At 68.2% G+C, this 57,671-nt stretch carries 45 protein-coding genes and 2 tRNA genes; 24 read left to right on the plus strand and 23 right to left on the minus strand.

What is annotated here, in order from left to right; all coding sequences use genetic code 11:
- Nucleotides 1-35: 35 nt before the first annotated feature.
- The 5 genes from MT490_RS15065 (at nucleotide 36) to MT490_RS15085 (ending at nucleotide 9,037) form a co-directional block, all read left to right on the plus strand.
- Nucleotides 36-112 (plus strand) — tRNA-Met (locus MT490_RS15065).
- A 143-nt stretch (nucleotides 113-255) separates the two neighbouring features.
- Complete coding sequence (locus tag MT490_RS15070) at nucleotides 256-864, plus strand: plasmid pRiA4b ORF-3 family protein (protein WP_297389415.1); 609 nt, start codon at nucleotides 256-258, stop codon at nucleotides 862-864.
- Between the two features lie 372 nt (nucleotides 865-1,236).
- Nucleotides 1,237-5,853, plus strand: a complete 4,617-nt coding sequence (locus tag MT490_RS15075) for a cadherin domain-containing protein (protein ID WP_297389418.1) — start codon at nucleotides 1,237-1,239, stop codon at nucleotides 5,851-5,853.
- An 86-nt stretch (nucleotides 5,854-5,939) separates the two neighbouring features.
- Nucleotides 5,940-7,676 (plus strand): type I secretion system permease/ATPase, encoded by a 1,737-nt coding sequence (locus tag MT490_RS15080; RefSeq protein ID WP_297389421.1) that lies wholly within the window; start codon nucleotides 5,940-5,942, stop codon nucleotides 7,674-7,676.
- On the plus strand, nucleotides 7,673-9,037 hold the full coding sequence (locus MT490_RS15085; protein ID WP_297389423.1) for an HlyD family type I secretion periplasmic adaptor subunit: 1,365 nt from the start codon (nucleotides 7,673-7,675) through the stop codon (nucleotides 9,035-9,037). Before MT490_RS15080 ends, MT490_RS15085 begins: the two co-directional genes overlap by 4 nt.
- Before the next feature lie 13 nt (nucleotides 9,038-9,050).
- On the opposite strand, the gene MT490_RS15090 is transcribed toward MT490_RS15085, so the two are convergent.
- The 5 genes from MT490_RS15090 to MT490_RS15110 form a co-directional block, all read right to left on the minus strand.
- Complete coding sequence (locus MT490_RS15090) at nucleotides 9,051-9,641, minus strand: alpha/beta hydrolase (protein ID WP_297389425.1); 591 nt, start codon at nucleotides 9,639-9,641, stop codon at nucleotides 9,051-9,053.
- A gap of 97 nt (nucleotides 9,642-9,738) precedes the next feature.
- Complete coding sequence (locus tag MT490_RS15095; RefSeq protein ID WP_297389427.1) at nucleotides 9,739-10,164, minus strand: OsmC family protein; 426 nt, start codon at nucleotides 10,162-10,164, stop codon at nucleotides 9,739-9,741.
- 57 nt (nucleotides 10,165-10,221) lie between these two features.
- Nucleotides 10,222-10,626 (minus strand): glycine zipper 2TM domain-containing protein, encoded by a 405-nt coding sequence (locus MT490_RS15100; protein ID WP_297389429.1) that lies wholly within the window; start codon nucleotides 10,624-10,626, stop codon nucleotides 10,222-10,224.
- 75 nt (nucleotides 10,627-10,701) lie between these two features.
- Nucleotides 10,702-11,142 carry a MarR family transcriptional regulator gene (locus tag MT490_RS15105; RefSeq protein WP_297389431.1) on the minus strand — a complete coding sequence of 147 codons (441 nt, stop codon included), beginning with the start codon at nucleotides 11,140-11,142 and terminating at the stop codon, nucleotides 10,702-10,704.
- A gap of 305 nt (nucleotides 11,143-11,447) precedes the next feature.
- Nucleotides 11,448-11,909: a lysozyme gene (locus MT490_RS15110; protein ID WP_297389434.1), complete on the minus strand. Its 462-nt coding sequence runs from the start codon at nucleotides 11,907-11,909 to the stop codon at nucleotides 11,448-11,450.
- A 128-nt stretch (nucleotides 11,910-12,037) separates the two neighbouring features.
- Between MT490_RS15110 and MT490_RS15115 the strand changes: the two genes are divergently transcribed.
- From MT490_RS15115 to MT490_RS15140, 6 genes are all read left to right on the plus strand, one after another.
- Nucleotides 12,038-12,772: a TlyA family RNA methyltransferase gene (locus MT490_RS15115; protein WP_297389437.1), complete on the plus strand. Its 735-nt coding sequence runs from the start codon at nucleotides 12,038-12,040 to the stop codon at nucleotides 12,770-12,772.
- Between the two features lie 274 nt (nucleotides 12,773-13,046).
- On the plus strand, nucleotides 13,047-13,604 hold the full coding sequence (locus MT490_RS15120; RefSeq protein ID WP_297389442.1) for a TspO/MBR family protein: 558 nt from the start codon (nucleotides 13,047-13,049) through the stop codon (nucleotides 13,602-13,604).
- A gap of 25 nt (nucleotides 13,605-13,629) precedes the next feature.
- Complete coding sequence (locus MT490_RS15125; protein WP_297389445.1) at nucleotides 13,630-13,926, plus strand: accessory factor UbiK family protein; 297 nt, start codon at nucleotides 13,630-13,632, stop codon at nucleotides 13,924-13,926.
- A gap of 121 nt (nucleotides 13,927-14,047) precedes the next feature.
- Nucleotides 14,048-14,551, plus strand: coding sequence for a YbjN domain-containing protein (locus MT490_RS15130; RefSeq protein WP_297389447.1), 504 nt, complete (start codon nucleotides 14,048-14,050; stop codon nucleotides 14,549-14,551).
- The gene (locus tag MT490_RS15135; protein WP_297389449.1) at nucleotides 14,548-15,333 is read left to right on the plus strand and encodes a pyrroline-5-carboxylate reductase; all 786 of its coding nucleotides are present in this window, start codon (nucleotides 14,548-14,550) and stop codon (nucleotides 15,331-15,333) included. Before MT490_RS15130 ends, MT490_RS15135 begins: the two co-directional genes overlap by 4 nt.
- A 97-nt stretch (nucleotides 15,334-15,430) precedes the next feature.
- Nucleotides 15,431-16,039 carry a hemerythrin domain-containing protein gene (locus tag MT490_RS15140; protein WP_297389451.1) on the plus strand — a complete coding sequence of 203 codons (609 nt, stop codon included), beginning with the start codon at nucleotides 15,431-15,433 and terminating at the stop codon, nucleotides 16,037-16,039.
- A gap of 147 nt (nucleotides 16,040-16,186) precedes the next feature.
- On the opposite strand, the gene MT490_RS15145 is transcribed toward MT490_RS15140, so the two are convergent.
- The gene (locus tag MT490_RS15145; RefSeq protein ID WP_297389454.1) at nucleotides 16,187-16,666 is read right to left on the minus strand and encodes a helix-turn-helix domain-containing protein; all 480 of its coding nucleotides are present in this window, start codon (nucleotides 16,664-16,666) and stop codon (nucleotides 16,187-16,189) included.
- 80 nt (nucleotides 16,667-16,746) lie between these two features.
- On the opposite strand from MT490_RS15145, the gene MT490_RS15150 reads away from it, so the two are divergent.
- Both MT490_RS15150 and MT490_RS15155 read left to right on the plus strand, forming a co-directional pair.
- Nucleotides 16,747-17,844 carry a branched-chain amino acid aminotransferase gene (locus MT490_RS15150; protein WP_297389457.1) on the plus strand — a complete coding sequence of 366 codons (1,098 nt, stop codon included), beginning with the start codon at nucleotides 16,747-16,749 and terminating at the stop codon, nucleotides 17,842-17,844.
- Between the two features lie 23 nt (nucleotides 17,845-17,867).
- A tRNA-Gln gene (locus tag MT490_RS15155) sits at nucleotides 17,868-17,942 on the plus strand.
- Between the two features lie 67 nt (nucleotides 17,943-18,009).
- Here the strand turns inward: MT490_RS15155 and MT490_RS15160 are convergent.
- The 8 genes from MT490_RS15160 to MT490_RS15195 all read right to left on the minus strand — a co-directional run bounded on the left by MT490_RS15160 (nucleotide 18,010) and on the right by MT490_RS15195 (nucleotide 27,392).
- Nucleotides 18,010-19,569 (minus strand): Fic family protein, encoded by a 1,560-nt coding sequence (locus MT490_RS15160; RefSeq protein WP_297389460.1) that lies wholly within the window; start codon nucleotides 19,567-19,569, stop codon nucleotides 18,010-18,012.
- 102 nt (nucleotides 19,570-19,671) lie between these two features.
- Nucleotides 19,672-20,583 carry a DMT family transporter gene (locus MT490_RS15165; RefSeq protein ID WP_297389463.1) on the minus strand — a complete coding sequence of 304 codons (912 nt, stop codon included), beginning with the start codon at nucleotides 20,581-20,583 and terminating at the stop codon, nucleotides 19,672-19,674.
- A gap of 118 nt (nucleotides 20,584-20,701) precedes the next feature.
- Complete coding sequence (locus MT490_RS15170; RefSeq protein WP_297389466.1) at nucleotides 20,702-22,837, minus strand: TonB-dependent siderophore receptor; 2,136 nt, start codon at nucleotides 22,835-22,837, stop codon at nucleotides 20,702-20,704.
- Nucleotides 22,838-22,941: 104 nt separating this feature from the next.
- Nucleotides 22,942-24,381, minus strand: coding sequence for a glycosyltransferase family 2 protein (locus tag MT490_RS15175; RefSeq protein ID WP_297389468.1), 1,440 nt, complete (start codon nucleotides 24,379-24,381; stop codon nucleotides 22,942-22,944).
- A complete protein-coding gene (locus MT490_RS15180) occupies nucleotides 24,378-25,352 on the minus strand; it encodes a HEAT repeat domain-containing protein (RefSeq protein WP_297389471.1) in 975 nt (324 codons plus the stop codon). The genes MT490_RS15175 and MT490_RS15180 overlap by 4 nt, the downstream gene beginning before the upstream one ends.
- 2 nt (nucleotides 25,353-25,354) lie before the next feature.
- The gene (locus MT490_RS15185; RefSeq protein ID WP_297389474.1) at nucleotides 25,355-26,494 is read right to left on the minus strand and encodes a YaiO family outer membrane beta-barrel protein; all 1,140 of its coding nucleotides are present in this window, start codon (nucleotides 26,492-26,494) and stop codon (nucleotides 25,355-25,357) included.
- Complete coding sequence (locus tag MT490_RS15190; RefSeq protein WP_297389477.1) at nucleotides 26,475-26,861, minus strand: response regulator; 387 nt, start codon at nucleotides 26,859-26,861, stop codon at nucleotides 26,475-26,477. The genes MT490_RS15185 and MT490_RS15190 overlap by 20 nt, the downstream gene beginning before the upstream one ends.
- 147 nt (nucleotides 26,862-27,008) lie before the next feature.
- Nucleotides 27,009-27,392 carry a response regulator transcription factor gene (locus tag MT490_RS15195; protein ID WP_297389480.1) on the minus strand — a complete coding sequence of 128 codons (384 nt, stop codon included), beginning with the start codon at nucleotides 27,390-27,392 and terminating at the stop codon, nucleotides 27,009-27,011.
- A gap of 196 nt (nucleotides 27,393-27,588) precedes the next feature.
- Between MT490_RS15195 and MT490_RS15200 the strand changes: the two genes are divergently transcribed.
- The 4 genes from MT490_RS15200 to MT490_RS15215 all read left to right on the plus strand — a co-directional run bounded on the left by MT490_RS15200 (nucleotide 27,589) and on the right by MT490_RS15215 (nucleotide 35,968).
- Entirely contained in the window at nucleotides 27,589-30,102 is a 2,514-nt protein-coding gene (locus MT490_RS15200; protein WP_297389482.1) for an ATP-binding protein, read from the plus strand.
- 87 nt (nucleotides 30,103-30,189) lie between these two features.
- Nucleotides 30,190-31,269, plus strand: a complete 1,080-nt coding sequence (locus MT490_RS15205; protein WP_297389484.1) for a LacI family DNA-binding transcriptional regulator — start codon at nucleotides 30,190-30,192, stop codon at nucleotides 31,267-31,269.
- Nucleotides 31,270-31,509: 240 nt separating this feature from the next.
- Nucleotides 31,510-34,335, plus strand: a complete 2,826-nt coding sequence (locus tag MT490_RS15210; protein ID WP_297389487.1) for a TonB-dependent receptor — start codon at nucleotides 31,510-31,512, stop codon at nucleotides 34,333-34,335.
- Between the two features lie 136 nt (nucleotides 34,336-34,471).
- On the plus strand, nucleotides 34,472-35,968 hold the full coding sequence (locus tag MT490_RS15215) for a tryptophan halogenase family protein (protein ID WP_297389490.1): 1,497 nt from the start codon (nucleotides 34,472-34,474) through the stop codon (nucleotides 35,966-35,968).
- On the opposite strand, the gene MT490_RS15220 is transcribed toward MT490_RS15215, so the two are convergent.
- Entirely contained in the window at nucleotides 35,965-36,948 is a 984-nt protein-coding gene (locus MT490_RS15220) for a cupin-like domain-containing protein (RefSeq protein ID WP_297389493.1), read from the minus strand. The genes MT490_RS15215 and MT490_RS15220 overlap by 4 nt on opposite strands.
- 27 nt (nucleotides 36,949-36,975) lie before the next feature.
- Between MT490_RS15220 and MT490_RS15225 the strand changes: the two genes are divergently transcribed.
- From MT490_RS15225 to MT490_RS15235, 3 genes are read left to right on the plus strand one after another with little or no spacing between them, the layout of a single operon-like run.
- Nucleotides 36,976-37,653 (plus strand): DUF6445 family protein, encoded by a 678-nt coding sequence (locus MT490_RS15225; protein ID WP_297389495.1) that lies wholly within the window; start codon nucleotides 36,976-36,978, stop codon nucleotides 37,651-37,653.
- 11 nt (nucleotides 37,654-37,664) lie between these two features.
- Nucleotides 37,665-39,086, plus strand: a complete 1,422-nt coding sequence (locus MT490_RS15230) for a glycoside hydrolase family 30 beta sandwich domain-containing protein (RefSeq protein WP_297389498.1) — start codon at nucleotides 37,665-37,667, stop codon at nucleotides 39,084-39,086.
- Nucleotides 39,083-40,339, plus strand: coding sequence for an MFS transporter (locus MT490_RS15235; protein ID WP_297389501.1), 1,257 nt, complete (start codon nucleotides 39,083-39,085; stop codon nucleotides 40,337-40,339). The genes MT490_RS15230 and MT490_RS15235 overlap by 4 nt, the downstream gene beginning before the upstream one ends.
- Here the strand turns inward: MT490_RS15235 and MT490_RS15240 are convergent.
- Nucleotides 40,319-40,798: an Lrp/AsnC family transcriptional regulator gene (locus MT490_RS15240; protein ID WP_297389504.1), complete on the minus strand. Its 480-nt coding sequence runs from the start codon at nucleotides 40,796-40,798 to the stop codon at nucleotides 40,319-40,321. The two genes, MT490_RS15235 and MT490_RS15240, sit on opposite strands and share 21 nt — an antisense overlap.
- A 102-nt stretch (nucleotides 40,799-40,900) precedes the next feature.
- On the opposite strand from MT490_RS15240, the gene MT490_RS15245 reads away from it, so the two are divergent.
- Both MT490_RS15245 and MT490_RS15250 read left to right on the plus strand, forming a co-directional pair.
- The gene (locus tag MT490_RS15245) at nucleotides 40,901-41,839 is read left to right on the plus strand and encodes a pyridoxal-phosphate dependent enzyme (protein ID WP_297389507.1); all 939 of its coding nucleotides are present in this window, start codon (nucleotides 40,901-40,903) and stop codon (nucleotides 41,837-41,839) included.
- 14 nt (nucleotides 41,840-41,853) lie between these two features.
- Nucleotides 41,854-42,213: a VOC family protein gene (locus MT490_RS15250; protein ID WP_297389510.1), complete on the plus strand. Its 360-nt coding sequence runs from the start codon at nucleotides 41,854-41,856 to the stop codon at nucleotides 42,211-42,213.
- Here the strand turns inward: MT490_RS15250 and MT490_RS15255 are convergent.
- Both MT490_RS15255 and MT490_RS15260 read right to left on the minus strand, forming a co-directional pair.
- On the minus strand, nucleotides 42,198-42,737 hold the full coding sequence (locus MT490_RS15255; RefSeq protein WP_297389512.1) for an rRNA large subunit pseudouridine synthase E: 540 nt from the start codon (nucleotides 42,735-42,737) through the stop codon (nucleotides 42,198-42,200). The two genes, MT490_RS15250 and MT490_RS15255, sit on opposite strands and share 16 nt — an antisense overlap.
- A gap of 16 nt (nucleotides 42,738-42,753) precedes the next feature.
- Nucleotides 42,754-44,370, minus strand: a complete 1,617-nt coding sequence (locus MT490_RS15260) for an NAD(P)/FAD-dependent oxidoreductase (RefSeq protein ID WP_297389515.1) — start codon at nucleotides 44,368-44,370, stop codon at nucleotides 42,754-42,756.
- A 240-nt stretch (nucleotides 44,371-44,610) separates the two neighbouring features.
- Here MT490_RS15260 and MT490_RS15265 point away from each other — a divergent pair, with 240 nt between their 5' ends.
- Both MT490_RS15265 and MT490_RS15270 read left to right on the plus strand, forming a co-directional pair.
- Nucleotides 44,611-47,706, plus strand: a complete 3,096-nt coding sequence (locus MT490_RS15265) for a TonB-dependent receptor (protein WP_297389518.1) — start codon at nucleotides 44,611-44,613, stop codon at nucleotides 47,704-47,706.
- A 315-nt stretch (nucleotides 47,707-48,021) separates the two neighbouring features.
- Entirely contained in the window at nucleotides 48,022-48,720 is a 699-nt protein-coding gene (locus MT490_RS15270; RefSeq protein ID WP_297389521.1) for a DUF6683 family protein, read from the plus strand.
- Between the two features lie 20 nt (nucleotides 48,721-48,740).
- Here the strand turns inward: MT490_RS15270 and galB are convergent, their stop codons facing one another.
- The 5 genes from galB to MT490_RS15295 form a co-directional block, all read right to left on the minus strand.
- Nucleotides 48,741-51,446: a beta-galactosidase GalB gene (galB, locus tag MT490_RS15275; protein ID WP_297389524.1), complete on the minus strand. Its 2,706-nt coding sequence runs from the start codon at nucleotides 51,444-51,446 to the stop codon at nucleotides 48,741-48,743.
- A 221-nt stretch (nucleotides 51,447-51,667) separates the two neighbouring features.
- Nucleotides 51,668-53,746 (minus strand): glycoside hydrolase family 2 TIM barrel-domain containing protein, encoded by a 2,079-nt coding sequence (locus MT490_RS15280; RefSeq protein ID WP_297389525.1) that lies wholly within the window; start codon nucleotides 53,744-53,746, stop codon nucleotides 51,668-51,670.
- Nucleotides 53,747-53,808: 62 nt separating this feature from the next.
- Nucleotides 53,809-56,379 carry a bifunctional lysylphosphatidylglycerol flippase/synthetase MprF gene (gene mprF, locus MT490_RS15285; RefSeq protein ID WP_297389528.1) on the minus strand — a complete coding sequence of 857 codons (2,571 nt, stop codon included), beginning with the start codon at nucleotides 56,377-56,379 and terminating at the stop codon, nucleotides 53,809-53,811.
- On the minus strand, nucleotides 56,376-57,104 hold the full coding sequence (locus MT490_RS15290; RefSeq protein ID WP_363321754.1) for an AcvB/VirJ family lysyl-phosphatidylglycerol hydrolase: 729 nt from the start codon (nucleotides 57,102-57,104) through the stop codon (nucleotides 56,376-56,378). Before MT490_RS15290 ends, mprF begins: the two co-directional genes overlap by 4 nt.
- Before the next feature lie 100 nt (nucleotides 57,105-57,204).
- Entirely contained in the window at nucleotides 57,205-57,666 is a 462-nt protein-coding gene (locus MT490_RS15295; RefSeq protein ID WP_297389530.1) for a hypothetical protein, read from the minus strand.
- Between the last annotated feature and the right edge of the window lie 5 nt (nucleotides 57,667-57,671).

Raw genomic sequence — 57,671 nt, forward strand, 5'->3', positions numbered from 1 at the left:
ATGCCGCCGCCGGCGCTTGAGGCAAAACCAAGTGTCGCGGGATGGAGCAGCCCGGTAGCTCGTCAGGCTCATAACCTGAAGGTCGCAGGTTCAAATCCTGCTCCCGCAACCAACAACACACACACAGCCCGCAGGCCACCCACGGCCTGCGGGTTTTTTCTTTGATCGCAACGCAGGAACGGTCTGTTCGTCAACTCGAAGGCCGGTGATGAGCGGGCGCCGCTGGCCCGCTTCGCGTTGAGATGAACGCCTACCGTGGAACTGGACAGCGCGCAGCTCCCCCGTCAGCATGGCGGCATGATCGATCAGGTCGCACGAATTCGCATCAGCCTCATCGATACCGCGCCCGAGATCTGGCGTAGGGTCGACGTGCCCCTGGAGGCCAGCCTCAAGATGCTCCACGACATCATCCAGGGCGCGATGGGCTGGATGGACTATCATCTCTGGGAGTTCGAGGCGGGCGGCAAGCGCTATGGCCTGCCGGACCCGGAATGGCCCGACGATAGCCTGTCGGCGGCCAGTACAATCAAGCTCAAGGTCCTGATCGATCGGGGCGTTCGTCAACTCCTCTATACCTACGACATGGGCGACAATTGGGAACATTCCATCACCGTCGAAGCTGTCGAGGACGGGCAGCCGGGCGTGAAATATCCGCGCTATGTCGACGGTGCCCGCCGCGCGCCGCCCGAGGATGTCGGCGGCATGCCGGGGTTCGAAAACTTCGTCGACGCCATCGCTGACTCCGGGCACCCCGGGCACCAGGAAGCGACAAGCTGGCACTTCGATTGCTATGGCAACAGTTTCGACCCAGCCGGCTTCGACGAACTCGCAGCGAAGCTCCGTATCGGCGACATCGCCAAGTGATGCGCCGCCGGCAAGGCCGCCTTCGCCGCGCGAAGATCAGCCTGACAAGGCGCTCCACATACCACCACACACAGCCCCCGCTCACCACGGGGGCTTTTTGCCGTCCGGCCTCCGCGAAGATGCTCGTCGTATCAAGGTCGGCCTTCGTCGCGAGACGATCGAGCCACCCTGGCGTCCCGTTCGGCCGCAAGATGCGGATTATCCACACGGATTATCCACGGAACTGTCCGATCCCGGTACAGGTGGCTTGAGCCGCGCAACGTTGCTGTCATGATCGCGCCCTAGCGGGGCACAGCGTCGGGATTCGTTCCCGGCACCTGTTTTCCCGTCTTCGCCCGATGGCCGCGCCCGCGGCTCAATGAAGGACCAGCCATGCCAGCTCCCGCGTTCATCAACGAAATTCATTACGACAATGCGGGTGGCGATACCGGCGAATTCGTCGAGATCGCGGGCGCCGCGGGCACCGATCTGACGGGCTGGAAGATCGTCCTCTACAATGGCGCGGCGACGTCGCGCGCGCCCTACAGCACCATCACCCTCACCGAGACGCTCGCCAACCAGCAGAACGGCTTCGGCACGATCCGCGTGGCCTATCCGGTCGACGGTATCCAGAACGGCGCGCCCGACGGGATCGCGCTGGTCGATGCGGGCGGCAACGTCGTGCAGTTCCTCAGCTGGGAAGGCAGCTTCGTCGCCGCCAGCGGTCCCGCCGCGGGCATGACCAGCGTCGATGTCGGCGTATCCGAAACCGGGACGGCCAGCGGCACTTCGATCGGCCTCGTCGGCAGCGGCACCGCCGCGGCGGACTTCAGCTGGGCACTGATCGCCGACGACACGCCGGGCGGCGTCAATGCCGGGCAGAGCTTCGGCGGCGTCGTGCCGCCCCAGCCGGGCACGCTCAACCTGGCCGACGCGACCACCGCTGAGGGCGACAGCGGCACGCACGATATCGTCTTCACCGTCACGCGCGCCGACGGCAGCGCGGGCGCGGTCTCGGCGAGCTGGACGGTGACCTTCGGCAGCGCCGACGCGGCCGACTTCGGCGCCGCCTTCACTGCGACCGGAACGGTGAGCTTCGCCGATGGCGCCACCACCGCCGAGATCCGCCTGCCGGTGCAGGGCGACACCGCGTTCGAATCGAACGATACCTTCACTGTCACGCTCAGCGCCCCGCAGGGCGGCGTCGCGCTGGGCGACGCGACCGCGACCGGCACGATCACCAACGACGATGCCGCACCGCCCGCGCCGCCGGCCAATGTCTTCATCAACGAGATCCACTACGACAATGCGAGCACCGATGCCGGCGAGGCGATCGAGATCGCCGGCACTGCGGGGACCGACCTCAGCGGCTACAAGCTCGTCTTCTACAACGGCTCGAACGTCCCCGGCGCCGCCCCGGTCTACGACACGCTCAACCTCTCGGGCGTGATCGACGACGAATCGAACGGCTTCGGCGCGCTCGGCTTCCTGCGCGCCAACATCCAGAACGGCGCCGCCGACGGCGTGGCGCTGATCGCGCCCGACGGCAGCGTGGTCCAGTTGCTCTCCTACGAGGGCAGCTTCACCGCCGCGGCGGGCACCCCCGCGGGCGGCGTGACCAGCACCGATATCGGCGTGAGCGAGGAGCCCGCGCCTGCCGCCGGCCTGTCGCTCCAGCTCAAGGGCAGCGGCTCGAGCGCCGCCGACTTCGCCTGGGCCGATGCCTCGGACGACAGCTTCGGCTCGCTCAACGACGGCCAGTCCTTCCTCTCGGCGACCGGAACCGGCCATCTCCGCATCGGCGACGCCAAGGTCGTCGAAGGCGATAGCGGCACCACCAACCTCGTCTTCACCGTCAACCGCGCCGGCGGCACCGCGCTCGCCGCGACCGTCGACTACAATGTCAACCTCGACGGCACCGCGACGCTCGCCGATCTCGTTCCCGGCGCGGTGCTCTCGGGCACGCTCAACTTCGCCCCCGGCGAATTCGCCAAGCAGATCGTCGTTGCCGTCAACGGCGATCTCGTCGGCGAGCCCAACGAGACGCTGTCGGTCAGCCTCGGCGCGACCACCGGCAATGTCGTGGTCGACGATGCCGCCGCGACCGGCACGATCACCAACGACGATCCGATCGAGCTGACGATCAGCCAGATCCAGGGCGCGGGCCATGCCTCGGCCTATGCCAACCAGGTCGTGATCACCACCGGCGTAGTCACCGCGGTCGACACCAACGGTTTCTATCTCCAGTCGGCCGTGGGCGACGGCGACGCCGCGACTTCCGATGCGGTCTTCGTCTTCACCACCACCGCCCCGGGCGTCGCGGTGGGCGACGGCGTGTCGGTGCGCGGCACCGTCGCCGAGTTCCAGGGCAGCACCGCGAGCCTCAGCCTCACCGAGATCGTCGCGCCGACGGTCACCGTCGAGAGCCACGGCAACGCGCTGCCGACCGCGGTCGTGATCGGCGCGGGCGGGGTGCTTCCGCCCGCCGAGGCGATCGATAATGACGGCCTCACCAGCTACGATCCCGCCACCGACGGCATCGACTTCTGGGAATCGCTAGAGGGCATGCGCGTCACGATCGACACGCCGCAGGCGGTGTCGAACACCAACGAGTTCGGCGAGACCGACGTGGTCGCCTCGCACGGCAACGGCGCGACCGGGGTCAATGATCGCGGCGGCATCACCATCTCGCCGGGCAGCCAGGGCGTTGCCGACTACAATCCCGAGAAGATCCAGATCGACGACGACAGCGGCGTCTTCGCAGGGTTCGCGCCGGGCTACACGATCGGCGACCAGCTGAGCAGCGTCACCGGCGTGGTGAACTATTCGTTCGAGAATTACGAAGTGATCGTCACGGAGGCGGTCACGCTCACCAACGACACCACGCTGGTCCGCGAAGAGACCGCACTCCACGGCGACGCCAACAACCTCTCGATCGCGACCTACAATCTCGAGAATCTCGACGCGTCGGACAACAAGTTCGATATCCTCGCGAGCGACATCGTCTACAATCTCGGCGCGCCGGACATCATCGCCGCGCAGGAGATCCAGGACGCCGACGGCACCGGTTCGGGTTCGGACCTTTCGGGCACCGTCACCGCGCAGGGGCTGATCGACGCGATCTACGCCGAATCGGGCCTGCGCTACGCCTATGTCGAGATCGCACCCACTACCGCGGGATCGACCGGTGGCGAGGGCGGCGGCAACATCCGCAACGGCTATTTCTACAACATCGACCGCGTCTCCTATGTAGAGGGCAGCGCCGAGCTGATCGAGGGCACCGCCTATAACGGCACCCGCAAGCCGCTCGTCGCGCAGTTCGCATTCGCCGGGCAGACGATCACCACGATCAACGTCCACCTCACCTCGCGTCTCGGAAGCGAGCCGCTCTGGGGCGACAACCAGCCTGCGAGCGACGCCGGCGACGCCGCGCGCACCGCGCAGGCGGCGGGGGTGAAGGCCTATGTCGAGGCGCATCTCGCCGACGATCCGGCGATGAACATCGCGGTGCTTGGCGACTGGAACGGCTTCTATTTCGAGCAGGCGCAGACCCAGCTCACCGATCCGGCCCAGGGCGGCGTGTTCACCAACCTCGCCACTTTGCTCCCCGAGGAAGAGCGCTACAGCTACATGTTCGGCGGCAATGCCCAGCTGATCGACAACATCCTCGTCACCGGCGGGCTGGTCGGCAATGCGCAGTACGACGCGGTGCATCTCAACGCCGAATTCAGCGGCGAGCGTGGCACCGATCACGATTCGCAGGTCGCCGTGCTGCGCCTCGGCGCCGCGCCGCAGGACGTCGCGCTCAGCAATGCGAGCGTCGCCGAGAACCTGCCCGCGGGCACCGTGGTCGGTACCGTCTCGGCGACCGATACGGCCAACGACACGCTCACCTACGCGCTGGTCGACGATGCCGGCGGGCTGTTCGTCATCGACGCGGCGACCGGCGTGATCACCACCACCGCGCCGCTCGACCATGAGGCGGTCGCATCCTATGCGGTGATCGCCAAGGTGACCGACAGCGGCGGGCTCAGCACCCAGCAGGGCTTCACCATCGTGGTCTCCGACGTCAACGAGGCGCCGACGGCAACCGGCGACGCGGTGGCGGTCAACGAGGACGCGACGACCGCCAATCTCTGGGCGACCCTGCTCGGCAACGATTCCGATCCCGATGCCGGCCAGACCCTCGCGATCAGCGCTGTCGATACCGGCGCGACCCTGGGCAGCGTGATCTTCGACGCCGCCACCCAGACGCTCCAATATGTCGCCGATGCCGACGCGTTCGACGCGCTCGCCCCCGGCGCCACCCAGGTCGATCACTTCAGCTACACCGTCACCGACGTGGGCGGCCTCACCAGCACCGCGACCGTCGCGGTGACCGTCACCGGCGTGGCCGACGGAGTCACCCGCAACGGCACGATCTTCTCGGACACGATCAACGGCACGGCGGGCGAGGACCGGCTGTCGGGCGGCATCGGCCACGATACGCTCAACGGCCTGGGCGGGCATGACTGGCTCAACGGCGGGATCGGTAACGACAAGCTCGACGGCGGCGACGGCAACGACGTGCTGTTCGGCGATCTCGGCAACGATACGCTGCGCGGCGGCAACGGCCGCGACATCCTGTTCGGCGGCCTGGGCGACGACACGCTCTGGGGCGGGGCCGGTGCCGACAACTTCCATTTCGGCCGGCTCGAGGGCAGCAATACGATCGCCGACTTCAACACCGCCGAGGATCAGATCATCCTCGACGACGGCGTCTCGGTGACCCGCACCCGGGTGCAGGACGTCAATCGCGACGGCGTCAAGGATCTGACGCTCACGCTGAGCTGGGGCAGCAGCGTCACCCTGCTCGGTGTCAGCGACGCCACGCTGGTCAAGTACGGCGCACCCGATTATTACTCGGATCACCAGCCCGGCCTCGGCGGCCTTCTCGACGACATCGGCGATGTCTTCGACGATTGGTTCGGCGGCAGTCAGAAGCTGGTGGATTTCGGCCACGGGTTCTGACGATTTGCATCACAGACTGAAGACAATCCAGATCGCGCTGCGCGTCCCCCCGGGCCGCGCAGCGCTGTTTTTCGGGAGCTGGACACTTGCGCGCTGAGCGGCCCCTGGGCGCCCTGCGCGCCGCGCTCGCCCTGTGCCGCCAGCACTTCGTGGCGGCCGCCGCGTTCAGCGCGCTGGTCAACCTGCTCTACATCGTGCCGACGCTGTACATGCTGCAGGTCTATGACCGCGTCGTGCCGACGCGGGGGCTGCAGACGCTCCTCTTCCTCACCATGGTCCTGCTCTTCGCGCTGGCGACGCTGTCGCTGCTCGATCGCGTCCGCACCCGGCTGCTGGTGCGCGCGGGCGTCCAGCTCGATGCCGCGCTCGCGCCGCTGATCCTCGACGCCACGCTCGGCCGGCCGGACCTGCCGGTGGCGCGGCAGGCGCTCCGCGAGTTCGACGTGATGCGCGGCACGCTCACCGGCCCGGGCATCCTCGCTTTGTTCGATGCGCCCTGGGTGCCGATCTACATCCTCGTCTGCTTCCTCGTGCATCCCTGGATCGGCGCCGTCGCCATCCTCGGCTGCGCGATCCTGCCGCTGATCGCCTGGGCGAACGAGCGCGCGACGCGCAGCCAGCTGGATCGCGCCCAGATGATCGCGAGCGCTTCCTATGCCAACCAGGACGCCCTGCTCGGGTCGAGCGACAGCATCCGCGCGCTCGGGATGCGTCGCGCGGTGGTCGCCCGCCAGCTGCGCCAGCGCGAGGCGATGCTCGCCGCGCAGACCGAGGCGAGCTTCGCTGCGGGCAGCTATCTGACCGCGACCAAGTTCACGCGCCTCGCGCTCCAGTCGCTCGCGTTAGGGCTCGGCGCGCTGCTCGCGGTCGACAATCTGATTTCCGGCGGCGCGATCTTCGCCGCTTCGTTCCTGATCGCGCGCGCGCTGGCGCCGATCGAGCAATTGATCGGCACGTGGAAGACGATCGTCCAGGCGCAGCAGAGCTATCGCAATCTCGACGCGCTGCTCGAGGGCACCGTCGCCCAGCCCGCGCCGACGCGCCTGCCGGCGCCGCAGGGCGGCATCGCGCTGGAGGGCGTGACCGTCCTCAACGAGGCGCGTGACGGCGCGATCCTAAACGCCGTCTCGCTGCAGATCGCGCCGGGCGAGGTCATTGCGATCGTCGGCCCCAGCGGTGCGGGCAAGTCGACCCTGGTCCGTACGATCGCCGGCGCGCTCGCGCCCGACCGCGGCACGATCCGGCTCGACGGCGCCGACACGCGCGACTGGGACCCGGAGGAGCTGGCGCGGCATATCGGCTATCTGCCGCAGGATTCAGCGCTGTTCGCGGGCTCGGTCGCGGAGAATATCGCGCGCTTCGCCGGCGAACTGGGCGAGGATCGCGCGACGATCGACGCCGCGGTGGTCGCTGCGGCGGGCAAGGTCGGCGCCGATGCGCTGATCCGGCGGCTGCCGGGCGGCTATGACCATCAGCTCAAGCTCGGCGGGCGCGGCGTCTCGGCGGGCCAGGCGCAACGGATCGCGCTCGCCCGCGCGGTCTATGGCGATCCGCGCATCCTGGTCCTCGACGAGCCCAATGCCCATCTCGACTCCGAAGGCGATGCCGCGCTCGTCGCGGCGCTCGCTGCGCTCAAGGCCGAAGGGCACACGGTGCTGATCGTCTCGCACAAGCTCGGCATCCTGCCGGTGATCGACAAGATGCTGGTGCTGCGCGACGGCCGCGTCGAGCTTTACGGCCCGCGCGACGAGGTTTTGCCCAAGATCGCGCCGCCCAATCTGCGCCGCGTCGCGCCGCCTTCGGCGCAGGTGGGCGGCGCATGAGCGCGCCCATCCTCCTGTCGCCGGGCACGCCGGCGCTCCCGGCGTCCGCGCCTCCCGGTGCTGACCCGCGCGGCGACATCCGCATCGGCGCGGTGATCGCGGCCCTGTTCTTCGTCGTTTTCCTCGGCTGGGCGATGTTCGCGCGGCTCGACGCCGCCGCTTACGCGACCGGCACCTTGGTGGTCTCGGGCCAGCGCCAGGCGGTCCAGCACCGCGACGGCGGCGTGGTGGGGAAGATCTATGTGCATGAGGGCCAGCGGGTCGAGCGCGGGCAGCTGCTGATGCAGCTCGCCGCCGCCGAGGTCCAGGCGCAGGAACGTGCGCTCGCCTCGCAGGCGATCCGGCTGCTCGCCCAGCGCGCGCGGCTCGAGGCCGAGCAACTCGGCCGCAGCCAGATCACGCCGCCCAAGGAATTCGCCTCGCTTTCGCCCGAGGACCGCGACGAGGCGGCGCTGGCGATGCGGCTGCAGCAGACCGAGCTTCAGGCGCGTACCTCGGTGCTGGCGGCGCAGCGCGGCGCGCTCGGCCAGCGCGTCGCCCAATCGGGCGAGCAGGGGCGCGGTTATGGCGAGCAGGAAGTGTCTGCCGGCGAGCAGCTCCGGCTGATCGAGGAGCAGATCGCCGCACTCAGGCCCGTCGCCGACAAGGGCTTCGTCTCGGCGACCCGCATGCGCGAGCTCGAACGCGCGCGCGCCGAGCTGCAGGGCCGCCGCGGCCAGTACAGCGCCAGCGTCGCGCAGACCCGCGGCGCCGCGCGCGAGAACGAGATCCAGGTGCTTGAGGCCGAGCGCAGCTTCCGCGAGCGCACCGCCGCCGATCTCCGCGACGTCGAGACCCGGCTGGGCGAGATCCTGCCGCGCTGGACCGCCGCGCGCGACCAGCTCGAGCGCACTGCGATCCGCGCCCCCGCGACCGGCGCGGTGGTCGGCATGTCGGTGTTCACCCCTGGCGGCGTCGTCGCGCCCGGGCAGAAGCTGATGGATGTCGTTCCCGAGCGGACGCCGTTGCTCATCCAGGCGCGCATCGCCCCCGAGGATGCCGACGATCTCACCGTCGGTCAGCACACCTTGGTCAAGTTCGCCGGGCTGCACGAGCGCAACCTGCCCAATCTCGAGGGCCGCCTGACGCGTCTCTCGGCGGACAGCTTCGTCGACGAGAAGAGTGGGCTGAGCTATTTCACCGGCGAGATCACCGTGCCGCGCGATCAGATCCAGCTGATCCAGGGCGTCCGCGGCAGCGACTTCGCGCTCCGCGCCGGCATGCCCGTCCAGATCCTGATCCCGCTGCGCAAACGCACCGCGCTCGATTATGCGCTCGAGCCGTTGCTCGGTAGCTTCTGGTCCTCGTTCCGCGAGCATTGAGCCCGCGGGGCGACTAAACGGCGCGGACCCGTCCGATCAGCGCCCGCCCGGTCCGCACCTCGCGTGCGACCACGCCTGCGGTGAAGCGCTCGATGATGCCCCGGGTCCGCCGCATGGGCCCCGAGGCGTCGCTCCGCGATGCGGCGACCATACCGCTGCCCCAGCCCTCGGCGAGCGCACGCACGCGCGTCGCCAGCACCGAGCGCTTGTCCTCGCCCCCCAGCACGATCGAGGGGAAGGGGAGGCGGGTGCGGGGGGAGGCGAAGGTGTCGAGCAAGGTGTCGACATTCTCGCCCTCTTCCTCGATCGGATCGAAGAAAAGTGCCCCCGATACGCGCGAGACATAGGAAGCGGGCGACAGCCGCGCCCACCAGGCGGTCGCGAAGCAGCTCGCGCCCTGCGCCACGAGCAAAACCGCTCCCTCGGCATGCGTCACCGCCGCATCGAGCCGCGCGCCGAGCAGGTTGCGCTCGGCGCGCGTCCCCGCGCGATAGGGGATGTGCGTGTGCGCCGGCGTCGCGAACAGATGCCGCCACGGCGCCGAGGCAGCCGCCGAGATTTCGACGAGCGAGAGATTCGCGGGCAGGGTCAGCGCAGTCGCCATGACGCACTCCATCAGCTACCGGGCGATCCTAATCCGCTCCGGCGAGTCTCGCCAGCCGATTCCCCAGTCAATAAATGGGTATTGCCGCAATAACCCCTCAGGCTAGCGTATGGGTGAGCGTGACTTCGGCATTGAGCAGCTTCGACACCGGGCAATTGGCCTTGGCGCCGGCGGCGAGCTCGTCGAACTGCTCGGGCGAGATTCCCGGCACCTCGGCCTTGAGCGTCAGGTCCGACCGGGTGATCGCGAACCCCTCCTCCTGCTGCTCGAGCTTGACCGCCGCAATCGTCTCGAGGCTGCCCGCGCTGAACCCCGCCCGGGCGAGCGCGAAGCTCAGCGCCATGGTGAAGCAGCCGGCATGCGCCGCTGCGATCAGCTCTTCGGGATTGGTTCCCTTCTCGTCGCCGAAGCGCGTGTTGAAGCTGTACGGTGTCGCGTCGAGCACGCCCGAAGGCGTGTCGAGCCGGCCCTTTCCGTCCTTGCCGAAGCCTTCGTAGCGGGCGGTAGCGGTACGAGTCGTCATATGTCCCCCTCGGTTCATGGGCACGCGGCGGCTAGCCTGCCGCCGCGTGCCGGCAAGTCAACGGCAGCGGACGTCGTCCTTGTCGATCGCGGCACCCGCCGCGGCGCCGGCGGCCGCGCCGAGCGCGGTGCCTAGCAGCTCCGATCCGCCCGGCGCGATGATGTTGCCGAGGATCCCGCCGGCCACGCCGCCGACGATCAGCCCGGTCGTCCCGTCCGAGCGGCGGCAATAATAGCGTCCGTCCTGCCCGCGATAGACGCGCTCCTGCCGTGACAGGCGGCGTTCGCGATAGCTGCGGTCGTCACGGTAATAGCGATCGGCATAATAGCCGCCGTACGCGGGGTCGGGGCGGTTCCAGTCATAGCTGCGATAGCCCGAATAGCTCGACTCGGGGCCATAGCCGGTGTCCATGCAGCCGGTCGCAGTGGTCGCGGCCAGCAATCCCAAGAGGATGGCGCGCATTTCTGTTCTCCCGTGAACATCTGATGTCAGGGGAATGCACGGGCGGCGTGAAGGTTGCGCCGTTTGGGTGCTGCCTCAGGCCTCGGCCTGCAGTCGCGCGACGATCTCGCGCACCCGCTCCAGCGTGCCGGGCGTTCCCTTCACCCAGAAGCGCCTTTTGTCCCGCGGATCCGGGGTCCGCGCGAGCAGCCCCAGCGTCTCCAGCCGCTCGAAATGGCGCAGCGCCGTCGTCGTCGGTACGCCCGAGGCGTGGCACAGCCCCGATACCGATACCGACCGGACTTCGTCGTCCGCCACCATCAGGTCGAGCAGCATGTCCCAGGCGGGATCGCGGAATAACGGCGTCCCGAGCGTGTCGTTGCGGCGCAGCCGGATCGCGCGCATCCCCGCCGCGAACTGCGTCACCGATTTGTAGGAGGGGCGGTTCATGCCCGCTGCCGCCGCGTCCTCGAGAAAGGCGATCACCGAGTCGCGGTCCAGTCCGCGCCGGGAAGCGACCGCATCCACCAACTGCATCAGCCGCAACAATTGCTCTCTGGATAGTGTCGCCTGCGCTCCCATCGACGATCCCTTCCCCATCTGCGACAATTGTGACGGAATTGGTCGAGAGTGACAAGTGGATGACAAGCTTAACTCGTAGTAAATTGTCGACAATGAGGAATGTTTCTGATTTATTTCTATAATTGTTCTGTCTTCGAAACAAATCTACCAATAACATCGACATGGCCATCATTGGGTGATCATGAACGTTGGGAATCGGTCGGCACAAGATGGGATCGGCAATTGTGCCTCTGTCATGTGGCCCTTGCGTTTGGTGCAACTTAACTTCCGTATAGCGCGGCCTCGGCGGTGCGTCGCCGTAGCAGCCCGGGCAGGACCTTGCCCGCCGCCCTGTCCCATAACGTGAATTGCTGCTGCGCGCCTGTGAAGTTGCCTGCCTTGTGGAGCTTGAGCAGGGTGCTGTTGGCGAGATTGGCGACGCCGACATTGTACGCGAAGCTCACCATCGCATCGAACTGGTGCTGGGTCGTCGGCGCCGTACCGATCGCGTCCGCCACCCGGGTGGCGAAATTGGTGATGTCCCGCTCGAAACGATCGTCGCATTGCTGCTGAGTCCAGACCAGGCCAGACTTGATGTCGGGGCCTGTCGTTCCCCAGCCGATCGTCCAGGGATCGCCACCCGTTCCCGGATCGGGATAGGCCGCGAAAGTCCCGTCGGCCTGTTTCTTCGCGCAGCCTTCGAATTGCTGCACGAGCGCGATGCATGCTGAACTTGGCGTCACGGCGAACCTCCCCCGAAGTTGATGCCGAATGGTAGGCAGGGATTTGTGCATCACTCGTTACTTCTTTGCTACTGCCTTTATATTCGGAGCGGTTGCGGCGAGGCCATCTGCGCGCCTAAAGCGCGCGCATGGCCAAGCAGCGCGCTGATCAGATGCTCGTCGACCGGGGGCTGGCCGAGAGCCGCACCCGCGCGCAGGCGCTGATCATGGCGGGGCTCGTCTTCTCGGGCGATCGCAAGGTCGACAAGCCGGGCCAGCAGCTTGCGGAGGATGCGGCGCTCGACGTGCGCGGGCGCGATCATCCCTGGGTGTCGCGCGGCGGGATCAAGCTCGCGCATGCGCTCGATCATTTCGGCTGGGGCGTGACGGGCGCGGTGGCGATCGACGTCGGCTCGTCGACCGGGGGCTTCACCGACGTTCTGCTCACCCGCGGCGCGGCGCGCGTCTATGCCGTCGACAGCGGCACCAACCAGCTCGCCTGGAAGCTCCGCCAGGACCCGCGGGTGATCGTCCACGAACAGACCAGCGCACGCATCCTCACCGACGCGCACATCCCCGAGCAGGTCGACCTCATCGTCTGCGACGCCAGCTTCATCGGCCTGGCCAAGGTGCTCGAGGTGCCGTTCCGCTTCGCCAAGCCGCAGGCGCGGCTGGCAGCGCTGATCAAGCCGCAGTTCGAGGCGGGGCGCGAGGAAGTCGGCAAGGGCGGGGTGGTGCGCGATGCCCAGGTCCACGAACGCGTCTGCCGCGAAGTCGCCGAATGGGTCGCCGCGCAGGGCTGGCGCGTGCTCGGCATCACGCAGAGCCCGATCACCGGGCCCGAGGGCAATGTCGAGTTCCTGATCGGGGCGGAGCGTGGTTGATCGAGCATCTTTGCGACTGCGCATTCTTTGGATTAGGTGGGACTTCCATATTCAAGACCCGTCATCCCCGCGAAAGCGGGGACCCATCTCCTGCGCGGGCGGCAGAATGCACGGGTGCGCTCGTGGATAGTGTCGGAGATGGGTCCCCGCTTTCGCGGGGATGACGAAGAGGGGGCTGGTCCGTTAGCCGGAACAATGGCTTGAACGGGCCCTCAACCTGGAGATCATTGGGGGACGGCGGGTGTTTCCACGCGCCGGAAAAGGGAGAGCCGGGTTGAGAGAGATCGCGTCCAAGGGTCAGTTGCGCCTCGCATATTTCCGCTGGGCGATGGTGACGGTCCCGCTCATGCTGCTGCTCGGTTTCGCTTCGGGAAAGCTAGCTCCCAGCGGCGACGAGAATCCCTGGTTCGTCCAACTCGCGAAGCCCGAGATCATGCCGTCCGGCTTGGCGTTCGCGGTCGCCTGGACGATCCTCTATGCGCTGATGGGACTCGCGCTGGCGATGGTGATCAACGCGCGCGGCTCGCGCGGGCGCGGGATCGCGCTGCTGGCCTTCGTCGTCCAGCTCGCGGTCAACCTCGCCTGGACGCCGATCTTCTTCGGGCTGCACAAGATCGATACCGCTTTGCTGATGATCGGCGCGCTCCTCGTGCTGGTGCTGATCACCATCGCGCTGTTCTGGCGGGTGCGCGCGGTCGCCGGGTTGTTGCTCGTTCCGTATCTGGCGTGGCTGGGCTTCGCCTTCGCGCTGCTGTACCAGATCGATGCGCTCAATCCGAACGCCGAAAGCCTTGTACCTTCGCGGACGGTTGACCAGATAGAGATACGTTGAAGTTCGTTTTTGGGAAGAGTTCGAGATGCAGACCGACAACCGCCTGTTCGACGATTTCGTCAAGTTCGTGAACGGCGCGGCGGGCACCGTCGCCGGGATGGCGCGCGAGACCGAGAGCGCCGCGCGCGAGCGTGCGCGCGAATGGATCGGCGGGCTCGATTTCGTCGCGCGCGACGAGTTCGAAGCGGTCAAGGCGATGGCCGTGGCGGCGCGCGACGAGAATGATGCGCTCAAGGCGCGGATCGACGCGCTCGAGGCGCAGCTCGGGCAGACCGCCACCAAGCCCGCCAGGGCGCCCAAGGCCCCGAAGGCCGGCGCTTGAGCCAACCGGTTAACGACCGCTTGTCCACAGCTTTTCGACAGGGTTGCGAACCGCGCGCTTGTGCCTCCGGAACACGATTGGCAGGATTCCGTTCAGCCAATCCCGGCGTGTGGAGGTAAGGATGTTGGACGAGGCCGAATTCGACCGCGACGACGCCGCGCCGATCGACATGCTCGAGAATTACTTCGCGGCGCATAACTGGACGTTCGAGCGCGAGGACGACGAGATCGTCGCCAAGTTCAAGGGCAGCTGGACCGAATATGAGCTGCGCGCGATCTGGCGCGAGGACGATGGCGTCCTCCAGTTTCTCGCTTTCCCCGACATCCGCGTCTCGGACGAGCGCCGCGCGGCGGTCTACGAGACGATCGGGCTGGTCAACGAGCAGCTCTGGATCGGCCATTTCGAGCTCTGGTCGGCGAGCGGGATCCTGCTCTTCCGTCACGCCGCGATGATCGACGGCGCGGGCGAGCCGACGCTGACGCTCAACCAGGCCGAATTGCTGGTCGAGAGCGCGATCGACGAGTGCGAGCGCTTCTATCCCGTCTTCCAGTTCGTGCTCTGGGGAGGCAAGACTCCGCAGGACGCACTCGCCTCCGCGCTGATCGAGACGCAGGGCGAGGCGTGAGCAAGCCTGGGCCGCTGCGGCTCTGGCTGGTCGGCTGCGGCAACATGGGCGGGGCGATGCTCCGCCAATGGATCGCGAGCGGCGTGGTCGCGCCCGAAAATGTCTTCGTCGTCAACCGCCGGAATCGCGAACTGCCCGAAGGCGTGCGGCAGGGCAGGACCTTCCCCGCCGAGCCCGCGCCCGATTTCATCCAGCTCGGCATGAAGCCGCAGCAGCTGGACGAGATTCCGGCGCCTCCGCCCGGCGATTATGGACTGATCTCCATCCTCGCCGGCGTCGACGTCGCGACGCTCGCCGCGCGCTTTCCCGGCCACGCGATCGTCCGTGCCATGCCCAATCTGCCGGTCGCGCTCGGCAAGGGTGTGGTGGCGCTCCACGGCACGCGCGCGCCCGGCGTCGACGCGCTGATGGCGCCGCTCGGCCTCGTCGAGTGGATCGCCGAGGAGAGCCTGTTCGACGCTGTCACCGCTTTGTCCGGCTGCGGCCCCGGCTTCGTCTATCGCTTCATCGACGCGCTGGCGGAGGCGGGCGCCGCGCTCGGCCTGCCCGCGGACCAGGCCCAGCGGCTCGCGATCGCGACGGTGGAGGGCTCGGGCCTGCTCGCCGCGCAGGCCGATGCGTCGCCTTCGGTCCTCGCCGATCGCGTCGCCAGCCCCGGCGGCTCGACCCGCCAGGGGCTCAACGTCCTCGACCGCGACGACGCCCTCAAGGCGTTGCTGCGCGAGACGCTCGCCGCCTCCGCCCGCCGCAATGCCGAGATGGCCGCCGAGGCGCGGCGCTGAATTCGCCGTCCCGGCTTGCGCCGGGATGACGGCGCGTTCGGAACGCCCGCCGCGCCGGTTTGTTTTGCTTCCGACTCAGGCACTGATGGAGGCGGTAATGGCGACGACCACGGCCACGCGTGACAGCAAGGGACGGTTCACGGGCTCGGCTCCCGCGAAGGGCGGCACCAATCTGGGCATGGTCGCCGGCGCCGTGGCCGGCGGCGCGGCGCTCGGCATCCTCGCGATGTTCGGGCGCAAGGCCGCGCTCCAGGCGCCGAGCGCGCTCGCGGGCAATTGGGACGAGGCGCTGGTCGTCGAGCACCAGGCGGCGCTCAAGACGTTCGACACGATCGAGGCGACCGACGAGCACAACACCGTCAAACGCGGAATGCTGCTCTCGCACCTGAAGCACGCGCTGCTCAAGCATGCGGTCGAGGAGGAGAATGTGATCTACCCCGCGCTGCGCGAGATCGGCCAGCGCGAGGCCGCCGATGCCCTCACCAAGGAGCACGGCTATGTGAAGCAGTATCTCTACGAGCTGGAGAACACGCCCGTCGCCTCGCCCGACTGGATCGCCAAGATCCGCGAATTCCGCGCCGACATCGAGAAGCACATGCAGGAGGAGGAGATGCACCTCTTCCCGATGCTCCGCTCGCAGCTCTCCGAGGAGAAGAACAAGGCGCTGACGCTGGCGATGAACAAGGAAGGCTTCAAGGTCGCGTGAGTTAGGTGGGGAAGGGGCGACTGATTGCCACCGCTCGCCAGTTTCCCACCGTTCGTGCTGAGCTTGTCGAAGCACCGTTCTTCTTGGTCTGGACGCGAAGTAACGACGGCCCTTCGACAAGCTCAGGGCGAACGGAAAGAGGAGTCCCTACCGCCCCGAGACGCTGTTCCGCTCGCTCTCGGGCATCAGCCCCTCGAGCACCGCCCAAAACCCGCCGACCGCGCCCTGGCCCGCGCTCGAATAGGCCGCGGACATCTTCTCGCGCAGTGCGTCGAACAGCTCGGATTCGAGCGCGGCGCCCGCCGGGGTGAGCCGCAGCAACCGTTGCCGCCGGTCACGGTCGCCGGTCCGCGTCTCGACCATGCCGCGGTCGGAAAGCTCGCCGAGCACGCGCCCGAGCGACTGCTTGGTGATGCCGAGGATCGCGAGCAATTCGCTCACCGTCAGGTCGGGCTGGCGCGCGATGAAGTAGAGCGCGCGGTGGTGCGCGCGGCCAAGGCCCTGCTTGGCGAGCCCCGCGTCGATCGAGCGGGTGAGGTTCGCATAGCCGAAATAGAGCAATTCGATGCCGCGGCGGATCTCGGGCTCGCGGAGGAAGAGCGGCGATGCAGGAATTGGGGCAGCCATGTTGACCATTCTAGCCCTGCGGCCTAGTCGTCCGCAAGCCGATCTGGCCGGAGTCGGTCGGCGGTCACGGGAAGGGTGCAATGGAAGACGCGACGATCCTGGATTTCGAGTTCGAGGCGCACACCAATCCGGTGGCCGTGGCCGACCGTGCCGCGCTCCTCGCCAATCCCGGCTTCGGCAAGATCTTCACCGATCACATGGCGGTGATCCGCTACAGCGCCGACAAGGGCTGGCACGACGCCCGCATCGAGCCGCGCCGTCCGATCCAGCTCGATCCCGCCTGCGCGGTGCTCCATTATGCGCAGGAGATCTTCGAGGGCCTCAAGGCCTATCGCATGCCCGATGGCGGCGCGACCTTGTTCCGCGCCGACGCCAATGCCCGGCGCTTCGCCGAATCGGCCGAGCGCATGGCGATGCCGCCGCTGCCCGAGGAACTGTTCCTCTCCTCGATCCGCGAACTGGTGCGCACCGACCGCGACTGGATCCCGGAAGGCGAGGGCGCCTCGCTCTATCTGCGCCCCTTCATGTTCGCGAGCGAGACCTTCCTCGGCGTGCGGCCGGCGCAGGAATATCTCTACATGGTGATCGCCTCGCCGGCGGGCGCCTATTTCAAGGGCGGCGCGCCCTCGGTGACGCTCTGGGTCTCGGAGCATTACACCCGCGCTGCGCCAGGCGGCACCGGCGCCGCCAAGTGCGGCGGCAACTATGCCGCCAGTCTCGTCGCCCAGGCCGAGGCGATCGGCCATGAATGCGACCAGGTCGTCTTCCTCGACGCGGCCGAGAACCGCTATGTCGAGGAGCTGGGCGGCATGAACGTGTTCTTCGTCTTCGAGGACGGCTCGATCCAGACCCCGCCGCTCACCGGCACGATCCTTCCCGGCATCACGCGCGAATCGCTGCTGACGCTCGCCCGCGATTCGGGGATCGCGGTGCGCGAGGAGCGCTACAGCCTTGACGAATGGAAGGCGGATGCCGCCAGCGGCCGCCTGCGCGAAGCCTTTGCCTGCGGCACTGCCGCTGTGGTCACGCCGATCGGGCGTGTCCGCGGCCGCGGCTTCGATTTCGCGATCGGCAACGGCGGCCCGGGCATGCTTACCGAGCAGCTCCGCCAGCAGCTCGTGGCGATCCAGCGCGGAACCGCGCCCGATCCGCACGGCTGGGTTGAACGGCTTTTCTAAAGCCCTATAAGCCCGCTTCCCGTTGGGGCGTCGCCAAGTGGTAAGGCAACGGTTTTTGGTACCGTCATTCGGAGGTTCGAATCCTCCCGCCCCAGCCAGTTCCCGAAGCATTGGATTTCCCCAAGCCTGTGGGGACGAGGCTTCCTGGTCGGCCGAGGCCGCCGCTTACGACATCGAGCCTTCGCCTTCGCCATTCCCGAAAGCGTCGGCGTAGATCGTTTCCACCTCCTCGACTTCGGCGGGCGTGAGCGCCTCGAATTCCCGCGTTCGGGCGCGCTGTGAAAGACGCCCCTGATTCTGCTCGAGGAACTTGAGCAGCAGCTCGACCTGGGCGGTGGGCATGTCGACGATCTGTTGCACCGCCTCGTTGAAGCGGTCGAAGGCCTCGAGGAAGCGGGCCTCGCGTGGCAGGTCCTCCTCGATGGTCCGTTGGACGCATGCGTACAGGAATTCGACGTGCGCGGTGGCGTCGAAGAACCGGTAGAAGTCGGCGGTGTCGTTCAGCACGCGCACATTGCCCTCCGGCGTCGGCTCCCATTCGATGAACGGAAGCAGCGGCCCCGAATAGGAAGTGAGCGTGTTCCTGTAGGCGTCGATCCGGCGCAGGATCACCGCGCTGATCGGGAACACCATGCCCGGCGGGTTGAAGCCCGCCGATGCCAGGACGTGGTGGAACAGCCAGCGGTGCAGGCGGCCGTTCCCGTCGACATAGGGGTGAATGTAGACGAAGCCGAAGGCGAGCACGGCCGCGGCGGCGACCGGGTCCATGCCGCCGGCGACGGCGCGATCCGAATAGGCGACCAGGCCCTCGACGAGATCGCGCAGGTCGCCTTCGCGCGCGCTGACATGATCGGGCACGGGCAGGCCCGTCTCGCGATCGTGGACGCCGACGAACCCGCCTTCTTCGCGGAGCCCCAGCCGGACGAAGCGCTGGTCGCCGATGACGATGCGCTGGAGCCGATCGAACTCGCCGAGGCTCAGCGGGCGCGATCCGCCTTCCGCGATCGCCTGCCCCCAGCGTGCGGCGCGCGTCCCTGAAGGCTTCTCCCCCTCGATCGCGAAGGACGACTTGGAGTCGGCGAGCAGCAGGAAGGCGGCCGCGCGGGCGACGAGATCCGCGCGGATCCGCCCCACCACTGCGCGCGCGCGCGCGTCGAATGCCTGTGCCTCATAAGCGAGGATCGCGTCGGTCCTGCGCACCATCGGGCAGAATTGGGGCGTCCCGGGCAGGTTGTTGGCCACGCGGTGGCGCGGAGAGGGATCGGCTTCGGCGAGCGCGAGTTGCAGGTCCGTATCGACGACCGGCACCAGCCGGACCTTGCCGGCGTCCGGCACGTCGAGCCGGCTGCCGGTCATCCACTCGTAGAGAAACCAGATCCGGCGGGCGAAGCCGCCAGTCGGCGCATCGCGCACGAGCTGCGCGAATGCGTCCGGCGCTTCGGTCCGGAAGAGCTGCGCGAGCACCGCGAGGTCGATTCCCTCGTATCTGAGGGCGAAGGTGAGGTGGCCCGTCAGGCTCGCTTCGGGCGCGTGCCGCGGCGTCATCATCTGCCATTCGGCGGTGGCCTGGGGGTGGTGTCGCTCGGCGATCGCGGCGAGGCGCGCGGGAAGCGGGAGCCGGAGGCCGTAGCGTTCGATCAGTGCCGCATAGCCGACGGGCGTTCCCGGTTCGGGAAGCGGCCGTCCGCGAAAATCGGTCACCGGTTGCGAAGGCCATTCACTCATCGTCATTTCCGCGAAAAACATTCACTTGGTCTAGACCGCTTTGCGAAAAGCGTTCACGCGCCGCGAATATCTATCACATGAAAGCGGATTTGCGAATATCGTTCACCAATCCCCAGGATCGCGATCCGATCGCTTCGGCCCGCGGCTCGCCATCGCCACGCCCAGGGCCGTCAGCCCCATGCCGGCAATGGCCGCAGGGCCCAGGGTTTCGCCGAAGAGCGGCCATGCGATCAGCGCGGTGCAGGGCGGAACGAGGAAGAACAGGCTTGCGACCTGCGCCGCGGCACCGCGGCGGATCAGCAGGTAGAGCAGCGAGACCGCGCCCAGCGAGAGGACGACCACGAGCCAGAACAGGGCGAAGACGAATTCGCCGTTCCAATCGATGTGCGTGTCCTCGAACAGCAGCGCCAAGGGAGCGGTCGCCGCACCGGCGGCGGCGAACTGGACGACGCTGCCGGTGCGCAGGTCCATGCGCGCGCAATAGCGCTTCTGGTAGAGCGTGCCTGCGGTGATGCCCAGCAGCGCCGCGACGCAGGCGAGGCTGCCAAGGGTGTCGCCGGGGCCCTGGCCGAGCTTGCGGGCCAGGATGAGCGCCACCCCCGACAGCCCCAAAGCGAGCCCGGCCCATTGCCGCGGCGTCACGCGCTCGCCGAGCAGCACGCCCGCGAGCGCGGCCGTCAGCAGCGGCTGCAGGCCGACGATGAGCGCCGAAACGCCGGCCTCGACGCCCAGCGAGATGCCGATGAACACGCCGCCCAGGTAGATCCCGTGCACCAGCAGCCCGGCGACCGCATAATGGCCGATCTCCGCCGGGCGGCGCGGCCAGGGCGCCCGCGTGGCGATCGCGACCAGCACGAGCAGCCCGGCCGCGAGACCATAACGCAGCGCGAGGAAGGTCAGCGGGCCTGCGTGCGGGAGCCCGAGCCTCGCGCCGATGAAGCCCGTGCTCCAAAGCACCACGAACAGGGCCGGGATCCTGACGTCCCGAAACAGCGCCGGGGCCGCGGGGGCCATCGCACCGGGTCGAACCCTTTTCGCCACCTGTGCCTCCCGCCTCCGGATGCCGACTTTCCGACGCTCCTTTGGCGGCCACGGGGAGTCCTGACCAGCCCCCCTGGCGGCGGCATGTGGATCAATAGGCGAAGCTGAGCGTGACGTTCGCGCTGCGCGGCGCGGCGTAATAGGCCTGGTCCCACATCAGGCTGGCGAGATATTTCTCGTTGCCGACATTGCGGACGTTGACCGTCGCGCGCACGCGATCGAGCAGCCGGATCCCGGCCATCAGATCGACCACCGCATAGCTCTTCTGCGTCACCACCACGTCGCCGGTGACCAGGCCATAACCCTGCACGTTGGAATCGGTGAGGCTGATCTGGTTCTGCCAGCGCACCTGCGCGCCGAGGCGGAGGTCGTTGAGCTGGGGCACCGTATAAGTGGTGGCGAGCTTGAGCGACTTGGTGGGCAGGAAGGTGCGCGTCTTGTCGCCCGCTTCGTCCTCGATCTCGATGCCCGTATAGCCGCCGCTCAGGGTCCAATTGTCGGTGACGCGGCCGGCGAGCTCGATCTCGAAGCCCTTCGAGGTGGTGTCCTCGCCTTCATAATAGCTGTCGCCATTGGGCAGCACGCCGACGAATGCGGCGAGGCCCTTCTGCTTGGCGCGGAACAATGCGGCGGTGGCGTAGAGCCGGCCGCCGAACCAGTTGCTCTTGATGCCGCCCTCGATGCTGGTGCCCTTGGCCGGATCGAGCTTGGCGCGGTTGACGTCGATCTCGCTCTGCGGATTGAAGATGCCGGTATAGCTCGCATAGAGCGAGAGGTGCGGCGTCACGTCGTAGACCGCGCCGATATAGGGGCTGACCCCGCTCTCCTTGCGCGACTGATCGGTGCCGTAGGAGGTGCCGGTCGACTTGATCCACATCGCGCTGGCGCCGACCACGGCCTTGAGATTGTCAGAGAAATTGACGTGCGCGGCGCCATAAGCGCGGGTCAGCCGGTCGGTATAGTCGGCGGCGAGATATTCGCCGGGATAGGCCGGCTCGGCAACCTGGAGCCGCCCCCAGTCCCGCACCGCCGGGAAATCGATCGCGCCGAGATAGAAATCCTCCCATTCGAGCGCGTCCGAGCGCGCGGTCGAGACGCCGAAGGCGAGCTGGTGCTCGCGGCCGAACAGCTTGACCGGGCCCGAGGCGTAGAAATCGCCGAGATACTGGTCATAGGTCGAGGGATAGATGCCCGACATGCCGCCCACGCCGAGACCCGTCGTCCTGTCCGGGTTGCCATAAGCATAGAGCAGCTTGGCGAGCTCCTCGAAGCGCTTGTAGGTGAGCACGCCCTTGGCCGACCAGCCGCCGCCGATCTGGTAGTCGAGCTCGGCGAAGACGCTCTGGTCGGTGACGTTCCAATAGGTCCAGTCGGCCGAGGTCGAAGCGGAGACCGGATAGTCGATCCGCGTGCCGTCGGTGTAGAGCAAAGGCAGTGCGCCCCAGAGCACGCCGTCGGCCTTGTTCTCCTGCCGCGAATAGCCGACCGTGGCGGTGAGATCAGGCGTCACCTTCCAGCTGACCAACGCGCCGAACACGTTGCGGTCGACATGGTTGTAGTCGAGCCAGGAATCGCGATCCTCATGCGCGAAGATCACTCGCGCGGAGACCGTGTCGCTGATCGGCCCCGAGACATCCGCCTCGAACCGCTTCTGGTCCCACGATCCGAACTGCGCGGAGGCGCTGGCCTTGAACGTGTCGGTGGGGCGCTTGCGGACATAGTTGATCGTCGCCGAGGGGTTGCCGACGCCGCTCATGATCGCATTGGCGCCGCGGATCGCCTCGACGCTGTCGAACAGGGCGGTGTCGAGATCGCCGAACTGGATGCCCCAGATCAGCGGCAGGCCGATCCCGTCGACCTGGAAGTTGGTGATGTCGAAGCCGCGCGAGTTGAAATAGGTGCGGTCGGTCTCGACGCGCTCGACATTGATGCCGACGACCTGGTTGAGCAGGTCGTTGACGTTGGTGAGCGCGAAATCGTCGATGCGCTGGCGGTCGACGATCGTCACCGATTGCGGCGTCTCGCGCGGCGAGAGCGTCAGGCCGGTCGCCGAGCTCGACTGGGTCGCCACCGATCCGGTGACCACGATCTCGGCCTTGTCCGCCTTGTCCTGCGACTGCGTATCCTCGTCGGCGACCGGATCGGGGCCGGTGGCTGCGAAGGCGGGGCCGGCGGGCAGGAGGAACAGCGCGCTCGAGAGCAGCGCGCGGCGGAAGGACGAATGCATTCTCTACCCCTTGGGATGTGCGACGCCGGCTCCCTAGGGAAAGCATTATTGCGAGTCAAACGCATTAGCATCTTATGGGGGTAAGGGTGCTGGCTTCCGCACGATCACCCCTTCGAGAAGCCCGCGCGGGTCGCGGATGCCCAGCTGCTGTCCTTGCGGAAATAGCGCCACATGCCGCGCAGCCGGAAGACGAGGTTGGCCTGGCGGTAGCCGAAATTCTCGAGCAGGGCGGCAAGAGCGATGAGGAACAGGTCGCGCGCGCTGGGCGTGCGGCGGAGCTGCATCTCCTCGAGCGCGAGCGTGCCCAGGCTGATCGCCGCGCCGAACAGCACGGTGAGCGAGAAGAAGGCGATCACGACTTCGCCGCTGGTGAAGCCGAGCAGGTAGAGGAGCGGGACGAGCAGATAGCCGAAGATCTCGCACGGCGGGCCCAGCACGTCCTCGATCACCAGCAAAGGCAGCCCGACCATCCCGACCCGGCCATAGCGCGGATTGAGCACCATCCGGCGATGCTTCGCCAGCGTTTCCAGCGCGCCTTGCTCCCAGCGCGAGCGCTGGTTGCGCAGACCCTCCCAGTCGTACGGCGCCTCGGTCCAGCAGACCACTTCGGGGACGAACGCCACGCGATAGGGCCGGCGCTGCTCGCGCATGTAGCGATGGATGCGCGTGATGATCTCGAGGTCCTCGCCGACGGTGTCGTGGCGATAGCCGCCGATCTCCACCAGCACCGATCGGCGGAAGATCCCGAACGCCCCCGAGATCAGCAGCAGCATGTCGAGCTCGGCATTGGCGACCCGCGCGGTCAGGAAGGCGCGGAGATATTCGAGGATCTGGAAGCGCGGCAGCCAGCCGGCGGGAAGCCGCACCTGCTGGACATGGCCGCCCTGCACCGTGGATCCGTTGGCGATGCGGATAGTGCCGCCGATCGCGACGAGGCTGCCGTCGTCGGTCATGAAGGGCTCGGTGCCGCGCAGCAGCCCGTCGGGCTCGATGATCGAGTCGGCATCGATCACGCAGACGAGCGGGGCGGTGGCGAAGCCGATCCCCGCATTGACGGCATCGGCCTTGCGGCCATTCTCCTTGTCGACGAGCAGCAGATTGGGGTGCTTGGCGGAGGCGTAGACGCCCAGGATCCGCGTCTTCTGGAGCACCGCCAGCTGCTCGCGCTCGATCGGGTGCATCGCGAATTCGTCGATCAGCCGCGCCAGCGTGCCGTCGCGCGAGCCGTCGTTCACCACCACGACTTCGTGATCGGGATATTGGAGCGCGAGCAGCGCCCGCACGCTGTCCGCGATCGAGAGTTCCTCGTTGTAGCAGGGCGCGATCACCGATACCGGCGGCGCGAGATCGGCATAGCGGCTCCACAGCTCATAGGATCGCGAGGCGGGGCGGATCCGGATCTGGAACACACGCGCGGCGAGCACGAGCTGGATGACCGAGACGAGGTTGCGGATGCTCACCACGAGGAAGCAGAGCAGGCTCATCCCGACCAGCAGCGCCGCGCCGATGCGACCCGCCCACTCCGCGACCAGCGGCCAGCTCATGCCGTGCCGCCCAGCGCCGCCACCGCCTCGTGTGCGCGCAGCCGCACCCAGCGCGACGGATCGCGCCGCATCCGCTCGATCGTGGGCAGCGCCGATCGCAGCCCCATCGTCGCACAGGCGCGCGCGGCTTGCGCGCGCACGCCCTGCTCCGGATCCGCAAGGAGCGGTTCGATCCATTTGCCGGCGGCCGGATGGTTGAGCCGCGTCCCGGCGGCCAAAGCCGCGAGCCGCACTTCGGTCTCCGGCGAGCGCGAAGCCTCCTCCAGCGCGCCGAGCGTCGAATAATCGTCGGTCCATCCGAGCGCGTCGACGATCAATGCGCGCAACGCAGGCGTGAAGCGGCGCTGCGCGAGCTTGAGCAGCTCGTCGGCCCGATGCGGTGCGAGCGCGCGGAACAGCGCATGGTGCAGCGGCGTGATCGGAACATCCTCGAGCGAGAGCGCGTCGAGCAGGACGGTGGCGGGCGGCAGCGCCTCGAGCCGCGCCAGCATCGCCGCCGCCTCCAGCCGTACCGGCAATGCGCGATCGTTGCGCAGCATATCCTGGAGTGCGGCGATCGCCTGGGCGCCGCCCACGCCGCCCAGCGCGCGCACTGCGTCGACGCGGCGTGCGGTGCGGCGGCGCCGCGTCTTGGCGAGCACCCGGTCGACGAGGTCGTGGCGGTCGACAAAGGCAGTGAGCCGCGCCCGGTCCTCGCCCCGGACCAGCCGGCTCAGATGGGAGACGGCGGCGAGGCGCTGCTCGGGCGACGCGTCCCGATAGGCTTCGCCCGTTGGTTCGGTACCCGGCAGCGCCGCCATGATCTCGCGCGTGAGTGAGCGGCTATTGGCCTCGGCGGCGGCCCGGCTGCGTTCCTTGCGGTCCCGCCGCATCACCAGGATGAGGAGCAGCAGCGCCATCGCCAGCGTTCCCCAAAGCGATCCGAGGATCGCCAGCCGGGCAATTTGATCGGCGATGTTGGGAAGAGTCACGATCAGAGGCGGAGCTGCAGCCCGAGGGAGATTCCCTTGCGGGTATAGCTGTCGACGCGCCGTTCATATTCCCCCGCGGCGCGGATCGTCACCACGTCGCTCACCGGGACGGCCGCGCCCAGAAAGACCGAGCGGACGCGGCGGGTGATGCCGGCTTCGGTGTCGGGATAGCTCGCCGCTCCTCCGAACAACAGGGTTCCGCCACGCGTCTCGGTGTCGATCCGGGCGGACCAGCCGCTGCGATGGTCGCCCTGTTCGTCCCACAGGTTGATCATCCGCAGCGTGGCGCTGCTCCTCAGCGCGGGCACGGCGACGCGCACGCCGGGCTCGACGGCGGTGACCTGGGTCGTCCCGTAATCGGCATGGCGGGCATCGGCGAGCAACATCACGCGCCCGACATCGGCTTCCAGCCCCCCGCGAATGCTCCACTTCTCGCGGAAGTCGGCCTTGGGCGTGACCGTCGCCGCGACATAACCGCGCCAGCCCGGCGAGAATTGCTGGTCGATGCGCGCGAGCAGGTGCGTGTCGACGGCGGTGCCGCGGTCCTCGCGCTCGCCTTCGAACGACAAATTGGTGCCGCTGGCGACCTGGGCGAAGGCGCCGAGCGTGGTGGACCACCAGGTGCGATCCGGGCCGTTGTCCAGTGATACGCGGGCGACGCCCTGGTTCGCGAAGACGCCGCGTCGCGGACGGGCCGGCTGGCCGCCCTCGGCGCGCGCGATCTGGCTGCGGATCGCCGCTAGCTCGGCATTGGCGGGGTCGCGCGCCTCGATCTCGGCGAGCTCGCCCCGCGCCGCCTCGCGGTCGCCCGACCAGAGATAGGCCCGGGCGAGTGCCGCGCGGATGTCGAGATCCTCGGGCGCCAGCGCGCGGGTCTGGCGCAGCGTGGCGATCGCCTCGGGGTAGCGCTGCGCATAGGCATAGGCGCTGCCGAGCAGCCGGAGGATCTCGGGATCGTTCGGAAGCGCCGCGCGCGCGCCTTCGAGCCGCGCTATCGCCGCCGCATGGTCGCCGCGGGCCACGGCCGCGCGCGCATCGGCGATGGCCGCTTCGCGATCGGCGGGGGCAAGCTGCGCAAACGCCGCGACAGGCGCGGCGCAGAGCAGGAACGCTATGGAAGCCTCAGCCGTGCGTCGTGACACGCGCGGCCTCTGTCCTCAGGATCGCGTTGACGCGTGCGACGAGCTCGTCGGGAATGAAGGGCTTGGTGAGATAGTCGCGCGCGCCCGAGGACAATGCGTCGAGCACATCGTCCTGGCCCTTGCGCGCAGTGAGCATCACGACCGGCAGCCGCGAGCCCCGCTGCCCGAGTGCGCTCAGTACTTCCGGGCCGGAGAGGACGGGCATCATCGCGTCGAGCACCATCAGGTCATACGCATCCGATTGCGCGGCCTCGAGCGCCGAGCGGCCGTCGCCGATGATCGTGACGCGATGGCCCGCGCCCTCGAGCTTGAAGCGAAGCAATTCGCCCAGAAGATCATCGTCGTCCGCGACAAGGATGTGCGCCACGCGATACTCCCTTACGCTACCGCTACAAAATCGTCCAATAATGAGACATTTGGGCCGAAACGCCAACGCAGGACTTCCCCGTATAGGCCATTGACGGAGCATTCGCGACGAGCGGTTCCTCCATTGCGTCCACAGGTGCCCATGTCCTCACCGCGCCGCCGGGGCGGTGCGCGCGAGGAGTTCGTCCACGCGGAAGACGAGCTCGTCGGGATCGAAGGGCTTCTTCATATAGTCGTTCGCGCCGGCGAAGCGCGCCAGTTCCTCGTCGCGGTCGCCGCGCCGCCCGGTGAGCATCATCACCGGCAGGTCGGCGAAGTCGGGGGACTTGCGCAACTCCTGTACCAGCAGCACGCCGGAGAGCTCGGGCATGTTGCAGTCGAGGATCACCAGGTCGGGCCGCCGCGCCTTGATCACCCGCAACGCGTCCGCGCCGTTGCTCACCAGTCCGGCGCCATGCCCCGCCGCGATCAGCGCGTCGCGCGCCATCTCCCCCACGAGTTCGTCGTCGTCCGCAATGATGATCCGCGCCATTCCGACTCCCCACGCGATCAAGGATGTCGCGCCTATGTCATAACGCTTGAGAACCGTTCATGGTCGCATCGGATGAACCGAACCGCCGCCAATCGTCGCATGCAACCGAAAGCGGGAAATTTCGCTCTATAGTGAGAAACCGCGGAGTTTCAGGGACTCGATGATGACGAACGCCAGTCAGCCCCGATCGCGAACGATGATCGCGGCAGTATTTTTTCTGCTGATTTGTTCGGCAGGGTCGGGTCTCTGGCTCGCATGGCAGAAGCAGGACGCGGAGCGGTGGGTCCGCCACACGTTCGAGGTCTCGGAGAGCCTTTCCCAGGTCCGCATCCTCAATCTCCGCGCCGAGGTCTATCGCCGTACCTATCTCCTCACGGGCAATCCCGAGGACCGCGCGGCGGTCGCCACCCTGCGGCGCGGGGTCGCGAAGGCGCTGGACGACCTGCGGCGCATGAACGCCGGCAATCCGGACCAGGGGGTCCGTATCGCCAGGCTGGCCGCATTGATGCAAGAGGGGCTCTTCGCGTCCGAACGCTCGATGTGGCTACGCGGCAACGGGCGCACGTCGGAAGCGGTCGCGATGCTCCGCAACGCCTCGGCGCGCCAGACCACGGCCCGGCTGTTGCGCGCGATCGCCGAGATCAACGCGGAGGAGCAACGCCTCCTCGCCGCCCGGCTGGAACATGCCAACGCGTTCGAAGGTCCCGTCCAGGTCGCCTTTGGCGGCAGCGCGTTTCTCGTCCTGCTGCTCGCCCTGCTCGTGATCCGGGACCGGCGCGCGCGGATGCTGTCGCTGCGCGCGGCCAACAGCCAGCTCGAACAGGACATCGCCCGGCGCGAGGTCGCCGAGGCGCAGCTCGCCTTGCTTGCCGAGAACGCCACGGATGCGGTGTTCCGCATCGATCTCGCCGGGATCATCACCTATGCCTCGCCCTCGACCGAGCAGGTGATCGGGGTCCGGCCCGACATCGTCGTCGGCAACCACATGGCGCGGCTGGTCCATGAGGCCGACAGGCAGACGGTGTTCGACTTCTACGACCAGCTCGTCACCGGCCAGATCGAGCGCGGCATCGTCACTAACCGGATCGAGAAGCGCGGCCAGCCCGGCGTCGAAGTGTGGATCGAGGCGAGTTGCGGCCTCGTCCGTGACAACGCGACCGGCGAGCCCGTCGAAGTCATCGCCTCGCTGCGCGACGTCACCGAGCGCAAGCATCTCGAGCTCGAGCTCGGAAAGGCCCGCGCGCGCGCCGAGGCCGCCGCGAGCGCCAAGTCGAGCTTCCTCGCGAACATGAGCCACGAGATCCGCACGCCGATGAACGGCGTGCTCGGCTTCGCCGATCTGCTGCTCCACAGCGATCTCACCGAGGAGCAGCGACGCCAGGCGCAGCTGATCGTCGATTCGGGCAAGGCGATGATGCGCCTCCTCAACGACATTCTCGACATCTCGAAGATCGAGGCCGGGCAGATGCAGATCGCGCCCGAGCGCGTCGACCTCCGACACGCATTGCGCAACTGCATCAAGCTGATCGAGCCCGCCGCCGCGCAGAAGGGGCTGCAGGTCCGCTTCGACGTCGAGCCCGAATTGCCCCAGTTCGTCCTGATCGACGGCCTGCGGCTGCGCCAGGTCGTGCTCAACCTGCTCGGCAACGCGGTCAAGTTCACCGAGCGGGGCGGCATCTCGATCGATGCGCGGCGCGGCTGGCACAATGGCCGGGCGAACATCGAGATCATGGTGGCCGACACGGGCATCGGCATCGCCACGGACCGCCAGGCCGCGATCTTCGAGCAGTTCGTCCAGGCCGAGGAGTCCACCGCGCGCCGCTTCGGCGGCACCGGGCTGGGGCTGGCGATCAGCAGCCAGCTCGCCCAGCTGATGGGCGGGACGCTCGTTCTGGAGAGCGAGGAGGGCAAGGGCACGCGCTTTACCCTGCGCGTCCCGCTCGAGCTCTCCGACGGGGACGCGAAGCGCGCTGCGGCGGTCGACAGGAAGGAAGACGAGCCCGAGCGCCGGCTGCGGATCCTCCTCGCCGAGGATCACGACGTCAATCAGGAGCTGATGAACGCGATGCTCACGCGGCTCGGTCATCAATCGGTGACCGTGGCCGACGGCGCCCAGGCGCTCCACGCCGCGATCGCGGCCTCCCGCTCGGATCGGCCCTTCGATCTCGTCCTGATGGACATGCAGATGCCGGTGATGGACGGGCTCGAAGCGACACGCGCGATCCGGAGCGCGGGCCTGGCGGCGGAGGCGCTGCCGATCCTCGCACTCACCGCCAATGCCTATGCCGACGATATCGCGGCATGCCTCGCCGCGGGGATGCAGGCGCACGTCTCCAAGCCGGTCCAGCTCGCCGATCTCGGCACGGCGATCCGCCGCTGGACCCGCGCCGGTGCCGCGGCGCCCGAAGCCCCCGCGCCGCCGGCCCCTACGCTTGCGATCTCGCCCGGTCTGCACGCGCGCTACGCGGCCCGCAAGGCCGAGCTCCTCGCCTGCGCCGAGGGGATCGTCGCGACGGGCAGCTTCGACGATGCCGCGATCGAAGAGCTTCGCGGCCTGCTCCACAAACTCGCCGGCACCGCCGGGATGTTCGAGGAGGCGCAGCTGGGAGACAGGGCCGCGGAGCTCGAGGACGCGCTCGAACGTGGTCCGGCGGAGGAGCGCGCGGCGCGCGTGGGCGAAGTGATCGAGGCGCTCACCCAGGCCGCGTAAGGGCGGCACCCCCCAAAGCGGCAATAAACTATTGCCGTTGCACCGAACGCTGTGCCACCCCACGCCGCCGATGAGCGAGATTTTGATTTGAGCACGGCGGACGGGACCAAGGGGCTCGACCATGGCCGGACGCCTCGCCCCACGATCGACGACGTCGCGGCGCTGGCCGGGGTAGGGCGGGCGTCGGTCTCGCGCGCGCTGAACGACCAGGCCAATGTCAGCGCCAAGATGCGCGAGCGGGTGATGCGCGCGGTGGAGGCGCTCGACTATCGTGTGAACCCGCAGGCCCGCAGCCTCGCCAGCCGCACCAGCAACGCGCTGACGCTGATCAATTGCACTGCGCTCGATGCCGAGCCCAATTCCTATTATTTCGCCGCGCTGGAGCTTGGTGCGCTGCGTGCCGCGGCGATCGCCGGATTCGAGCTGTCGACGCTCAACATCGACGTCAGCGACCCGCGTCGCAGCGAGAAGGTGATCGAGCTCTTCGAGGCCGGGCGGAGCGCCGGCGTGATCCTCGCCCCGCCGCTGTCGGACGATGCCGCGCTCGCGGCGGCATTGGTCGAGCGCAACTGCCCTGTCGTGTGCGTCTCGCCCAGCGACGAGGTCAGCGCGCTCCTGCCCGGCGCCGGGTTCGACGAGCGGACGGCGGGCGAGGAGGTGGCGAGGCTCGTCCTGGCGCACGGGCATCGCAGGTTCGGATATCTGCTCGGCATCGAGGGCCATTTCTCCGCCGAGAAGCGCTTCGCGGGCTTCCTCCATGCGCTCGGCCAGGCGGGGCTGGGTGTCGATTCGGTGACGGCGCTGCGTGGCGATTTCAGCTTCCGCTCCGGCGTGGAGCTGGGACAAGCGCTGCTGGAGGGCGGCGAGCGTCCCACCGCGATCGTCTGCGCCAATGACGACATGGCGGTCGGCGCGCTGTTCGCAGCGCATCGCAAGCACCTCGTCGTGCCCGACGACATCTCGATCGTCGGCTTCGACGATGCGCCGATATCGGGTCATATCTGGCCTCCGCTCACCACGGTGCACCAGCCGATCCGCCGCATCGCCGCCTCCGCCGTCCAGCAGCTCGTCGAGATCCTGCGGCGGGGGCAGCCGGCGCGGCCGCGGTTCGAGATGATCGACCATCACCTCGTGGAACGGGAATCGCTGGCGGCCGCGCGCGGCTGATCGCACACACCGGGCGGTGTCGCCCGAATGTCTCAGTCCGCGAGGAACCTCATCGGCATTCGCACTTTGTCGTTGACACCGTTGACGGATGCCCCGTAGCAAATTGGAAGCGCTTCCAGTTCGGATCATCGGGGCGCCCATAAGGACCGCAAAGGTCGGGAAACAGGCCCGGACAGAGGCCAAAAGGGGAGAGGTATCATGGGCCTGAAGGGTCGCGCTGGTCGCCAAGATCGTATCCGCATGCAATTCGCTCTGACGGCTTCGGCGCTAGCGCTGGCCGCGGCGCTTCCGGCCGTCGCCCGGGCGCAGGAGGCCGCGACGCAGGACGACCAGGCCGCCGCGCAGGCGGAGGGCGAGGAAGTCGTCGTCACCGGGATCCGCGCCGGCCTGCAGAACTCGATCAACACCAAGAAGAACGAGACCTCGATCGTCGAGGCGATCTCGGCCGAGGATATCGGCAAGCTTCCCGACGTCTCGATCGCGGAGTCGATCGCGCGCCTGCCCGGCCTCGCGGCGCAGCGCGTCAACGGCCGCGCACAGGTCATCTCGATCCGCGGCCTCGCGCCCGATTTCACCACCACCTTGCTCAACGGCCGCCCCCAGGCGAGCTCGGGCGACAATCGCGCGGTGGAGTTCGATCAATACCCCTCCGAGCTGCTGTCGAGCGTGGTCATCTACAAGACGCCCGACGCGGCGATCTCGGGCATGGGCCTGTCGGGCACCGCCGACCTGCGCACCGTGCGGCCGCTGGCGTTCGGCAAGCGCGCGATCGCGCTCAACATCCGCGGCGAGAAGACGGAAGGGTCGAGGCTCAACGACGACGTCCGCAACTGGGGCGGCCGCGCCAGCATCAGCTATATCGACCAGTTCGCGAACGGCACCCTGGGCATCGCGATCGGCTATGCGCATCTCGACAGCCCGTCGCAGAACAAGCACTTCAAGGCCTATGGTTATGAATCGTTCGGCGGCGTCAGTCCGACGACGGTGCAGCCGGCCTCGGCCGCCGATGCGTTGCTGCTGAACGGCCAGGAGGTCTTCGCGACCTCGCGCCTCAACCGGCGCGACGCGGTGATCGGCATCGTCGAATGGCAGCCCAGCCCGATGGTCCATTCGACCCTCGACCTCTATTATTCGAAGTTCCACCAGGAAGAGACGACGCGCGGCGCGCAGTGGTTCTCGAACGGCTGGGCGGACAATGCGACCTTCACCGACGTCACCACCGAGGATCGCGGCGGAACGCTGCTCGCCACGAGCGGCGTGCTGCACAATGGCGTGCCGATCATCCGCAACGACTTCAACAAGCGCGACGACGAGATCTTCTCGGTCGGATGGAACAACGAGTTCCAGATGGACGAGCGCACGCGCTTCATCGCCGACCTTTCCTATTCGAAGAACAAACGCAACGAGCAGATCCTCGAGACCTATGCCGGCTATGGCCGGGGTGTCGGGGGCGTCACGCCGGCCACGCCCAATGTCGGCCGGACGCTCGACACGATCAGCTTCGAAACGCCCGACGACGGCTATCCGACCTATGGCGAGGGGCTGAACTATGCCGATGCCGCGCAGGTCTCGCTCGGCGACCGCGCGCCCTGGGGCGGCTGGGGGCATGACGGCGCGATCCGCTTCCCCGATGTCGAGGAGAGCATCTGGGCGATCGACCTCAAGCTCGACCACAGCTTCGATGGTTTCCTGAGCAAGCTCACCGGCGGCATCAACTTCACGCATCGCGAGAAGAGCAAGCGCGTCGACGATTTCGATCTGTTCCTGAAGAACGGCCGCCAGCAGGTATTGGTCGACCAGGCCGACCTCGTCGAGCCGACCTCGCTCGGCTATACCGGCTTCGGCAACGTGCTGAGCGTGGACCTCGAGAGCGCGCTCGACAAATATTGGGACCGCGCGCCGATCCTCGACGCCAATTATTTCGACAAGAACTGGGACATCGAGGAAGAGCTGCTCACCGGCTTCATCCGCGCCGACTTCAACGCGGGGCCGGTGCGCGGCAATCTGGGCGTGCAGGTGGTCGAGCAGCGCCAGCGCTCGACCGGCGTGGTGATCAACGGGCTCGAGCCCGGCCAGCCGATCGTGCCGGTGCTGCGCACGGCCGGCGAGGACTATACCGACGTGCTGCCCAGCCTCAATGTGATCTGGGAGCTGGGCGGAGGCCATCGCCTGCGCTTCGCCGCGTCGAAGACCATGGCGCGGCCGCGCATGGACGAGATGCGCGCCAATGTGACCCCCGGCTTCAACGCGCTGGTGTGCAGTGGGCAGCCCTGCGTGGCGGGGCAGGTGGTCAACCCCTGGTCGGCTTCGGGCGGCAATCCCAATCTCAAGCCGTGGCGCGCCGACGCGCTGGACGTCGCCTATGAATGGTACGTCAATCCGACCACCTATTTCTCGATCGCCGGCTTCTACAAGAAGCTGCACAGCTACATCTATCAGCGCACCGACATGTTCGACTTCTCGGGCATTCCGCTGCCGAGCACGGCATCGTCGATCCCCGCGGGCGTGGTGATCAGTCCGATCGGGCAGATCACGTTGCCGGCGAACGGCACCGGCGGGACGATCAAGGGTCTCGAGTTCAGTGGCGCCTTCGATTTCGGCACCGTGATCAGCCCGCTCAGGGGCCTGGGCGTGATCGGCAGCCTGTCGCTCACCGAATCCGATCTCAACCCGGCCGACAACGGCCAGGAAGTCCGCATCCCGGGCCTTTCGGGCACGATCTACAACATCACCGGCTATTACGAGAATGGCGGCTTCCAGGCGCGCGCCAGCTATCGCTACCGCTCGGCGTTCAAGGGCGAGGTGGTGCAGTTGTTCGCGACGCGCGGCTACACCGAGATCCTCGCCGACCGGCAGGTCGACGCGCAGATCGGCTACACCTTCCAGAGCGGGCCGATGGAGGGCTTCGGCGTGCTCTTCCAGGTCAACAACCTGACCGACTCGCCCTATCGCACCCGGCTCGGGCTCGACAGCGGCGGCACGCACACCGCCGACGGCGAGACGCTGCTCGAGACCTATGAGAAATATGGCCGCCAGTTCCTGCTGGGGTTCAACTACCGCTTCTAGCCCGGACCCCTCCGGGATCGTTGCGGGGAAGCATGGACTTCATGCTTCCCCGTCCTTTTCGCGGGGCCAACTTGCCAAGCATGGCGGCGACCTGCGACACCGATGCGAGGCGCAAGGATAGGGCGCAGGGAGAGGCATGCGGCAGTTGAAGCGGATATTGATCGTCGGCGGCGGATCGGCCGGATGGATGACCGCCGCCCTGCTCGCACACCTGTTCCAGGGGCTGTACGAGATCACCCTGGTCGAATCCGAGCAGATCGGCACGATCGGCGTGGGCGAGGCGACGATCCCGGCGATCAAGAAGTACAACGAATTGCTCGGGCTCGACGAGAACGAGTTCATGTGCCGCACCCAGGGCAGCTTCAAGCTGGGGATCCAGTTCGTCGACTGGTGGCGCCGCGGCGAGAGCTACATCCACGGCTTCGGCGTGATCGGGCAGGATCTGGGCTGGCTGCGCTGCCACCAATATTGGCTCAAGATGCGCGCGGCGGGCAAGGCGTCGGACTTCTCCGCCTATTCGATCAACACGGCGGCGGCGCTCGCCAACAAGTTCATGCGCGCGGATCCCAAGCTCGCGGAATCGCCGATCGGCCATATCGCGCATGCCTTCCACTTCGATGCGGGCCTCTATGCCCAGTTCCTGCGCGGCCATGCCGAGGCGCGCGGGGTGCGGCGGCGCGAGGGAAAGGTCGCCGGAGTCGCGCTGCGTGCGGACGGCTTCGTCGAATCGGTGACGATGGAGGATGGCGAGGTGATCGCCGCCGACCTGTTCGTCGATTGCTCGGGGTTCCGCGGGCTGGTCATCGAGGAGGCGCTGAAGACCGGCTACGAGGACTGGACCCACTGGCTGCCGTGCGACCGCGCGATGGCAGTGCCCTGCGCGCGGACCGAGCCGTTCACGCCCTATACCCGCGCCACCGCGCGCGCTTCGGGCTGGCAATGGCGCATTCCGCTCCAGCACCGCACCGGCAACGGGCATGTCTATGCGAGCCGCTTCATCGACGATGCCGAGGCCGAGGCGCAGCTGCTCGCGAACCTCGACGGCGCGCAGCTCGCCGAGCCCAACCGGATCCGCTTCACCACCGGCAAGCGCCGCAAGACCTGGAACCGCAACTGCGTCGCGATCGGGCTGGCGGCGGGCTTCATGGAGCCGCTCGAATCGACCAGCCTCTATCTGATCCAGTCGGCGATCATCCGGATGGTGCGGCTGTTGCCCGATGCCGGCTTCGATCCGGCGACGATCGCCGAGTTCAATCGCCAGACCGACTTCGAATATGAGCGCGTCCGCGATTTCATCATCCTCCACTACAAGGCGACCGAACGCGACGACACGCCCTTCTGGCGCCATTGCCGCGATATGGAGATACCCGGCACGCTCCGCCGCAAGATCGACCTGTTCGCCGCCAATGGCCGCGTGTTCCGCGAGGATGACGAGCTGTTCACCGAGGAGAGCTGGATCCAGGTCTTCCTAGGCCAGGGCGTGATCCCGCGGAACTATGATCCGCTCGTCGACATACGCAGCGACGTCCAGGTCGCGCAGTTCCTCGGCAACATCGAGAATGTGATCGGCAAGTGCGTCGCGGTGATGCCCGGCCATGCCGATTATGTCGCGAAGACGTGCCCGGCCACTTAGCCTTTCAGCTTCGCCAGCAGCGCCTCGTGCATCCGGGCGAGGTGCTGCGGCGAAGTGGCGCCCAATATGCCGCGGTCCTCGGCCGGCAGGTGTGCGCCGGGATCGCCGTCGGCGAGGAAGACGTAATGCGCGAACATCGCCTGCCATGCGCGGCGCTGGTCGGCGGGGAGGCCTCGCACCGTCATCAGCGCGTGCATCATCGCGTCCCAGGGCGAGCCGGGCAGGGCGGGAGCGGGGTCCCACCAATAATTCACCAGCAGGTTGAAGCGATCGAGCGCCTCGACATGGTGGTACCATTGATAGGGGATATAGAGCGCATCGCCGGGCTCGAGCTCGGCGGACTGCGCGGCCTCGAGCGCCGCGGCGAAACGCGGATAGCGGGTCAGGTCGGGCGCGGTAAGGTGGGCCATGCTGACCTGCACGCCCGCGGGCGTCGGATTGAACGGGCCCATATAGAGATTGCCGACCTGCTCGGGCGAGAACAGCGTGAAGCGGCGATGTCCCGCAGCGACGCAGGCGATGTTCTCCGAAGGATCGTGATGGATCGCGACCTTGGCCGCATTGCCGATCCACAGCCGCGCCGGCACCTCCGCTGGCAGCAGCGGCATCGGATGCGCCTCGGCAAAGCCGTGGAGATGCTCGCGCGCGCTGAGGCCCTGCAGCGCGAGTGCGTCGGGGCGATCCTTGCCGGCCTCGGCCGCGAGTCTGTCGAGAAAATCGGGGAGCGGTGCCTGCTCGGCCGCGAAGTTGCGGCTGCCGATCGTCGGGCCATAGTGCATGCGCCCCTCGATCTCCGGCTGTGCCCGCATGAATTGCACCGGCTTCGACGAGGCCATGGCCGCCAGATACGCCGCCGCATCGGTCGCGCGCACCACCGGCCAATCACGCACCAGCCCCTTGAGGACGGCGGGCTCGCCCGCGGCGCGGATCTGCTGGAAGCCGGCCGGCGTGACGTCGTGCCAGGCGCGAATGGGTTGCATGACGCGAGCCTATCAGGGGAGCGGAGAATGGAGCAACGTTCGATCCGTGTCGATCATGTCGGCGCCGAGCGCGAGCCGGTGGTCGTGGTGGAGAATTTCGCGCCCGATCCCGAAGGCCTGATCGCCGCGGCGGAGAGTCTGCCTTTCGCGCCGATGGGCGAATATTATCCGGGCGTCCGCGCGCCGGTGACCCCGGCCTATTTCGAGGGACTGGCCCCCGTGTTGACGCCAGTGATGCGCGAAGTCTTCGGCGCGCGCGAGCGGATCGGCTTCACCCGCGCGCTCTATTCGCTCGCCACCACGCCGCCCGCCGACCTGACGCTCGCCCAGCGCATCCCGCATATCGACGGTGTCGCCGAGGGGATGGTCGCGATCATCCATTATCTGGCGTACGAGGACCAAGGCGGCACGGCCTTCTATCGCCACCGCTCGACCGGTTTCGAGACCGTCGATGCCGCGCGGCATCGCGCCTATCTCGACGCGCTGCGGCGGGACTTCGCTGCACATGGCGAGCCCGAACCCGCTTACATCCAGGGCGATACCGCGCTCTTCGAGCAGATCGCCCGCTACGACGCGGTGTTCAACCGCGCGCTGATCTATCGCAGCAGCCTGCTCCACTGCGCCGTCCTGCCCAACGATCGCGTGCTGTCCGGCACGGTTCGCGGCGGGCGGCTGACCGTGGCGAGCTTCCTGCGCGTGCATTGAAGGAGAGGATCATGCGTTTTCTGGCCGGATTCTGCGCACTGGCGCTGGCTGCATGCGCGCCCGTGGAGCGCCCGAACGCGGCCGTCGACGCGTCGCCGCCGGTCGAGGTCTGGCTGACGCTGCCCGACCAGTCGGCGCTGCTCGCGCAACAGGCCCCCTTGGCATGGCAGCCGGGTACGGTCGCGGGCGCGATCACCGTCGATCCGGCGCAGCTTTTTCAGGAGATGGTCGGCTATGGCGCGGCGATCACCGACGCCTCGGCCTGGCTCATCCAGCGCAGGATGACGCCCGAGCAGCGCGACGCCCTGCTCGCCGACCTGTTCGGCCCGCAGGGGATCGGCTTCTCCTTCACCCGCGTCACGATCGGCGCGTCGGACTTCTCGCGCACCCATTACAGCTATGACGACCGGCCGAAGGGCGAGCGCGATCCGGAGCTCGCCCATTTCTCGATCGCGCCGGCCCGGGCCGAGGTCCTGCCCACCGTCCGCGCGGCGCGCGCGATCAATCCGGCGCTCGCGGTGATGGTCTCGCCGTGGAGCGCGCCCGGCTGGATGAAGACCACCGATTCGCTGGTGAAGGGAACGCTCCGCGACGACGCCTATCGGCCCTTCGCCGCCTATCTGCGCCGCACCGTGCAGGACTTCGCCGCCGAGATCGGCCCGATCGACTATCTCAGCATCCAGAACGAGCCCGATTTCGAGCCGGAGAACTATCCCGGCATGCGGCTGAGCCCGGCCCAGCGCGCCCGGGCGATCGCGTTGCTCGGCCCCGAGCTCGAGCGCGCGGGGCTGAGGACCCGGATTCTCGACTGGGACCATAATTGGGACCTGCCCGAACAGCCGCTCGGCGTGCTCGCCGACGCTGCGGCGGCGCGCCACGTCGCCGGGGTGGCGTGGCATTGCTACAAGGGCGATGTCCCGGCGCAGAGCGTGGTGCGCGACAAGCATCCCGATAAGGACGTGTTCTTCACCGAATGCTCGGGCGGCGAATGGTCGAAGGCCTGGCCCGACAGCTGGGCGTGGACGATGCGCAACCTCGTCATCGGCGCGCCGCGCCACTGGGCGCGCGGGGTGCTGATGTGGAACCTCGCGCTCGACGAGAAATACGGGCCGCATCTCGGCGGCTGCGATAATTGCCGCGGCGTGGTGACGATCGACAGCAATACGGGCGCCGTTACCCGCAACGTCGAATATTACGCATTCGGCCATGCCAGTCGCTTCGTCGCACGCGGCGCGCGGCGCATCGCCTCGGACACTCGGCCGGGCGGCATCGAGACGGTGGCCTTCCACAACCCCGACGGCACGCGCGTGCTGCTCGCCTTCAATGCCGGCGCGCAGGCGGAGACCGTGACGGTGCAGGCCGATGGCGGGCATTTCGCCTACACCCTCGCGCCCAATGCGGCGGCGACGTTCCGCTGGCGCGGGGCGCGGTGACATTTCGACAGCCCCGCGCCGCCGCGGCATTCGTGCCGGTCACGGCCCTGTTCTTTGCCTGGGGCTTCATCTGCGCCAACAACGATCCGCTGATCGCGGCGATGCGCGCGATCTTCGGCCTGTCCTACACCGCGGCCCTGTTCACCCAGATCGTGTCGTTCCTCGCCTTCGCGACCATGTCGTTGCCGGCGGCCCTGCTGCTCGCCCGGCTCGGAGCCTTCCGCGCGATCCTCTTGGCGATCGGCGCGATGATCCTCGGCTGCGCGATCATCCAGGCCACCGCCTGGATGCCGCATTTCGCCCTGGTGCTCGCCGGCCTGTTCGTGCTCGCGAGCGGGGTGGCGGCGCTGCAGGTCGCCGCCAATCCGCTGGCCGCGATGCTGGGCCCGCCCGAGCACAGCCATTTCCGGCTGACGCTCGCCCACGCCTTCAATTCGCTGGGCATGGTCTGCGGGGTGCATTTCGGCGCGCGGCTGGTCCTCGGCAGCGATGGATTGCGCGCAGGCGCGGCGCAGGCGGCCGGCATCGCCGCGGTCAATCGCGCCTTCCTGATCATCGGCGGGCTGCTGCTGGGACTGGCGCTGCTCGTCCTGCTTGCCCGGCGCCAGATCGGCGCGGCGTCCGTGGCGGACGCGCGCGGCGCGGGCCTGCTCGCGGCGCTGCGGTCGCGCTGGGCGCTGCTCGGTGCGGGAGGGATCGCGCTCTATGTCGGCGCCGAAGTGTCGATCGGCAGCGTGCTGATCCTCTATCTGGCATCGCCCGGCACGCTGGATCTCGCGCTCGCCGATGCCGGCGCTTACGTCGCGAATTTCTATTGGGGCGGCGCGCTGGTTGGCCGGTTCGCGGGGAGCTGGCTGCTCCGCCGCGTCTCTGCGCCGCTGCTGCTGGGCGGTGCCGCGGGCATGGCGGCGGTGCTCTGCGCCTCGGCGCTGGTCCTGCCCGGGCCCGTCGGCGCCTGGTGCCTGCTCGCGGTGGGATTGTTCAACTCAGTGATGTTCCCGGCGATCTTCTCGCTCACGCTCGAACGCTCCGACGCCTCGGCCTCCGCCACCTCGGGCCTGTTGTGCGTCGCGATCGGGGCGGGGGCGGTCGTGCCGTTGCTCGCGGGGCAGATCGCCGATCATGCCGGGCTCCAATGGAGCTTCGCCGCTGCGTTGGTCGCCTATGCCTATATCCTCGCATTCGCCACGATGCGCCCCGCCGGACGGCGGGCGGCGAAGCCGGGCGAGGCGCTAGCCGTCGGCACCGATTGAGCGGACCGGCACCGCGAGGCTCCGCTTGACCACCCCCAGCGCGACATTGGTGGTGAAGCGCCGGACATTGGGGTTCTCGGCGACGAGCCGGTTCATGAACGCGTCATAGGCCTCGGCGTCCGGCGCGGTCAGCACCAGCACGAAATCGGCCGCGCCGGTGACGTAATAGGCCTGCTGGACCTCGTCCTGCGCCGCCAGCCAGGCGCGCAGCGACGCCAGCAGCTCGGGGCGCTCGCGCTCGATCTCCAGCGAAACGACGAAGAAGGTCGGGCGCCCCACCTTCTTCGGATCGACCACCGCAACCTCGGTGAGGATATAGCCTTCGTCCTTTAGCCGCTTGACGCGGCGCTGGATGGCGGAGGGCGACAGCGGGACCTTCTCGGCCAGCCGCTCCGCGGTGGGCGCGGAATCCTGCTGGAGGAGGTTGAGCAGCTGGCGGTCGAATCCATCGAGATCCATTGCGCCGATTTACGGCGATACTGGCGACAATACATCCGAGAATCTGCGCGAACGGCTGAAGGGTCGCCGATAATCGGCCCTCCGCGGCGCTAGATTGCTCCCATGCTGACTCTCACCGCAAAGGGCGTGCTTGCCGCCCGCTCGAAAATCGACCCGGTCTTCCTCGCGAGCCCGATCGAGCACCCCGCCGCCTTGTCGCGCGAGCTCGACTTGGACCTCCTGCTAAAGGACGAGACCGCCAACCCGATCGGCTCGTTCAAGGGGCGCGGCGCCGGCGTGCTGGTCCGATCCTATCCGCCGGGAACCCGCTTCGTCTGCGGTTCGGCGGGCAATTTCGGGCAGGCGATGGCCTGGGCCGCACGCGTGCATGGCTGCAGCCTGACCGTGTTCGCTGCCGAGACGGCGGTTCCCTGCAAGGTCGATGCGATGCGCGCGCTGGGCGCCACGGTCCAATTGTCCGGCCATGACTTCGACGATGCGAAGGACGCCGCGCGCCGGCACGCCGAGGAAACGGGCGCGGTCTATATCGAGGACGGCGCGCGCGCCGAGATCGCGGAAGGAACGGGAACGCTCGCGGTCGAGCTGACCGAAGCCGAGGCCCGGATCGATGTGGTGTTCGTGCCGCTCGGCAACGGTGCGCTGGCTGCCGGAATCGGGTGCTGGATGAAGGCGACGCACCCTGGCGCGCGCATCGTCGCCGTGGCCGCTACGGGCGCGCCCAACATGGGGCGGGCCGTGCTGGGCGAGGGCTTCGATCCGCTGGCCTCGCCCCGGACGATCGCGGACGGCATCGCGGTGCGCGTCCCGATCGACTCCGCCGTCGAGGCGGTCCGGCGGGTCGTGGACGAGGTCGTCCTGGTCGACGAAGCCGACATCGTCCGTGCTGTCCGAATGCTCGAGGCGGCGTTGGGCCATCGGGTCGAGCCGGCCGGCGCGGTGGGGTTCGCCGGCCTGCTGGGCCAGGCCGCGCGCTGGCGGGGCGCACGGGTCGCGATCCCGGTCTGCGGGCGCAACCGCCTCGACCATCTCACTCAGGAATAGACAGGAGAATCGACATGCTGGATCATCTCGAACTGCGAACCCGGCGCATGGACGAATGCGTCGCCTTCTATGCCGCGGTGCTCGAGCCTCTCGGCTACGCACTGGTGGTGAATGGGCCCAGCAAGGGCTTCGGCCACGAAGGCCGGCTGGATTTCTGGCTCGCCGAGGGCGAACCGTCGCGCGACGTGCATTTCGCCTTCACGGCGCCGGATCGTCCCACCGTCGACACGGCCTATGCCCGGATCGCGGCGGCGGGAGGCGCGCCGAACCGCGCTCCGGCGCTCGCGCCGCACCTCCATCCCAATTATTATGCCGGCTACGCGCTCGACCCCGACGGCCGCCTGGTCGAGTTCGTGTCTCACGGCGAAAAGTGACGCCATTCCCCCGGAGCGATCCCGTCCAGCGTCCAGTCGCCGATGCGCCATCGCACCAGCCGCAGCGTCGGGTGGCCGATGGCGGCGGTCATCCTGCGCACCTGCCGGTTCCGTCCTTCGCGGATCGTCAGCTTGAGCCAGCAATCGGGTACGGTCTTGCGGAAGCGCACCGGCGGATCGCGCGGCCAGAGCGCGGGATCGTCGATCCGCTCGACCTGGGCGGGCAGGGTGGGCCCGTCCTTCAGCCGGACGCCGCGTCGTAGCGATTCCAGACTCGCCTCCGCCACTTCACCTTCGACCTGCACGAGATAGGTCTTGGGCATCTTGAACCGGGGATCGGCGATCCGCGCCTGCAGCCTGCCGTCGTCGGTGAGCAGGAGCAGGCCCTCGCTGTCGAGATCGAGCCGCCCCGCCGGATAGACGCCCGGCACTTGGATGAATTCCGCCAGCGTCGGGCGTGCCGAGCTTTCGTCGGTGAACTGGCAGAGCACGCCGTACGGCTTGTTGAACAGGATCAGCGTCATCGGACGTGGCGCCGTTTCAACGGCCGAGGCTCTGCGCCACCGCCTCGGCGACCTTGATCCCGTCCACCGACGCCGAGAGGATGCCGCCGGCATAGCCCGCGCCTTCGCCGGCAGGGAACAGGCCGGCGGTGTTGAGGCTCTGGAAGTCATCGCCGCGGGTGAAGCGCACCGGCGAGGAGGTGCGCGTCTCGACGCCGGTCATCACGACATCGGGATGGTCGTAGCCCGGGATCTGCCGGCCGAAGACGGGCAGCGCTTCGCGCATCGCCTCGACCACGAAGCCGGGCAGGCATTGTGCCAGGTCGGTCGGGTGCACGCCCGGGCGATAGGAGGGGATCACCGTGCCCAGCGATTCCGACGGCCGGCCAGCGAGGAAGTCGCCGAGCCGTTGCGCGGGTGCCTTGTAGTTGGAGCCGCCGGCGACAAAGGCGAGCGATTCCCAGTGCCGCTGGAACGCGATGCCGGCGAGCGGATCGCCGGGATAGTCGCGCGCCGGATCGATCGCGACGACGAAGCCCGAATTGGCGTTGCGCTCGTTGCGCGAATATTGGCTCATGCCGTTGGTGGCGACGCGGCCCTCTTCCGACGTCGCCGCGACCACGGTGCCGCCGGGACACATGCAGAAGCTGTAGACCGTGCGGCCGTTCTTGCAATGATGCGAGATGTGATATTCGGCGGCGCCCAGGATCGGGTTGCCGGCATCGGCGCCGAAGCGCGCTCTGTCGATCCAGGATTGCGGATGCTCGATCCGCACGCCGATCGCGAAGGGCTTGGCCTCGACATATACGCCCGCCGCCTGGAGCATCGCGAAGGTGTCGCGCGCGCTGTGGCCGATCGCCAGCACGACATGGTCGGCTTCGAGGGTGTCGCCGGTGTGGAGGTGGAGCCCGCGGATCCGGCGCTTGCCCTCGGCGTCGGTCGCGATGTCGAGCCCATCGACGCGCGTGGAGAAGCGATATTCGCCGCCCAGCCCCTCGATCGTCTCGCGGATGCTCTCGACCATCGTCACCAGGCGGAAGGTGCCGATATGCGGATGCGCTTCGGTGAGGATCTCGGGCGGGGCGCCGGCCTTGACGAACTCGGTCAGCACCTTGCGGTCGAGATGGCGCGGATCCTTGATCCGGCTGTAGAGCTTGCCGTCCGAGAAGGTGCCCGCGCCCCCCTCGCCGAACTGGACGTTGCTCTCGGGGTTGAGCACGCTGCGCCGCCACAGGCCCCAGGTGTCCTTGGTACGCTCGCGCACAACCTTGCCGCGATCGAGGATGATCGGGCGGAGCCCCATCTGGGCGAGGATCAGTCCGGCGAACAGCCCGCACGGGCCCGCGCCGACCACCACCGGGCGGAGCGCGCCGGCGGGCAGGGTCTGCGGCACGATCTTGTAGTGCGTGTTGGGCGTGCGCTGGACATTGCGGTCCTTGCGGAAGCGGGCGAGCACCGCGTCCTCGTTCTTCACGTTCACGTCCACCGAATAGACCAATTGGATGTCGGCCTTGTCGCGCGCGTCGTTGGCGCGGCGGGCGACGACGTGGCGGATCAGCTCGCGCGGCGTGATGCGCAGCCGCCTGCAGATCGCGGCGGGCAGCGCCTCCTCCGCGTGATGGAGCGGCAGCGTCAGTTCGGTGATGCGCAACATGGGCGCGGCTGTAGCGGCTGACGGAGCCTCACGCCAACTTCCTCCTCGCCGTCGACGAGCTGTTTCGGCGTGGCGTCGGCGAGAATTGACGTCGGGCGGCTTAACTCATACAAAAGCAATGTGACCGCTAACATCGGCGGCTCCTGCGCCAGAGCGCGCGGGTGCGACGGGAGAGGAAAATCAATGCTTGGGACCAAGTGCATCCTTGTGCGGCGTGGGGCTCTGCTCACGGCGTCGCTTTTGGCAACCACTGCCTGGCCGGCGCTGGCGCAGACCTCGGGATCCTCCGCGAGCGCGCCTGCCGCCTCCGCGGAAGCGAGCCCGGCGCCGCAGGATCAGGCCGCCGCTCCGGAGCAGGCCGAGCCGGCCGCGGGTGAAGAGATCATCGTCAGCGGCTATCGCGCCTCGCTCGAGAGCCAGACCAACGCCAAGCGCAATTCGATCGGCTTCACCGACACGATCTTCGCCGAGGACATTGGCAAGTTCCCGGACACCAACATCGCCGAGTCGGTGAACCGCATCCCCGGCGTCACCATTCAGCGCGAAGTGACCGGCGAGGGCACGAACGTCGCGATCCGCGGCCTCGGCACCAACTTCACCCGCGTGCTGCTCAACGGCGCGCCGGTCGCGGTCGCCTCGGTGCGCTTCGACGCCCAGAGCACCAACCGCGAAGTCGACCTCGACCTGTTGCCCACCGAATTGTTCACCCAGCTGACCGTCAGCAAGTCGCCGGTCGCGAGCCAGGTGGAGGGCGGCGCCGCCGGCACGGTCAACCTCCGCTCCGCGCGGCCGTTCGACAATCCCGAGACCTATGTCAGCTACGGGTTGCAGGGCTCGAAAGTGAGCTCGGCGGACAAATGGGGCTATCGCGGCCACGTCCTCGCCAGCACCACCTTCGGCAATTTCGGCATCCTCGCCGGTGCCTCGCTCTCCCGCAACGAGTTCCACATCGACGGCTTCGAGACGATCGGCTGGACCAACCCCAATCTCAGCGCGGCCCAGCGCCCGACCGGCGCCAATGCGACCGGCGGCGGCAACTTCACCATTCCCGCCACCGTTCCTGCCAATGCCGGCAACGGGCTCACCACCGGCGCGGTGATCGACCAGGCCTTTCTGCTCGCGCGCAATCCGGGCGCGACGATCGAGCAGATCGACAACGGCCTGCTTCCGCGTCTCGGCCGCCCGCGGACCGAGGTCGGCTATCGCGATCGTAAGAGCTTCCTCGCCTCGGCCGAATGGCGCCCGAGCGATGCGCTCCATTTCTATGTCGACGGCATGTACGGCCGGCGCGAGACCGAGTTCACGCGCACCTCGATGAACTGGGTGGTGCGCAACGGCGCGGCCATTCCGCTCAACACCACCTATGACCGCAGCGACTGCACGGCGGGCTGCGTGGTGACCGGCGGCACCTATGCCAATGCCCAGTTCTTCCTCGAATATCGTCCCTATCACGACACGCAGGAATATTGGGGCGTCAATCCCGGTATGGAGTTCGTCGTCAACGACTATATCAAGGGCGACCTCCAGGCCAATTACACCAAGAGCACCTTCCACCGCGAGAGCCCGACCGTGCTGGTGATCACCCCGCCCAGCAGCGGCCTTACCGCCACCTATGTCAACGACGGCGGCATCCCGCAGATCACCTCGAATGTCGATCTCAACAACCCGGCGAACTTCGGCTGGGCCGGCGGTGGCCGCGTCAATCTGAACGGCGAGGATCGCGAGACCGAGACCAAGGGTATCCGCGGCAGCCTGCTCTTCGGCGATGCGGCGCGCTTCAGCGTCCGCGTCGGCGGCGCCTATGACGATACGATGCGGCGGATCACGCCGTTCGACAACACCAACCCGTGGCAGAACGCGATCTGCGGCAACGGTCCCAGCGTCACCCTGCCGGCGCCGAACACGGGCACCACGCCCTGCACGGGCCTGAGCCAGCCCGGCTCGACTCCGCCCACCGGCTTCCCGACCTTCCCGGGCTACGGGACCAACTTCACCGCCGGTGGCGCGCCGATCACCTATGCCGGGTCGCTGGTCCCGACCGCGGCGGTGCCGGGCTATCTGCTGCCCGGCAGCAACGGCTTCATCACGGTGGACTGGGACAAGTTCCGCCAGGCGACCGGCTATGACGCGCTGCTCGCGCAGGCGACCGAAGTCGGCTCGGGGAGCAGCGGCGCCAATGGCGGCCTGGTCCAGGAGAAGGTGACGGGCACCTTCGCCGAAGCCAACGGCGTCATCGACGTGGGCGACAACACGCTGCGCCTCAACGGCGGCCTGCGCTATGTCCGCACCGAGCAGATCATCGGGGGCCGCGTGAGCGTCCCCGATCCGCGCAACGCGACGATCGCGGACGGCGGCCGCTATCCGAACACCATCACCTTCCCGAAGACGCGGACGGTCTATTCGAACTTCCTGCCCTCGGCGAGCCTCGCCTTCGACTTCGCGGGCAAAGCGGTGGTGCGCGGGTCGGTTTCGAAGACGATGACCCGGCCCGATCCCAACGCGCTGCTGCCGGGGGCGAGCTTCGTCCAGCCCTCCGCCGATATCGGCACGGTCGGCAACCCCGAGCTCGATCCGTACATCTCGACCAATATCGACCTCGGTTTCGAATATTATACCGGCGGCGAGGGCGTGATCGCGTTCGCGGCGTTCCGCAAGTCGATCACCGGCTTCACGGTGAACGGCACGCGGCGCGTGCCCTTCTCGTTCCTCGCGCCTTACGGCATCACCTTCGACTCGCTGACCCAGGCGCAACAGGGGGCGCTGCAGGCGCGGGCGCTGCCGGGCCAGTCGGTGCAGGATGTCGAGATCCTCATCCAGCAGCAGGTCAATTCGGACGGCAAGCTCAAGGTCAACGGCCTCGAGTTCCAGATCACCCAGCCGCTCGACTTCCTGACCAGCTGGGCAGGCGTGACGGGCTTCGGCTTCCAGGGCAATCTGACGCTGATCGACCAAAAGGGCGAAGGCACCGGCGCGCCGGCCGTCGCGCTGGGCGTGGCGCCGACCACCTATACGTTGACCGGCTATTACGAGAATCACGGGGTTTCTGCCCGGCTGACCTATACCTTCAACGAAGGCGCCCAAGGCACGCTCCCGGGCCAGAACGGCCTGTCCGGCGGCGGCGGCGCGATCTTCGGGCGCGACTATTCGCAGCTCGATTTCTCGGGAAGCCTCGATCTCGGCAAGGTCTTCGACAACAAGTACCTGCCGACCCTTGTGCTCAACGTGATCAACATCACCAAGGAAGCGCAGGGCAGCTACTTCCAGTTCGAGAACGCGACGTTCAACCAGTACAACCCCGGGCGGCAGGTCCTGGTGGGTATTCGCGGACGCTTCTGACTTCCCCTGCCCAGGCCTCGGCCTGGGATCCCCAACCTCGGGCGGCCGGTGCAGACCGGCCGCCCGCTTGCTTTCCCGTGACGCGCCTCCATCAGGTGCCGAACGAGGACGATCGGGCGAGCAAGACGAGTTGGTGCGTTATACGACCCGGATAATGCAGGGCTCGTCTCACCGGGCCTGGACCTTGCGCGCTGTGCGCTTGTCGCATAGCGGGCCGCCCGCGTAGATCAGCGCGCGCTGGCGCTCGCCGCGCAGCCGGTCGAGGGATCGACCGATCTGGGGGAAGGGATGCCCATGCGGTGGTTTTCCTGCGCGGTGTTCTCGGCGGCAATTATCTGTACCCTGGGATGCGCACCGCCCGCCGTCGCGCAATATGTCGGGACGACGGCGCCGCTCTTTCCGACGATCATGGTTCCGATGTTCCCCGGCGGGAACACGACACCCTTTTCCGGACAATCGAGTGGAGGCGGTTCCTCGCGGGCCGGAACCGGCAGGACCGCCCCGGCCGCGACGACGATCGTTGCGGGCAGCCGCCCGCAGATCGACATCAACGCGGCCGAGCTTGCTACCCACTTCTCGCCCGACGCCAGGGCGAAGATGAAGGCCAGCTATCTGCAATCCTTCGACATGTTCCAGAAGCTCCAGCGCAAGCTCGACTTGCCGGACAATGACGTGGCGAACGGCGTGTCGGCCTATATCGCGGGCAACTACATGGTGCTGCACGGCATCGAGATCGACGACCCTGTTTTCCTCAAGCTGGTTTCGCAGGTGCGTCGGGGATTGCTCCAGAACCGGGGATTCCAACGGATCCCGGCGGCGCAAAAGCGCAAGCTGTACGAACAGACCGCGATGGTCGGCATGTTCATGGCGATCACGCAGCTATCCCTGAAGACGACGCCGCAGGACCCCAAGGTGCTCGGCAACCTGCGCGATTCCGCGCGGGCGAACCTTAAGCTCATCCTCGGCGAGCGCGCATCGGGCCTGCGGATCGACGGGGAGGGGATGCACCTCTGATCAGTGCGGGTCGGCTGCCCTCACCGCCGCGCGAGACTGCGTAGCTCGACGAGCGCGGGCTCCAACCCGTCGCCTTCGACCCGCACGGTGATCTTACCGCCGCCCGGCTTGGCCCGGACGATCGCCAGCGCCAGCCCGTTAAACGCCTGCCGTTCGTGCGAAGGGAAGGGGACGAAGCTGGTCGGATCGCCATTGTCGGTGGCGACGATTTCGCCCGGGCCCTCTATCGTGAAGCGCAGCCGGTTGCCCGCGCGCGGGGCGATCCGGCCGTCCTTGTCGAGCACGCGCGCGGTGACGAACGACAGGTCGCGCCCGTCGCCCGCGATCGCGGTGCGGTCCGCCTCGAGCTGGAGCTTCGCCGGCGCGCCGGCGGTGCGGACGCTCGCGGTCGCCCATTCCTTGCCGTCCTTCCAGGTGACGACGCGGATCTCGCCCGGCTCATAGGTCACATAGTCCCAGCGGAAGCGATATTCGTAGGGCGCGCGCTTGCGCTTGCCCTGCGACTTGCCGTTGACGAACAGCTCCGCTTCGTCGGCCGAGGTGAAGACGTGCACCGGCGTGACTTCGCCCTCGCGCCCCGGCCAGGTCCAGTGTGGAATGATGTGCGCGAACTTGAGGTCCGGGCGCCAGCGCGCCTGGTAGAGCCAGAAGCGGTCCTTGGGGAAGCCCGCCAGGTCGATGATCCCCGAATAGGAGCTGCGCGCATCGTAATAGGGCGTCGGCTCGCCGAGATAATCGAACCCCGACCAGACGAACTCGCCGCCGTTCCACGGATGCTGGTCGTCGAGCGCGAAGACCCGGTCCGGCGAGGAGCCGAAATCGGAGGCGAACAGCTCATAGGCGCTGACCTGCTTGCTCTTCGGATCGCCCCCGACGCCGGGACGGACCGGGCCGCTGATCGTGCCGGGCACGGGGAAGAGGAACTCGCCGCGGCTGGAGAGCGCCGAGGCGCTTTCGGTGTGGAAGATCACCTTGTCCGGGAAGCGCTTGCGGAAGGCCGGATACTCGCTGGGCCGCGAGCGGATGCCATGGCCCTGATAGTTGAGGGTAATGGTGTCGACCACGCCAGGCAGCGGCATGTCGGCCTTGGCATAGTTCATCGCGGTCATGGTGAGGCGGGTGGGATCCTCCTCGCGCACCATCTGCACCAGCTTGCGGCCGACCGCCGCGCCTTCCTCGCCGGTATATTGCTCGCCGACTTCGTTGCCGACGCTCCACAGCACGATCGAGGGATGGTTGCGGTCGCGCCGCAGCATCGCGCGCAGGTCCTGCTCGTGCCAGTCGGGGAAGATCAGGTGGAAGTCGAGCGGGGTCTTCTTGCGTTCCCAGCTGTCGAAGACTTCGTCGATCACCAGGAGGCCCATCCGGTCGGTGAGCTCGAGCAATTCGGGCGCGGGCGGGTTGTGGCTCATCCGGATCGCGTTGGTGCCCATGTCGCGCAGGATCTCGAGCTGGCGCTCGGCGGCGCGGACGTTGAACGCGGCGCCGAGCGCGCCGAGATCGTGATGGTTGTTGACCCCGCGGAAGGGCACGTGCTCGCCGTTGACGATCAGCCCCTTGTCGGGATCGAACCGGATCGTGCGGATGCCGAAGGGGGTCTCCTCGCGATCGAGCAGCTTGCCGCCCTGCGTCACGGTGGTGACGGCGACATAGCGATGGGGCGCCTGGGTCGGGGGTGGGCCCCACAGGCGCGGATTGACCACCGTCGCCGTGCCTGTCGCGCTCGCGCTGGCCTTGGCCGGGACCGTGAGCGGCGCGTGCGCGATCGTGGCGACCGGCTTGCCGATCCGCCGCCCCTCGTCATCGAGCGCATAGATCGCTGTGGCGACGTCCACCGTTACCGGCGACGTGCCGTCATTGTCGATCGTCCGCGCCACCTGCACCGTGGCGCGCTGAGGCGACACTTCGGGCGTGGTGACCGTCGTCCCCCAATGGCCGACATGCACCGGGGCGGTCTTGGTGAGCCAGATGCTGCGATAGAGCCCACCGCCGGGATACCAGCGCGCGCTTTCGGGGGGATTGTCGAGCCGGATCGCCAGCTGGTTCTCGCCGGTGCGGAGGTACGGCGTCAGGTCGAGCCGCCAGCTGTTATAGCCATAGGGCCAGCCGCCGACGAGCCGGCCGTTCACCCACACCGTGGCGTAGGACATGGCGCCGTCCACATCGAGGAAGATCGACTTGCCCGCATCGCGCGGCGCGATGTCGAGCTTGCGGCGATACCAGCCGATGCCCCAGCTCTGCAGCCGGCCCATGCCGCCATAGGGACCCTTTTCGAGGAAGGGGCCTTCGATCGCCCAGTCGTGCGGCAGCGTGACCTTCTGCCAGCCGCTGTCGTCGAACCCGGCCTGGACATAGGGATGGTCGCCGCCCGGATTGCCCGCGGGCCGGACATGGCGCCGCGCGGGATCGCGGATGAAGGCGTTTCCGCTGGGCAATATCCACGGCTTCAGCACCTGCCGCCCGGCGGTCGAGACCTGCTCCGCCGCGTCCGGGCGGGCATCGGCGGCCTTGCCGTCGGCGCTGGTGGTCACGGTGGGGCGCACGTCATAGTCGAGCCCCGCGCCGCTTCCCGCCGGCTCGCCCTTCGTGAAGCGCCAGCCCTGGTCGAGCGACAGCCGCTCGCGTCCGGCGCCTTGTGCCGATGCCGGCTGGGAGAGGAGCGCGGAAGCCAGGCCGAGGCCGAGCAATGCGCTGATCAACGGACGCCAGCGCGAGGGGCGGAACATGCGCTCTCCTATGGGTATCTCTATTGTATGAGTAATAGCTAGGCGGAGTTGCGGCGTTCGGTCAAGCCAGGCGGACTGCCACCAATATCCTCCCCCGCCAGGGGGAGGTGGCGCGCGTAGCGCGTCGGAGGGGGAGGAAGCACGACGGCTTGTTGGTCGCTTACCTCCCCCTCCGTCAGCCTGCGGCTGACACCTCCCCCTGGCGGAGGAGGATAATCTCGTCAGCGATCCGACGCGATCATGGCCGGCGCCGGCTCGTATCGCCATTCGACGCTGTCGCTGCGTCCGTTGGCGCGAACCTCGATCCGGTTCGCGCCTTCGCGCAGCTTCACCTTCCACTTGGCGATCCGGTCGCGGGGCGCCAGCGTTCCCACCTCGACGCCGTTCAGGAGCAATGTCGCGGAATCGCCGTTGGTATAGGCCTTCACCTCGGCCTCGGGCTGGCGGCGAAGGTCGAGGCGGCGGCTGGTGATGTGGACCATCGGCTCGGCCGACCAATTGGCCTGGTACCAATAATAGGCGTCCTTGCGCGTCCGGCGATCATAGGTGACCAGCCCCTTGTCGTTGATCCCGCGCCGGTCGCCTTCGTGCCGCCCCGCCGAGGCGAAGTCGAACGCCACCCAGACGAAGCTCGCGAAGATGTAGGGCTTGTCGGCGATCTCGAGCCAGTTCCGCTCGTGATAGTCGGTCTGATATTGCTCGGGATGCCAGCCCGAGGCGGGCTCGACCGGCCCCGGTGGGTCCGCCTGGTGCACGATGCTCGCCCCCGCGCCATATTCGCTGATCGCGAAGGCGCGGGTGCCATGCGCGGCGTGGAAGCCGCTCGCCCATCCGCCCAGGGTCTGGCCGTTCTGGTCCTTGTACCAGCCGAAATAGCGGTTGAAGCCGATCACGTCGCTGACCATCGCCTTGGGGTGATCGTCGGCCTGGCAGCAATGGGCGTAGGCGGTCGGCCGGCTGGGATCGGCCTGTTTCGCCACCTGCTGGAGCTCCGTGAGCACCCGCGCGACGCGCGGATCGTCGGCATAGACTTCGTTGCCGAGCCCCCAGACCATCACCGAGGGATGGTTGTAGGTCTGGGCGATGAGCTCGCGTAGCTGCTGCGCGGCATTGGCGCGGAATTCGGGCGTGTCCTCGATCTCGGCGACCACGCCGACTTCGGTCCAGACGCCGAGGCCGAGCCGATCGGCTTCGTCATAGGCCGCCTGTGGGTGCTGGAAATGGGCGAAGCGCACCCCGGTCGACCCCATCTCGCGCAGGATCGCCAGGTCCTCCGCGACCTGCGCGCGGCTTACCGCGGTCCCGATCCCCGGCCGCGCGTTGAGCTGGAGGTTCGCGCCGCGCAGCGGATAGGGTTTGCCGTTGAGGATGAAACCGTCGGCCGGGTCGATGCGGAAGGTGCGGATGCCGAGCGGCACCGTCACTTCGTCGCCCGCCGGTCCGATGCGCGCGACGACGCGGTACAGATAGGGGTCGCGCACGCCGTCCCACAGCCGCGGCGCGGCGATCGTGCCCCGCAGGACGAGCGGTTCGGTCCCTTTCGCGGGCACGTTCACCGAGCCGGACAGGACCGCCACCTCGCGTCCCTCGGCATCGAGCACGCGGCTGGAGACCCGCACGCGGCGGCGGGTGTTGCTCGCGTTGGAGATGCGCGCGGTGAGCGAGATCGCGGCGCTTCCGGCCTCGATGCGATCGGCGCGGGCGTAGATTCCGGGCCCGCCGAAATCCATCATGTCGAAATGCAGGTCGTCGGTCTCGATCAGCGAGACCGGGCGATAGAGCCCGCCGAAGATCGTGAAGTCCCCGCCTAGAGGCGCGACACGCCGCGTCGCCCCGTTGTCGACGCGGACCGCGAGAAGGTTGCGCCCCGGCACCAGCGCGTCGGTGATGTCGAAGCGGAAGGCGGCGTGCCCGCCCTCGTGGCGGCCGACGCGCTTTCCGTTGAGCCAGATGTCGGCGATGGTCGCGGCGCCGTCGAACTGGAGGAACAGCCTCCGGCCTGGCCGGGGCGCTGCGACCATGACCTCGCGGCGATACCAGGCCGGGCCGCGATAGTAATTTCCGTCTCCCTCCTCGGCGGCGTCGAAGCTGTGGGGGAGGGTGGTCTTGGTCCAGTCCTTGTCGTCAAGGTCCGGTGCCTGGGCATTCGGCGGATCGCCGCGCGTGAAGCGCCAGCCGGCATCGAGGATGAGGACGCCGCGGGACTGGCTCGGCAGAGCGGGCTGTGCGCTCGCCGCGCCCGCGGCGAGCAGCAGGCAGGCGAAGAACATCATGATCGATCGCGAAATTGCCGGCCCCACGCGCATCCCCTCCCTGCGGAAGTCGTCGCTTCTAGAGCATCTCCGGATCGGGTGGAATCATCTCACCCGTTCGTTCTCGCCGCCGGAGGGCCGGCCCCCACGAGCGCGTTGAGGTCGTTCAGGGCAAGCACCATGCCGAGTCCGTGCGGGCCGGCGATGTAGCGCGGCTGCCAGATCGGGTGGAATTTGGACTTATAGTCCCTGAGGCCCCGGAAGCCGTAGAAGCGCTCGCCATGGTTGAACATCAGCGCCGCCGCCTTGGCCCAGCCGGGGGCGAGTGGGCGCGCGGCGATGCCCGACAAGGGCGCCAGGCCGAGCGAGAAGCGGGCATAGCCCCGCTCCCTGGCCCAGAGCATGAGACGGACGAACAGGAAGTCCATCGTCCCTGAAGGCGTATCGTCGCGGTGGCGCATCAGGTCGATCGAGATCTCGCTTTTGTCCGCCGTCGCCCAGATGTTCGCGAAGGCAAGCGCCTCGCCGTCGCGGCGGATCACCGCGCAAGGGAATTCGGCGAGATAGACGGAATCGAACCTGCCGAGGCTGAAGCCCTTCTCCGACGGTCCCTTGCGCGCAAGCCAGGCGGCCGAGATCGGCGCGAGCTCGGGGATCAACGCCGGCACCTCGGCGACGGGAACGATCTCGAGCGCGAGCCCTTCGCGCTCCGCCCGGGCGTCCGCCTGGCGCAGCGAACGCATCGCGCTCCCGTCGAGCGAGAAATCGGCTAGGTCGACGATCGCCTCCTCGCCATATTTCACCACCTGGAGGCCGAGCTCGACCGCGAGCGCGAGCGCGTCGATGCTGATCTCGTAGAGGAGCAGGCGGCCCTGCGCGGCGTCGGCCATCGCGCGGATCTCCCACAGCAGGTCCGCCCACTCCGCGCGGGGGCCGACCGGATCGGCCATCACGATCCAGCTCGCGCCCTTGACCTGGTACATCAGGAAAGCGTCGCCCGAGGCGGAGACCAGGAAACGCTTGTCCCCCGCCAGCGCGAGCATCGCATCGGCGCGCCGCGCGGAGGAAAGGAGCGGCCGGATCGCGCCGATATCGGTCGCCCCGGGCGGCGCGGCGACGCGCGCGGGCGCGAAGAGCCGCCAGAGCGCGATCGCGGCGAGGAAGAGGCTGGCGGCGAGCGAGGCGCGCAGGAAGCGCGAGGCGTTGCCGTGCAGCGCGAACTCCCACCAGAGCTGGTCCTTGTAGGCGACATGCTTGTAGGCGAACAGGCCGACCCAGACCGCCACCGCCAGCATCGCGCCGACCGCCGCGATCCAGGCGATCGACAGCGGCTGGGCGGTGAGCGCGGTGCGGCGGTAAAAGGCCGGGCGGGTCCATTGCAGCAGTGCCGCGATGCCGAGGCAGACCAGCGCCTCCTCATAGTCGATGCCCTTGGCCAGCGAGAACAGGGCACCGGCGAGCAGCAGCGCGCGCGCCGCCACGAAGGCGCCGTCGAGGCGGCGGTAGAGTCCGGGGGCGAGCAGCACGAGGCCGGTGCCGGCCAGGCTCGCGACGATGTGCGAGGCTTCGATGAACGGCAGCGGCACGAAGGCGTGCAGCGCGTGGAGCCGCGTGGGCACGGCGGGAAGCGAGCCCGAGAGGAGCAGGACGGCGCCGCCCGCGACGCTCGCCGCGGCCAGGGCCAGCGGCGCGACGCCGGAGACGAGCGCGCGAGCGCCGGTCATGGCGCGGGCGGCGGGCGCGCGCCAATGCCGACCTTCGCTCGCGAGGAGCAGGAGGACGCCCAGCCCCAGCGGCAGCAGGTAATAGAGCAAACGATAGACGATCAGCGCCGCGAACAGGCTGGTCTTGTCGCCGGGCAGCGCGGCGATCAGCACCGCCTCGAACACGCCCACGCCGCCCGGCACATGGCTCAGCAGGGCGACGACCAGGGCGAGTGCGTAGGCGAGGACGAAGGCGGGGAGCATCGCCGGATCGGCGCCGGGCACGAGCACGAACAGGGCCGCGCTGGCGGCGGCGAGGTCCAGCGCCGCGACGCCATATTGCGCGAGCGCCTGGGGCGCGCTGGGCAGCGGGAGCGTCCAGCCGAACAGGCGCAGCGTCCGCGGTCCGCGGGCGCAGAGGAGCACGAAGCCGGCGCCGAGCGCGAGGATCGCGGCGCCGAGCGCCTGGGCCAGGGGATGCGCCACCGACAGGCCGGCGATCGCGACCGGGCCCTGGTGGAGCAGCAAGGCGAGGCCGGCGACGAGGAAGACGCCCATCCAGAAGGTCGCCGATGCGATAGCGATGACTCGCGCCACGTCGGAGCCGTCGAGCCCGGCGGCGGTGTAGACGCGATAGCGGGCCGAGCCTCCGGTCAGCCAGCCCAGGCCGAGATTGTGGCTGAGCGTGTAGCTGGTGAACGAGGCGAGCGCGGCGGTGCGCCAGGGCAGCGGCCGCCCGATGATCCTGAGCGCCAGCAGGTCGTAGAAGGTCAGCGCCAGGTAGCTGGCCGCGGTGAAGGCGAGGCAGAGCGCGATCCGCGACGGCGCGATCGATTCCAGCACGGGCCGCAGGTCGCGCAGATGGATTTCGCGGGTCAGGTGATGGAGCGCGGCGAGGCCCAGCGCGAGCACGAGGAGCATGACCGCGAGCGTGAGGCCCGTGCGATGGCGCGCCAGCCGGGTCGCGAAGCCGCTCACCGCGCGAGCGCCGCGTCGATGGCCTGTTTCAGGACGGCGTGCACTGCGCCGACATCGCGCCGCATCGGGTGTCCGCCGGGCAGTGCCACCCGCCGCACGTTCGGCAGGGCGAGCAACGGGCAGAGACTGTCCGTCTCCTCCTCGCCATGGATGCAGAGCACCGGGACCCAGTCCAGCTGCCGCGCGGTGGAAAGCGCCGGCGCATCGGAGGGCGCGAGGTTGAACAGTTCGGCGGGCGAGGCGCGATATTCGATCGTGTCGAGCGGGACGATCAGCGCGACCATCGCGACCTTGTCGCGCAGTTCCCGGGGCAGCGCGGGCAGCCCCGCCTGGAGCATGTCGGCTCCGAACGACTGACCGATGAGCACGACCCGCCGTGCGCCGGGCAGCGCCAGCGCGCGCCGCGTCGCCTCGGCGATCAGCGCCTCGTTCTCGGCCGGGCTGCGCCGGGTGCGGAAATAGGTGAGCGAGTTGACCCCGATCACCGGGATGCCGTCGGCGGCGAGGCGTGCCGCGATCTGCGGGCCCATGCCGATCTTGAAGCCCATGTCGCCGGAAAGCAGCACCGCGGCGAGCCCGCGTTCGGCCGGCGCCGGCCGGCCGGTAGCGGGGACCGGCATGAAGACCGCTCCGCCGAAATAGCCGATATAGCCCATGAAGCCGATCAGCAGCGCCACGATCACGGCGAGCGACGCCAGTCCGCCGAGCAGCCAAGGTTTCCGCACGCGCGTCTCCCGCCGATTGCGCTGCAGCATGGCGCAAGTCGCGAGCGGGTCAAACGGTCTTTTCGGTGCGCGTCGGTCCAGGCGCGGCGTTCACGCGCCGTCACCGCGTGATGCGGACATTCTCCTCGGTGCCGGTGACGCGGACGCGGTCGCCGCGCCGGAAATCGCGGACGTCGCCCGGCTGGACGACGGCAATCGTGCTGCCGGAATCGAGATGGACGGTGATCTCGACGCCCTGGGTGCGGGTCGATCCCTGCACCGCGCTGCCGATCGCGCCGCCCGCGACCGTCCCGGCCACCGCGCCGGCGACGTTGGCGGCGGTGCTGCGGCCGATATGGGCGCCGCCGATGCCGCCCAGCACGCCACCGGTGATCGCGCCGAGCCGGGTCTGGCCCGGCCGGATCTCGACGGCGCGGGCGCTTTCGACCGTGCCGAACTCGACCGGTACCGCGCGCATCGTCTCGTCGCGGGAGAAGGTGTTGGGCGAGGGCTGGGGCGTGCAGGCGCCGACCAGACCTATGCCGGCCGCGGCGAGAACGGGAATCCAGGCGGGGGATTTCATGGCGA

The sequence above is a fragment of the Sphingomonas sp. genome (genome assembly GCF_026460985.1).
Taxonomy (GTDB): domain Bacteria; phylum Pseudomonadota; class Alphaproteobacteria; order Sphingomonadales; family Sphingomonadaceae; genus Sphingomonas.

Coding starts and splice junctions, on each gene's coding strand:
- MT490_RS15210 (WP_297389487.1), top strand. CDS start 31,510: ATGCAATTCGCTCTGACGGCTTCGGCGCTAGCGCTGGCCGCGGCGCTT.
- MT490_RS15125 (WP_297389445.1), top strand. CDS start 13,630: ATGCAGACCGACAACCGCCTGTTCGACGATTTCGTCAAGTTCGTGAAC.
- MT490_RS15160 (WP_297389460.1), bottom strand. CDS start 19,569: ATGAGTGAATGGCCTTCGCAACCGGTGACCGATTTTCGCGGACGGCCG.
- MT490_RS15145 (WP_297389454.1), bottom strand. CDS start 16,666: ATGGCTGCCCCAATTCCTGCATCGCCGCTCTTCCTCCGCGAGCCCGAG.
- MT490_RS15225 (WP_297389495.1), top strand. CDS start 36,976: ATGGAGCAACGTTCGATCCGTGTCGATCATGTCGGCGCCGAGCGCGAG.
- MT490_RS15255 (WP_297389512.1), bottom strand. CDS start 42,737: ATGACGCTGATCCTGTTCAACAAGCCGTACGGCGTGCTCTGCCAGTTC.
- MT490_RS15095 (WP_297389427.1), bottom strand. CDS start 10,164: ATGACGACTCGTACCGCTACCGCCCGCTACGAAGGCTTCGGCAAGGAC.
- MT490_RS15220 (WP_297389493.1), bottom strand. CDS start 36,948: ATGCAACCCATTCGCGCCTGGCACGACGTCACGCCGGCCGGCTTCCAG.
- MT490_RS15085 (WP_297389423.1), top strand. CDS start 7,673: ATGAGCGCGCCCATCCTCCTGTCGCCGGGCACGCCGGCGCTCCCGGCG.
- MT490_RS15115 (WP_297389437.1), top strand. CDS start 12,038: ATGGCCAAGCAGCGCGCTGATCAGATGCTCGTCGACCGGGGGCTGGCC.
- MT490_RS15105 (WP_297389431.1), bottom strand. CDS start 11,142: ATGCAGTTGGTGGATGCGGTCGCTTCCCGGCGCGGACTGGACCGCGAC.
- galB (WP_297389524.1), bottom strand. CDS start 51,446: ATGTTCCGCCCCTCGCGCTGGCGTCCGTTGATCAGCGCATTGCTCGGC.
- MT490_RS15175 (WP_297389468.1), bottom strand. CDS start 24,381: ATGAGCTGGCCGCTGGTCGCGGAGTGGGCGGGTCGCATCGGCGCGGCG.
- MT490_RS15150 (WP_297389457.1), top strand. CDS start 16,747: ATGGAAGACGCGACGATCCTGGATTTCGAGTTCGAGGCGCACACCAAT.
- MT490_RS15295 (WP_297389530.1), bottom strand. CDS start 57,666: ATGAAATCCCCCGCCTGGATTCCCGTTCTCGCCGCGGCCGGCATAGGT.
- MT490_RS15170 (WP_297389466.1), bottom strand. CDS start 22,837: ATGCATTCGTCCTTCCGCCGCGCGCTGCTCTCGAGCGCGCTGTTCCTC.
- MT490_RS15260 (WP_297389515.1), bottom strand. CDS start 44,370: ATGTTGCGCATCACCGAACTGACGCTGCCGCTCCATCACGCGGAGGAG.
- MT490_RS15075 (WP_297389418.1), top strand. CDS start 1,237: ATGCCAGCTCCCGCGTTCATCAACGAAATTCATTACGACAATGCGGGT.
- MT490_RS15215 (WP_297389490.1), top strand. CDS start 34,472: ATGCGGCAGTTGAAGCGGATATTGATCGTCGGCGGCGGATCGGCCGGA.
- MT490_RS15250 (WP_297389510.1), top strand. CDS start 41,854: ATGCTGGATCATCTCGAACTGCGAACCCGGCGCATGGACGAATGCGTC.
- MT490_RS15200 (WP_297389482.1), top strand. CDS start 27,589: ATGATCGCGGCAGTATTTTTTCTGCTGATTTGTTCGGCAGGGTCGGGT.
- MT490_RS15100 (WP_297389429.1), bottom strand. CDS start 10,626: ATGCGCGCCATCCTCTTGGGATTGCTGGCCGCGACCACTGCGACCGGC.
- MT490_RS15165 (WP_297389463.1), bottom strand. CDS start 20,583: ATGGCCCCCGCGGCCCCGGCGCTGTTTCGGGACGTCAGGATCCCGGCC.
- MT490_RS15140 (WP_297389451.1), top strand. CDS start 15,431: ATGGCGACGACCACGGCCACGCGTGACAGCAAGGGACGGTTCACGGGC.
- MT490_RS15230 (WP_297389498.1), top strand. CDS start 37,665: ATGCGTTTTCTGGCCGGATTCTGCGCACTGGCGCTGGCTGCATGCGCG.
- MT490_RS15240 (WP_297389504.1), bottom strand. CDS start 40,798: ATGGATCTCGATGGATTCGACCGCCAGCTGCTCAACCTCCTCCAGCAG.
- MT490_RS15130 (WP_297389447.1), top strand. CDS start 14,048: ATGTTGGACGAGGCCGAATTCGACCGCGACGACGCCGCGCCGATCGAC.
- MT490_RS15195 (WP_297389480.1), bottom strand. CDS start 27,392: ATGGCGCGGATCATCATTGCGGACGACGACGAACTCGTGGGGGAGATG.
- MT490_RS15245 (WP_297389507.1), top strand. CDS start 40,901: ATGCTGACTCTCACCGCAAAGGGCGTGCTTGCCGCCCGCTCGAAAATC.
- MT490_RS15090 (WP_297389425.1), bottom strand. CDS start 9,641: ATGGCGACTGCGCTGACCCTGCCCGCGAATCTCTCGCTCGTCGAAATC.